This is a genomic window from Nonomuraea sp. NPDC051298, from assembly GCF_055586305.1.
The window spans coordinates 111671-169341 of record NZ_JBVJIM010000005.1; the positions used below are offsets into that span (position 1 = coordinate 111671).

General features: G+C 71.8%; 49 protein-coding genes (2 of these 49 running past the window's edge). 28 read left to right on the forward strand and 21 right to left on the reverse strand.

Going from position 1 to position 57671, the window contains the following annotated elements; translation table 11 throughout:
* Positions 1–297 carry the 5' portion of a TetR family transcriptional regulator gene (locus ACZ6S0_RS17505; RefSeq protein WP_465919287.1) on the reverse strand. The gene continues 300 nt to the left of window position 1, outside the view, so 297 of the gene's 597 nt are visible here — the first part of the coding sequence; its start codon is at positions 295–297; the stop codon falls past the left edge of the window.
* Positions 298–538: 241 nt separating this feature from the next.
* On the opposite strand from ACZ6S0_RS17505, the gene ACZ6S0_RS17510 reads away from it, so the two are divergent.
* The 6 genes from ACZ6S0_RS17510 to ACZ6S0_RS17535 are packed head-to-tail and all read left to right on the forward strand — an operon-like array spanning position 539 to position 6753.
* A complete protein-coding gene (locus ACZ6S0_RS17510) occupies positions 539–2143 on the forward strand; it encodes an AMP-binding protein (protein WP_465918213.1) in 1605 nt (534 codons plus the stop codon).
* Between the two features lie 15 nt (positions 2144–2158).
* Entirely contained in the window at positions 2159–3130 is a 972-nt protein-coding gene (locus ACZ6S0_RS17515) for an acyl-CoA dehydrogenase family protein (RefSeq protein WP_465918217.1), read from the forward strand.
* The gene (locus ACZ6S0_RS17520; RefSeq protein ID WP_465918220.1) at positions 3130–4284 is read left to right on the forward strand and encodes an acyl-CoA dehydrogenase family protein; all 1155 of its coding nucleotides are present in this window, start codon (positions 3130–3132) and stop codon (positions 4282–4284) included. The genes ACZ6S0_RS17515 and ACZ6S0_RS17520 overlap by 1 nt, the downstream gene beginning before the upstream one ends.
* A complete protein-coding gene (locus ACZ6S0_RS17525) occupies positions 4281–5204 on the forward strand; it encodes a bifunctional MaoC family dehydratase N-terminal/OB-fold nucleic acid binding domain-containing protein (RefSeq protein ID WP_465918223.1) in 924 nt (307 codons plus the stop codon). The genes ACZ6S0_RS17520 and ACZ6S0_RS17525 overlap by 4 nt, the downstream gene beginning before the upstream one ends.
* The gene (locus ACZ6S0_RS17530; protein ID WP_465918227.1) at positions 5201–5599 is read left to right on the forward strand and encodes a MaoC/PaaZ C-terminal domain-containing protein; all 399 of its coding nucleotides are present in this window, start codon (positions 5201–5203) and stop codon (positions 5597–5599) included. Before ACZ6S0_RS17525 ends, ACZ6S0_RS17530 begins: the two co-directional genes overlap by 4 nt.
* Positions 5596–6753 carry a lipid-transfer protein gene (locus ACZ6S0_RS17535; RefSeq protein ID WP_465918230.1) on the forward strand — a complete coding sequence of 386 codons (1158 nt, stop codon included), beginning with the start codon at positions 5596–5598 and terminating at the stop codon, positions 6751–6753. The genes ACZ6S0_RS17530 and ACZ6S0_RS17535 overlap by 4 nt, the downstream gene beginning before the upstream one ends.
* Before the next feature lie 3 nt (positions 6754–6756).
* Here ACZ6S0_RS17535 and ACZ6S0_RS17540 read toward each other — a convergent pair whose 3' ends face one another.
* Together ACZ6S0_RS17540 and ACZ6S0_RS17545 are read right to left on the reverse strand one after the other, a co-directional pair.
* Complete coding sequence (locus ACZ6S0_RS17540; protein WP_465918234.1) at positions 6757–7215, reverse strand: carboxymuconolactone decarboxylase family protein; 459 nt, start codon at positions 7213–7215, stop codon at positions 6757–6759.
* 131 nt (positions 7216–7346) lie between these two features.
* Positions 7347–8903, reverse strand: coding sequence for an RNA polymerase sigma factor (locus ACZ6S0_RS17545; protein ID WP_465918236.1), 1557 nt, complete (start codon positions 8901–8903; stop codon positions 7347–7349).
* A 300-nt stretch (positions 8904–9203) separates the two neighbouring features.
* Here ACZ6S0_RS17545 and ACZ6S0_RS17550 point away from each other — a divergent pair, with 300 nt between their 5' ends.
* The 5 genes from ACZ6S0_RS17550 (at position 9204) to ACZ6S0_RS17570 (ending at position 13180) form a co-directional block, all read left to right on the forward strand.
* A complete protein-coding gene (locus ACZ6S0_RS17550) occupies positions 9204–10274 on the forward strand; it encodes an ABC transporter ATP-binding protein (protein ID WP_465918240.1) in 1071 nt (356 codons plus the stop codon).
* A complete protein-coding gene (locus ACZ6S0_RS17555; RefSeq protein WP_465918243.1) occupies positions 10267–10947 on the forward strand; it encodes an ABC transporter permease in 681 nt (226 codons plus the stop codon). The genes ACZ6S0_RS17550 and ACZ6S0_RS17555 overlap by 8 nt, the downstream gene beginning before the upstream one ends.
* Positions 10944–11636 (forward strand): ABC transporter permease, encoded by a 693-nt coding sequence (locus tag ACZ6S0_RS17560; protein WP_465918247.1) that lies wholly within the window; start codon positions 10944–10946, stop codon positions 11634–11636. Before ACZ6S0_RS17555 ends, ACZ6S0_RS17560 begins: the two co-directional genes overlap by 4 nt.
* Positions 11637–11673: 37 nt before the next feature.
* Complete coding sequence (locus ACZ6S0_RS17565) at positions 11674–12600, forward strand: ABC transporter substrate-binding protein (protein WP_465918252.1); 927 nt, start codon at positions 11674–11676, stop codon at positions 12598–12600.
* A gap of 91 nt (positions 12601–12691) precedes the next feature.
* Entirely contained in the window at positions 12692–13180 is a 489-nt protein-coding gene (locus ACZ6S0_RS17570; RefSeq protein WP_465918256.1) for a flavin reductase family protein, read from the forward strand.
* A gap of 21 nt (positions 13181–13201) precedes the next feature.
* Here the strand turns inward: ACZ6S0_RS17570 and sppA are convergent, their stop codons facing one another.
* Together sppA and ACZ6S0_RS17580 are read right to left on the reverse strand one after the other, a co-directional pair.
* Positions 13202–14899 (reverse strand): signal peptide peptidase SppA, encoded by a 1698-nt coding sequence (gene sppA / locus ACZ6S0_RS17575; RefSeq protein ID WP_465918260.1) that lies wholly within the window; start codon positions 14897–14899, stop codon positions 13202–13204.
* A 55-nt stretch (positions 14900–14954) separates the two neighbouring features.
* Positions 14955–15941, reverse strand: coding sequence for an NAD(P)-dependent alcohol dehydrogenase (locus tag ACZ6S0_RS17580; RefSeq protein ID WP_465918263.1), 987 nt, complete (start codon positions 15939–15941; stop codon positions 14955–14957).
* A 169-nt stretch (positions 15942–16110) separates the two neighbouring features.
* Here ACZ6S0_RS17580 and ACZ6S0_RS17585 point away from each other — a divergent pair, with 169 nt between their 5' ends.
* Complete coding sequence (locus ACZ6S0_RS17585; protein WP_465918266.1) at positions 16111–16899, forward strand: DUF2306 domain-containing protein; 789 nt, start codon at positions 16111–16113, stop codon at positions 16897–16899.
* Here the strand turns inward: ACZ6S0_RS17585 and ACZ6S0_RS17590 are convergent.
* The 10 genes from ACZ6S0_RS17590 to ACZ6S0_RS17635 form a co-directional block, all read right to left on the reverse strand.
* Positions 16789–17463, reverse strand: coding sequence for a response regulator (locus tag ACZ6S0_RS17590; RefSeq protein WP_465918268.1), 675 nt, complete (start codon positions 17461–17463; stop codon positions 16789–16791). The two genes, ACZ6S0_RS17585 and ACZ6S0_RS17590, sit on opposite strands and share 111 nt — an antisense overlap.
* Complete coding sequence (locus tag ACZ6S0_RS17595; RefSeq protein WP_465918272.1) at positions 17460–18617, reverse strand: sensor histidine kinase; 1158 nt, start codon at positions 18615–18617, stop codon at positions 17460–17462. The genes ACZ6S0_RS17590 and ACZ6S0_RS17595 overlap by 4 nt, the downstream gene beginning before the upstream one ends.
* 138 nt (positions 18618–18755) lie before the next feature.
* Positions 18756–20114 carry a S8 family peptidase gene (locus ACZ6S0_RS17600; RefSeq protein ID WP_465918275.1) on the reverse strand — a complete coding sequence of 453 codons (1359 nt, stop codon included), beginning with the start codon at positions 20112–20114 and terminating at the stop codon, positions 18756–18758.
* 170 nt (positions 20115–20284) lie between these two features.
* Positions 20285–21676: a S8 family peptidase gene (locus tag ACZ6S0_RS17605; RefSeq protein WP_465918278.1), complete on the reverse strand. Its 1392-nt coding sequence runs from the start codon at positions 21674–21676 to the stop codon at positions 20285–20287.
* 193 nt (positions 21677–21869) lie between these two features.
* Entirely contained in the window at positions 21870–23840 is a 1971-nt protein-coding gene (locus ACZ6S0_RS17610; protein ID WP_465918281.1) for a S8 family peptidase, read from the reverse strand.
* 122 nt (positions 23841–23962) lie between these two features.
* On the reverse strand, positions 23963–26131 hold the full coding sequence (glgB, locus tag ACZ6S0_RS17615) for a 1,4-alpha-glucan branching protein GlgB (protein ID WP_465918285.1): 2169 nt from the start codon (positions 26129–26131) through the stop codon (positions 23963–23965).
* Positions 26088–28082: a PQQ-binding-like beta-propeller repeat protein gene (locus ACZ6S0_RS17620; protein WP_465918288.1), complete on the reverse strand. Its 1995-nt coding sequence runs from the start codon at positions 28080–28082 to the stop codon at positions 26088–26090. Before ACZ6S0_RS17620 ends, glgB begins: the two co-directional genes overlap by 44 nt.
* An 85-nt stretch (positions 28083–28167) precedes the next feature.
* On the reverse strand, positions 28168–29499 hold the full coding sequence (locus ACZ6S0_RS17625; RefSeq protein WP_465918291.1) for a maltokinase N-terminal cap-like domain-containing protein: 1332 nt from the start codon (positions 29497–29499) through the stop codon (positions 28168–28170).
* A gap of 3 nt (positions 29500–29502) precedes the next feature.
* Positions 29503–31203 (reverse strand): maltose alpha-D-glucosyltransferase, encoded by a 1701-nt coding sequence (gene treS, locus ACZ6S0_RS17630; protein WP_465918294.1) that lies wholly within the window; start codon positions 31201–31203, stop codon positions 29503–29505.
* 73 nt (positions 31204–31276) lie between these two features.
* On the reverse strand, positions 31277–33373 hold the full coding sequence (locus ACZ6S0_RS17635; protein ID WP_465918298.1) for an alpha-1,4-glucan--maltose-1-phosphate maltosyltransferase: 2097 nt from the start codon (positions 33371–33373) through the stop codon (positions 31277–31279).
* Positions 33374–33617: 244 nt separating this feature from the next.
* On the opposite strand from ACZ6S0_RS17635, the gene glgP reads away from it, so the two are divergent.
* A complete protein-coding gene (gene glgP / locus ACZ6S0_RS17640; RefSeq protein ID WP_465918301.1) occupies positions 33618–36200 on the forward strand; it encodes an alpha-glucan family phosphorylase in 2583 nt (860 codons plus the stop codon).
* Between the two features lie 20 nt (positions 36201–36220).
* Positions 36221–37117, forward strand: a complete 897-nt coding sequence (locus ACZ6S0_RS17645; RefSeq protein WP_344882210.1) for a MurR/RpiR family transcriptional regulator — start codon at positions 36221–36223, stop codon at positions 37115–37117.
* On the opposite strand, the gene ACZ6S0_RS17650 is transcribed toward ACZ6S0_RS17645, so the two are convergent.
* The 3 genes from ACZ6S0_RS17650 to ACZ6S0_RS17660 form a co-directional block, all read right to left on the reverse strand.
* Positions 37080–38993, reverse strand: coding sequence for an N-acetylmuramoyl-L-alanine amidase (locus ACZ6S0_RS17650; protein ID WP_465918308.1), 1914 nt, complete (start codon positions 38991–38993; stop codon positions 37080–37082). The two genes, ACZ6S0_RS17645 and ACZ6S0_RS17650, sit on opposite strands and share 38 nt — an antisense overlap.
* Before the next feature lie 221 nt (positions 38994–39214).
* Positions 39215–40192 carry a zinc-binding dehydrogenase gene (locus ACZ6S0_RS17655; RefSeq protein ID WP_465918312.1) on the reverse strand — a complete coding sequence of 326 codons (978 nt, stop codon included), beginning with the start codon at positions 40190–40192 and terminating at the stop codon, positions 39215–39217.
* Positions 40193–40323: 131 nt separating this feature from the next.
* Entirely contained in the window at positions 40324–41037 is a 714-nt protein-coding gene (locus tag ACZ6S0_RS17660) for a helix-turn-helix domain-containing protein (RefSeq protein WP_465918316.1), read from the reverse strand.
* Positions 41038–41274: 237 nt separating this feature from the next.
* On the opposite strand from ACZ6S0_RS17660, the gene ACZ6S0_RS17665 reads away from it, so the two are divergent.
* A complete protein-coding gene (locus ACZ6S0_RS17665) occupies positions 41275–42420 on the forward strand; it encodes a serine hydrolase domain-containing protein (RefSeq protein ID WP_465918320.1) in 1146 nt (381 codons plus the stop codon).
* A 35-nt stretch (positions 42421–42455) separates the two neighbouring features.
* Here ACZ6S0_RS17665 and ACZ6S0_RS17670 read toward each other — a convergent pair whose 3' ends face one another.
* Both ACZ6S0_RS17670 and ACZ6S0_RS17675 read right to left on the reverse strand, forming a co-directional pair.
* Complete coding sequence (locus ACZ6S0_RS17670; protein WP_465918324.1) at positions 42456–43628, reverse strand: helix-turn-helix domain-containing protein; 1173 nt, start codon at positions 43626–43628, stop codon at positions 42456–42458.
* Positions 43621–44376 (reverse strand): hypothetical protein, encoded by a 756-nt coding sequence (locus tag ACZ6S0_RS17675; RefSeq protein WP_465918327.1) that lies wholly within the window; start codon positions 44374–44376, stop codon positions 43621–43623. Before ACZ6S0_RS17675 ends, ACZ6S0_RS17670 begins: the two co-directional genes overlap by 8 nt.
* A 124-nt stretch (positions 44377–44500) precedes the next feature.
* Between ACZ6S0_RS17675 and ACZ6S0_RS17680 the strand changes: the two genes are divergently transcribed.
* From ACZ6S0_RS17680 to ACZ6S0_RS17695, 4 genes are all read left to right on the forward strand, one after another.
* The gene (locus tag ACZ6S0_RS17680) at positions 44501–45379 is read left to right on the forward strand and encodes a 2-hydroxy-3-oxopropionate reductase (RefSeq protein WP_465918331.1); all 879 of its coding nucleotides are present in this window, start codon (positions 44501–44503) and stop codon (positions 45377–45379) included.
* A gap of 179 nt (positions 45380–45558) precedes the next feature.
* Positions 45559–46179 (forward strand): HNH endonuclease family protein, encoded by a 621-nt coding sequence (locus ACZ6S0_RS17685; RefSeq protein ID WP_465918334.1) that lies wholly within the window; start codon positions 45559–45561, stop codon positions 46177–46179.
* 106 nt (positions 46180–46285) lie between these two features.
* The gene (locus tag ACZ6S0_RS17690) at positions 46286–46516 is read left to right on the forward strand and encodes a hypothetical protein (protein ID WP_465918338.1); all 231 of its coding nucleotides are present in this window, start codon (positions 46286–46288) and stop codon (positions 46514–46516) included.
* Between the two features lie 82 nt (positions 46517–46598).
* Positions 46599–47291 carry a rhodanese-like domain-containing protein gene (locus ACZ6S0_RS17695; protein ID WP_465918340.1) on the forward strand — a complete coding sequence of 231 codons (693 nt, stop codon included), beginning with the start codon at positions 46599–46601 and terminating at the stop codon, positions 47289–47291.
* A gap of 57 nt (positions 47292–47348) precedes the next feature.
* Here ACZ6S0_RS17695 and ACZ6S0_RS17700 read toward each other — a convergent pair whose 3' ends face one another.
* On the reverse strand, positions 47349–47633 hold the full coding sequence (locus ACZ6S0_RS17700) for a Fe-S cluster assembly protein HesB (protein ID WP_465918343.1): 285 nt from the start codon (positions 47631–47633) through the stop codon (positions 47349–47351).
* Between the two features lie 113 nt (positions 47634–47746).
* On the opposite strand from ACZ6S0_RS17700, the gene ACZ6S0_RS17705 reads away from it, so the two are divergent.
* The 9 genes from ACZ6S0_RS17705 to ACZ6S0_RS17745 all read left to right on the forward strand — a co-directional run.
* On the forward strand, positions 47747–48403 hold the full coding sequence (locus ACZ6S0_RS17705) for an endonuclease (protein WP_465918346.1): 657 nt from the start codon (positions 47747–47749) through the stop codon (positions 48401–48403).
* 50 nt (positions 48404–48453) lie between these two features.
* Positions 48454–49227: an enoyl-CoA hydratase/isomerase family protein gene (locus ACZ6S0_RS17710; RefSeq protein WP_465918349.1), complete on the forward strand. Its 774-nt coding sequence runs from the start codon at positions 48454–48456 to the stop codon at positions 49225–49227.
* Positions 49228–49361: 134 nt separating this feature from the next.
* Positions 49362–49727: a hypothetical protein gene (locus tag ACZ6S0_RS17715; protein WP_465918352.1), complete on the forward strand. Its 366-nt coding sequence runs from the start codon at positions 49362–49364 to the stop codon at positions 49725–49727.
* Positions 49718–50926 (forward strand): DUF6395 domain-containing protein, encoded by a 1209-nt coding sequence (locus ACZ6S0_RS17720; protein WP_465918356.1) that lies wholly within the window; start codon positions 49718–49720, stop codon positions 50924–50926. Before ACZ6S0_RS17715 ends, ACZ6S0_RS17720 begins: the two co-directional genes overlap by 10 nt.
* A gap of 31 nt (positions 50927–50957) precedes the next feature.
* Positions 50958–51800: a M55 family metallopeptidase gene (locus tag ACZ6S0_RS17725; RefSeq protein WP_465918359.1), complete on the forward strand. Its 843-nt coding sequence runs from the start codon at positions 50958–50960 to the stop codon at positions 51798–51800.
* Complete coding sequence (locus tag ACZ6S0_RS17730; protein WP_465918361.1) at positions 51793–53358, forward strand: flavin monoamine oxidase family protein; 1566 nt, start codon at positions 51793–51795, stop codon at positions 53356–53358. Before ACZ6S0_RS17725 ends, ACZ6S0_RS17730 begins: the two co-directional genes overlap by 8 nt.
* A 64-nt stretch (positions 53359–53422) precedes the next feature.
* Positions 53423–53935: a YbaK/EbsC family protein gene (locus ACZ6S0_RS17735; RefSeq protein ID WP_465918365.1), complete on the forward strand. Its 513-nt coding sequence runs from the start codon at positions 53423–53425 to the stop codon at positions 53933–53935.
* Positions 53936–54067: 132 nt separating this feature from the next.
* Entirely contained in the window at positions 54068–56128 is a 2061-nt protein-coding gene (locus ACZ6S0_RS17740; protein ID WP_465918369.1) for a serine/threonine-protein kinase, read from the forward strand.
* A gap of 16 nt (positions 56129–56144) precedes the next feature.
* Positions 56145–57671: the 5' portion of a serine/threonine-protein kinase gene (locus ACZ6S0_RS17745; RefSeq protein WP_465918371.1), read on the forward strand. It continues 303 nt past the right edge of the window; only the first 1527 of its 1830 coding nucleotides appear in the window; its start codon is at positions 56145–56147; its stop codon lies off the right edge, out of view.

Below are 57671 nucleotides of genomic sequence, written 5' to 3' on the forward strand. Positions count from 1 at the left end.
CACGTCGACGGCCCGGCTGGACGGCGTGGCGGCCCCCGGTGGACGGCGCTCGATGCTGCTCTCCAGCAGATCGATCTCCTCGCCCACCACGGCCACGACGAGATCCATCTTGGAGGGGAAGTATCGGTAGAGCGTGCCGAGCGCCACGCCCGCGCGCTCGGCCACCGTGCGCATCTGCATGGCCTCGACCCCGCCGCGCGAGGCCAGCGCCGCGGCGGCCTGGACGATGCGCTTGCGGCGTTGGTGCTGGCTACGCGTACGGACGCTGTGCCCGCCCGGCGCGGGGTGGCTCTCCATGGTCCCCTCGGGGTCGCTGGGGGGCGCGGCGACTGACGCGTGCGTGGAACGCATGAGAACACGTTATCTGATTTCTCGATTACAGGGCTTGTTACTCGCGGGTCACAAACGAGCTGTATTGGCCCATGTCTCCGGCGTTACCCGCATATAACACGCATTATTGGCAGGGAAGACCTCTGGACAGATATTAGAATCTGTTCTAGTTTGCGAGTCGGCTTACCTAGCGCTTGCTGGAGGAGCGATGGCCGCGGACACGCTCGCCTCCCTGCTGATCACACGGGCCGAGGACGATCGACCTGGGCTCATGTTCGAGGACGACGTGTGGACGTGGCGCGAGCACGTCGCCGCCTGCCTGGCCGCCGGGGCGTGGCTGTCCGCACGGGGAGCGGCCAGGCACGTCGGGGTGCTGAGCGAGAACGTCCCCGGCCTGCTCGTCCTCATCGGGGGAGCGGCCGTGGCCGGGCATGTGGTCGTCGCGCTCAACCCGACGCGCCCGGCCGACGAGCTGATCCGCGACGCCCGCGCCACCGACGTGGACCTCGTCCTTGCCGACGCCCCCTTCGCCGCCCTGGCCAGAGAGGTCGCCGAACCTCTCGGTGTGCCGCACCTGCCTCTGGGGCTCGACCTGTTCCGCACCCGGGAGCGGATGTTCGGGGACACGCCCGCCCCCGGCGACCTGGTGATGCTGATCTTCACCTCGGGCACCTCGGGCCGCCCCCGCGCCGTCCGGATCACGCAGCGCAAGCTCGCCGTCCCCGGGCTCAGCCTGGCGGCCCTGCTCACCCCCGGCGACGTCGTCTACTGCTCGATGCCGCTGTTCCACTCCGGCGCCCTCATGGCCGCCTACGCCCCGGCCGTGGCGTCGGGAGCGGCGCTGGCGCTCAGGCGCCGGTTCTCGGCCTCCGGCCTGCTGCCCGACCTCAGACGGTACGGCGCCACGTACCTCCACTACGTCGGCAAGGCGCTGTCCTACGCCCTGGCCACGCCGGAACGACCGGACGACCCCGACAACCCGCTCAGGATCGCGTTCGGGAACGAGGGCAGCGCGGCGGCGACCAGGAGGTTCGGCCAGCGGTACGGGTGCCGGGTCATCGACGCCTTCGGCTCCACGGAGACCGCCATCTCGTTCACGCCCGACCCGTCGGCGCCGCCCGGCTGCCTCGGACGCCTGCCCGACGGCGTACGGATCCTCGACCCCTTCACCGGACGGCCCTGCCCGCCCGCCCGCATCGAGGACGGCCGCCTGCTCAACCCGGACGAGGCCGTCGGCGAGCTGGTCAACACGGCCGGGCTGGGGCTGTTCGACGGCTACTACAACGACCAGGAGGCGGACGCCGAGCGGATCAGGGACGGCGCGTTCTGGTCCGGCGACCTGGCCTACGCGGACCAGGACGGCCACGTGTACTTCGCCGGCCGGGGCACCGAACGGCTGCGCGTGGACGGCGAGAACCTGGCGGTCGCGCCCATCGAGGCCGCGCTGCGGGAGTTCGGCGGGGTGGTGGAGGCGGCGGTGTACCCGGTGCCCGACGCGGCGGCCGGTGACCAGGTGATGGCGGCGCTCGTGCTGGCGGGCGACTTCGACCCGGCGGCGTTCACCGCCTTCCTGGCCGCCCGCCGCGATCTGGGCGCGAAGTCCCTGCCGCGCTACGTCCGCCTTGCCCGTGAGCTTCCGCAGACGCCCTCGCACAAGGTCGTCAAGCGGCACCTCGCCCGCGAGGCGTGGCGTACGGCGGACCCGGTCTGGTGGCGTGCCCCGGGCGGGCTCCGGCCGCTGACCGACGCGGACGCCAAGGGCATCGAGGAGGAGTTCGTACGGCACGGCAGGCATCACCTCTTGGAGACGTAGGGATTGGGAGACGCGGTGGATTTCAACCTGGACGAAACTCAGCAGGATCTGAAGAAACTGGCGGCCGACGTCCTGGACCGGGACGGGGACGAGGAACGGCTCTGGCAGGCCGGGCTGATGGGCGTGTGCGTGCCGGAGGAGGCGGGCGGCGCCGGGCTCGGGCCGGTGGAGATGGCCGTGGTGCTGCGGGAGGTGGGGGCGCGGGCGGTCGCGGTCCCGGCGTTGCCGACGCTGGCGGGCACGCTCGTCCTAGCCCGCCACGGCAGCCCTGACCAGCAGCGGCGCTGCGCGGGCCGGGTCACGCTCGCGCTGCGCGAGCCGGGCCGCGCCCTGGCGCACCCGCCCGCGACCACCGCCCGCCCGGCTGGCGGGTGGGTGCTGGACGGGCGCAAGGTGTCGGTGCCGTACCCCGGGGCGGCGGTGCTGGTGACCGCCGACGAGGGGCTGTTCCTCCTGGACTCCCCGACCGCGACCGCCGAGTTCACCTCCACGGGCGAGCCGGCGGGCACGATCGTGCTCGACGGCACCCGGGCCGAGCACGTCGCGGGGCCCGAGGCGGTGGCCGACGCCCGGCACGTGTTCACGGCCGCTGTCGCCGCCCAGGCCGCCGGCGTGCTGGCCGGGGCCCTGGAGCTGACCACCGCCTACATCAGGCAACGCAAGCAGTTCGGGCGCGCGCTGGCCGAGTTCCAGGCGGTCACGATGCAGATCGCCGACGTCTACATCGTCGGCCGGGCGCTCGACGTGGCCATGTGGTCGGCGGCCTGGCGGCTCGGCGAGGACCTGCCGGTCGAGGAGGACCTGGCGCTGGCCGCGTACCACGTGGGCGGGGTGGTCCGGGCCCTGCACACCTGCCAGCACCTGCACGGCGGCCTCGGGCTCGACGTGACCTACCCGCTGCACCGCTACTTCGCCCAGGCCAAGCACCTGTCCCACCTGCTCGGCGGCGCCGACGCCCAGCTCGACCTGATCGGAGCGCTCGTCTGATGCTCGTCGACCTGACCCCCGAGCAGCGCAGGCTCCGCGACGAGCTGCGCGAGTACTTCCTGGGCTGCCTGACCGCCGAGGACCGCGCGAAGATCGCCGGGGACCCGTTCGGCGAGGCGTACATGGAGCACTGCCGTCGGCTCGGGCGCGACGGCAAGCTCGGCCTGGGCTGGCCCAAGGAGTACGGCGGAGCCGGCTACGGCCCCCTGGAGCAGCAGATCTTCGCCAACGAGATCGCCCGCGCGGGAGTGCCGTACCCGATCATCACGGTGCAGACGGTCGGGCCCACGCTCATGCAGTACGGCACCGAGGAGCAGAAGAACCGCTTCCTGCCGAGCATCCTGGCCGGGGAGTGCCACTTCGCCATCGGCTACAGCGAACCGGAGGCGGGCACCGACCTGGCCTCGCTGCGCACCACGGCGGTGCTCGACGGCGACCACTACGTCGTCAACGGCCAGAAGATCTTCACCAGCGGCGCCCACTACGCCCAGTACATCTGGCTCGCCGCCCGCACCGACCCCACGGCCAAGAAGCACAAGGGCATCACCATGATGATCGTCTCCACGGACGACCCCGGCTTCTCGTGGACCCCGATCATGACCATGGACGGCCGCCACCACACCAACGCCACCTACTACTCCGACGTCCGCGTCCCGGTGGACCTGGTGGTCGGAGAGGTGCACCGGGGCTGGGACCTGATCGTCAACCAGCTCAACCACGAGCGCGTCACCCTCGGCCCGGCCGGCAACCTCGGCCAGACCTACGACCGCTTCCGCGCCTGGGCCCGCCGTACGGGCCTGGACGCCGACCCCGACGTACGGCGGGCGCTGGCCCTGGTGTGGGCCGCCTTCCGTACGAACGAGCTGCTCAACTGGCAGGTCGCGGCCAACATGGACCTCGGCTGGCTGGGCGCCCCCGACGCGTCGGCCACCAAGATCTACGGCTCGGAGCGCATGCAGGAGGCCGGCCGGATCGTCGGCGACGTCCTGGCCAGGTACGGCGACCCGTCGGACCCGGAGACGGCCGAGCTGCTCGAACGCGTGGACCACGGGGTGAAGGGGGCTGTGGTGCTGACGTTCGGCGGCGGGGTGAACGAGGTGCAGCGCGAGCTGATCGCCATGCTGGGCCTGGGCCTCCCGAGGCCGCCGCGATGACCGGCCGTGACGCCGTGCCCAAGCCCGAGAGCGTGCCCGACGAGGAGTTGCGCGAGCTGGCCGCCAAGCAGGTGGCGCTCGGCGAGGTGCGCGGCGCCCCTGCGGCCGACCCGGTGAACGTCCCCATGATCAGGCACTGGCTGTCCGCCATGGGCGACACGAACCCCGCCTACCTCGACCAGGGCCTGGCCCCGCCCGCGATGGCCCAGGTGTGGACCATGCGCGCGCCGGGAGGCAAGGACCGCTCGCCGGTGGACGAGCTGATGGCCGCGCTCGACCGGCACGGCTACCCGGGCGTGGTGGCGACGAACTGCGAGCAGACCTACCACCGCTACGTACGGGTCGGGGAGCTGCTCACCCCTGCCACCCGGTTCACCGACCTGGCCGGCCCGAAGCGTACGGCGCTGGGGGTGGGCTACTTCGCCACCTGGACCATCACCTGGTACGCCGACGACGGGGAGCCCGTTGCCGAGATGCTCTTCCGGGTGCTGAAGTTCCGGCCGCCGGAGCGGGCCGAGGCGCTGCCGCCGTACCCGCTGCGGCCGGCCGTCAACCAGGACACGGCCTTCTTCTGGGACGGCGTCAAGCAGGGCGAACTGCGGGTCCAGGCGTGCGCCGACTGCGGCGAGCTGCGGCATCCGCCCGGCCCGCTGTGCCCACGCTGCCGTTCTGCCGATCGCGGGCACACGGTCGCGAGCGGCCTGGGCACGCTCTTCAGCTACGTCGTGCACCACCATCCGCCGGTGCCGGGGCGCGAGGTCCCGTTCGTGGTGGGGGTGGTGGAGCTGCCGGAGGGCGTACGGATGGTGGGCAACGTGGTCGGGTGTCCCGTGGGGGAAGTGGAGATCGGCATGCGGTTGCGGGTGACGTATCGGGCCATGGACGCGCAGCTCGTCCTCCCCATGTGGGAGCCGGCGTGATCGGGGCCGCGCTGCCGGAGCTGGCGGTCGACCTCACTCCCACGGTGGTCGTCTCCACGGCCCTGGCCACCATGGACTTCACGCCCGTGCACCACGACACGGCGCTCGCCCGCGCCCAGGGCTCGAAGGACATCTTCCTCAACATCCTGACCACCATGGGTCTGGTCGAGCGCTACGTCACCGACTGGGCGGGGCCGCGGGCCGTCATCAAGAGCATCAACGTCAAGCTGGGCGTGCCCGCGTACGCCGGCGACCGCCTCACCTTCAGCGGCACGGTCGTGTCCCACGACCCGGGCGCGCGGGGCGACCGGCTCACGGTCGAGGTACGCGGCCGGGTGAGCCTGGGCGACCACGCCACCGCGACCGTCACCTTCGTCCAGGGGGAGGATCAGTGAATGCGGCCATAGCGGGCATCGGCGCCACGGAGTTCAGCAAGGAATCGGGACGCTCGGAGCTGCGCCTGGCCGCCGAGGCCGTGCTGGCCGCGCTCGACGACGCGGGCCTGTCGCCCGCCGACGTGGACGGCCTGGTCACCTACACCCAGGACACCAACCAGGAGATCGCCGTCGCCAGGGAGACTGGGATCGGCGAGCTGACGTTCTTCTCCCGCGTCGAGTACGGCGGCGGCGCGGCCTGCGGCACCGTCGCCCACGCGGCCATGGCCGTGGCCACCGGCGCAGCCCGCACCGTGGTCTGCTACCGGGCCTTCAACGAACGCTCCGGCCGCCGCTTCGGCCGCCCCAACGCGGACCTCACGGCCCACCCCACCTCGCAGGGCCTGGAGATGAGCTGGCACGTGCCGTACGGGCTGATGACGCCGGCGGCCTGGGTGGCCATGTTCGCCCGCCGCTACATGCACGTGTACGGCGCCTCCTCCGAGGACTTCGGCCGCGTGGCGGTGGCCATGCGCAGGCACGCGGCGACCAACCCGGCCGCCTGGTTCCACGGGCGGCCCATCACGCTGGAGGAGCACCAGGCGTCCCGGTGGATCGTGGAGCCGCTGCACCTGCTCGACTGCTGCCAGGAGAGCGACGGAGCCGTGGCCCTGGTCGTGACCTCCGTGGAACGCGCCCGTGACCTGCGCAGATCCCCGGCGCTGATCACGGCCGCGGCCCAGGGCGCGGGCGCGGACCAGATGATGATGACCAGCTACTACCGCGATGACCTGACCGGGCTGCCGGAGATGTCGGTGGTCGCCCGCCGCCTCTGGGAGACGTCGGGGCTGTCGCCCGCCGACATCCAGACGGCCATCCTGTACGACCACTTCACCCCGTTCGTCCTGGCCCAGCTCGAGGAGCTGGGGTTCTGCGGGCGCGGCGAGGCGCCGGGCTTCCTGCGGGAGGAGGGCATCGAACTGGACGGACGCCTCCCGGTCAACCCGCACGGGGGGCAGCTCGGGGAGGCGTACATCCACGGCATGAACGGCATCGCGGAGGCCGTACGTCAGGTCAGGGGCACGGCGGCGAACCAGGTGCCGAATGTCACGAACGTCCTCGTGACGGCGGGCACCGGCGTGCCGACGAGCGGCCTCATCCTGTCGGCGGGCTGAGGCTCAGCCGGTCCAGGCGCCCGCCACCTGGTGGGTGGTGGCGTTCAGCCGGTTCCACAGGTTGATCAGGCCGATGCTCATGACCAGCGCGGCCAGCTCGGTCTCGCTGAAGTGGCCGGCCGCCGCGCCCCACACCTCGTCGGACACGGCGTCAGGACGGTCGCTCAACCGCGTGGCGGCCTCGGTGAGGGCGAGCGCGGCGCGTTCGGCGTCGGTGTAGTAGGGAGCGTCGCGCCAGCCCGCCAACGACCAGATCCGCTCGTCGCTCTCGCCGCCCTTCTTCATGTCGCGCGCGTGCATGTCCAGGCAGACGCCGCACCCGTTGATCTGGCTCGCGCGCAGGGCAACCAGGTCGCGCACCCGCTTGTCCAGCCCGCTGTCCTCGATGCTCTCGCCCAGCGCGTGCAGGGCCCGCATCGCTCCCGGCAGTACGGCGGCCGGCTGTCCCATACGTGCTTCCATCGTCGCCTCCAAGGCGGTCCCGGGACCGACGGCGTCGCGTCGGCCCGCACTCCTCATGGGGATGACTCGGGCCGACGGAGGAACGTGACAGCTTTCACGGAAAGCCGCGGCGCGCGGGGCAGGGCTGCGGGTCAGGGCTGGCCGAAGATCGGCATGGAGAAGAACACGATCATCGCGATCGCCACGCACAGCAGGAACCCGACCAGCTCCCACACCCAGTCGTAGTGGCGGTCCTTGCGGCGGCGCACCTTCGGGGGACGGCCGCTCTCCGGTCGGCGCCTGGGCTTGGGACGGGCGCGCACCGGGCGCGGGGCCAGCGGCGACGAGTCAGACTCGGCACCGCTCCTGGACCCGGTCCTGGTCTTCGGGTTCGGCACCGTGTCCGGGTTCGGCACCGTGTCCGGGCTCGTGCCCGATGACGGCTCTGGTTTCGTGCCCAGCCGGTACACCGGCTCGGCGCCGGGCTTGGAGCGCGGCTGGAACAGCGGGGCCGTCTGCTCACGCACCGGCTCCTCCGCCGTCCGCGCGGGTGGCAGGCGGCGGAACTCCTCCGGCGTGGGCTGGGGCTGGAGGGACGGCGGCCGGGGCCGCTCGGGGCGGCGCGGCTCGGCGGCCGGGCGGGTGGGACCCCCGTGGACGAGGACGTCGCCCGTCATGTACGGGTCGGGCGCGTCCTTCGGCAGGATCACGTCACCCGTCGCGAACGGCTCGGCCGCCGTCGCCTCGGGCGCCGCCAGGAAGAACGGCCGCTCCTCGGGCGGGGGACCCGGCCTGGCCGCCGGCGAGAGGCGCTCACCGAGGCCGAGCGGGTCGCGTACGTCGAGGGGCTTGCGGAAGGCCCGCGTGGACCCGAGCGGGTCGCGTAACCGTACCCCCGGCCCCAGCGCGTCTCTCGGCGGCGAGAGCGGGTCGCGCAGCTTGGGCATCGGGGCCGTGGTCGCCTCGTGCTCGGACACCCGCGACGGCGACGGGGGCGTCAGCAGCTCGGCGGGGAAGATCACCGTGCTGCTCGCCGGATCGGCCTCGGCCAGCGGCTGCGGCCAGACCGGCGGGCTGGGCCAGCGCGGCTTGACGAACAGCGGCGCGGGCGCGGCCGTACGGGAGCCCGCGAACTGGATGCGCAGCGCCCCCGGCGGCTGCGGCCAGGGCAGGCGGCCGAGCACGTCGCGCAGCGGCGCCACCCCCAGCGCGCCGTAGATGTCGGCCACCGGCTTGGGCACGCGGAGTCCGGTCGAGGCCAGCCCCGCCCCCAGCGACTGCCTGAACCGGTGTCCCGCCCCCACCGCCAGCTCCTGCGCGGTGTCGGGGGCGACGTCGAGCACCCACGCCAGCTCGGCCTTGCTCAGCCCGCACACCGCGCACAGCACCAGCACTTCACGCTGGTGGGGACGCAGCTCGCGGAGGGAACGCTCGATGAGCGACGTGGCCGGGTCGATGAGCGGATCGACGGCCGGCGGCGCGTAGACGACGTCCCGCCGGTGGACCTCGCGGCGGGCCAGGGCGTAGAGAGCGGCACGGGGCGGCGCGGCGGCCGGGACGCCGGTGAGTACGGACACCAGGACGTCGGACGCCGAGCCGAGGTCGCCGAGCTGGTCAGCGCAGTACGCGAACAGCCCGGTGGCATGGAGGTCGTAGAGCTCTGCGATCAGTTCGGCGCGCTGGCGCTGATCGGTGAGCGGCAGGGACACGGGGCCGGATCCTCTTGCTGGGTGCGGACGCTGAGGTGAGGGAGGGCGTCAGGAGTTGTGAGCTGAAGCGTCAGGAATCGTGAGGGCAATCATGCCAACTCCTCCTGGTCTGGCGCACTACCAGATGCGGATTTCATCCGAAACTCCTACATCGCCTAATGCGTCAAGTGAAGCGTTTAAGGGAATCCCGGGACGACATGGGCCTTCAGGTCGCCGTAGTCTGTGGGTTCACCAGATCATGCGGCGGTCGTGGCAGGGGGTCGCGGCGCTGCCTCCGAAGCCCTAAGCGAGAGTTCGCGCGTGATCACATTCGACTCTGTCACCAAACGCTATCCAGACGGAACGGTGGCCGTGGACCACCTCAGCCTCGAGGCGCCCACGGGTGAGATCACCGTGTTCGTCGGCCCGTCCGGATGCGGGAAGACGACGTCCCTGCGGATGATCAACCGCATGATCGACGTCTCCGAGGGGAGGATCCTCCTCGACGGCGAGCCGGTGCAGGACATCGACCCCCCGACGTTGCGGCGCGGCATCGGCTACGTCATCCAGCAGGCCGGGCTCTTCCCCCACCGGAAGATCGTCGACAACATCGCCACCGTGCCCTACCTGCTCGGCTGGGACAGGAAGAAGGCCCGCGCCAGGGCCATGGAGCTGCTGGAGCGCGTCGGTCTCGACCCGGCGCTCGCCCAGCGCTACCCCTTCCAGCTCTCCGGCGGCCAGCAGCAGCGCGTCGGCGTGGCCAGGGCGCTGGCCGCCGACCCGCCCGTGCTGCTCATGGACGAGCCGTTCAGTGCCGTCGACCCCATCGTGCGCACGAGCCTGCAGGACGAGTTGCTCCGGCTCCAGAGCGAGCTGAACAAGACCATCGTCTTCGTCACCCACGACATCGACGAGGCCATCAAGCTCGGCGACCGGGTGGCCGTGCTGCGGGTCGGCGGCAAGCTGGCCCAGCTCGCCGACCCCAAGACGCTGCTGGCCGAGCCGGCCGACGACTTCGTGCGCGAGTTCCTGGGGCACGACCGGGGGATCAGGCGGCTGCAGTTCATCTCGACCGGAGGGCTGCGGCTGCGTACCGATCTGACCGTCGCCGATGACGTCGGCCCTGACGCCGGCGCCGGGACGTCCGAGCCGTGGCTGCTGGTCGTGACCGGAGACGGCAGGCCGGTCGGCTGGCGGTCGGGGCTGCGCTCGGGCGAGCTGGAGCCGTACGGGGCCTACGTGCACGGCCGCGACAGCATGCGCGCCGCCCTGGACGCGGCGCTGCTGTCGCCGTCCGGCTGCGCGGTGGCCGTGGACGGCGACGGCAAGGTCGTCGGCGTGGCCACCAAGGAGGCGCTCGACCAGGCGCTGGCGGAGGCCGCACATGGGTGACGGCCCTCCTTCCATCTGGGAGTGGATCGGGCGCAACTGGGACACCGGCCGGGCCGACAGCATCAGGAACCTGCTCACCGACCACCTCACGATGTCGCTCGTCCCGATCCTGCTGGCGCTGGTCCTGGCCCTGCCGCTGGGGCTGGCCTCCGTCCGCTGGCGCTGGCTCTACCAGCCCACCACCGGCCTGATGAACGTCGTGTACGCCCTGCCGTCGCTGCCGGTCTTCATGCTGCTGATCTCGGTGACCGGGTTGTCGCAGACCACGGTCATCATCCCGCTGACCTTCTACGGCATGGCCGTGCTGATCCCGGCCGTGGTCGACGGGCTGCACTCGGTGCCCGACCACGTACGCCAGTCGGCCGTGGCCATGGGCTTCACCCCGCTGCGCCGGCTGCTCCAGGTCGAGCTGCCGATCGCGGCGCCGGTCGTGCTGGCCGGGCTGCGGGTGGTCGCGGTCTCCAGCATCAGCCTGGTCAGCGTGGGCGCGCTGATCGGGCAGGGCGGGCTCGGGGGGCTGTTCACGCGGGCGTACCAGAACCCGTTCATGCCGCCGGTGATCGTCGGCATCGTGCTCGTCGTGGTGCTCGCGCTGGTCGCCGACGGCCTGTTGGTGCTGGCGCAGCGGCTGCTCACCCCCTGGGTGCGCGCGCGGAAGGGGACGGCGTCATGAGCTGGCTGACCGCGTTCTTCGACTGGCTCGTCCAGTTCTTCGGCACCGGCGACAACTGGTCGGGCACCGACGGCATCCCCGTCCGCCTGCTGGAGCACCTGGAGTTCTCGGCGCTGGCGCTGCTGCTGGCCGTGCTGATCGCGGTGCCGCTGGGCCTGCTGATCGGGCACACCGGGCGGGGCGGCGTGCTCGTCGTCATCTCCGCGAACCTGGCCAGGGCGCTGCCCACGCTGGGGCTGCTGGTGATGTTCGTGCTGCTGCTGGGTACGGCCTCGATCTGGCCGGTGATCATCCCGCTGGTGCTGTTGTCCGTGCCGCCGATCCTGGTCAACACGTTCGAGGGCGTCAGAGGGGTCGATCCCGAGCTGCGTGACGCGGCGTACGGGATGGGGCTGCGCGGCGGGCAGGTGCTCGGGCGGGTGCTGGTGCCGGTCGCGCTGCCGCTGATCCTGCTGGGTTGCCGCCTGTCGGCCATCCAGGTCGTGGCCACGACCACGGTCGCGGCCTACACCGGTCTCGGCGGTCTCGGCCGCTATGTCATCGACGGTTTCGCGACGAAGGATTACGCGAGCGTCGTCGGGGGTTCTGTACTCATTGTGCTGTTCGCACTGGTTGTGCAGCTCTTGTTCGCGCTCGTCCAGAGAGTGGTGGTCTCTCCCGGGGTGAGCCAACGGCTGAAGATTCGGTAGTCTCCTGTATTACCTCCCGGTTAGAAGGGAAAACAAAATGAGACGCAAGTACGGCATCGCGGGGATGCTCCTCTCGGCGATGCTCGCGCTGTCCGCCTGCGGTGGTGGCGGCGGCACCGGGGGCAACCCGCTCGACAACGCGAACCTGGCCCCCTCCGGCTCGGCCTCGGCCGCCGGCGGCAAGGCCGTGATCGGCTCCTTCGACTTCGACGAGAGCGTGCTGCTGGCCTCGATCTACGCCCAGGCGCTGGAGGCCAAGGGCGTCCAGGTGGAGGAGAAGCCGCGCATCGGCAGCCGCGAGGTCGTCTACGACCAGGTCAAGAGCGGCGGCCTGACGATCGTGCCCGAATACAACGGCAACCTGCTCGCCTTCATCGACAAGGAGGCCACCGCCGCGACCACCGACGCGGTCGACGCGGCGCTGAAGGAGAAGCTGCCGCCCGAGCTGGAGGTGCTCGACTCCTCGCCGGCCGAGGACAAGGACACCCTGTCGATCTCCAAGGACACCCAGACCAAGCAGTCGCTGAACTCCATCGAGGACCTCGCCAAGGTGGCCAAGGACATGGTCGTCGGCGGTCCCCCCGAGTTCAAGGACCGGTGGGAGGCGCAGTTCAACGAGGTCTACGGCCTGGTGTTCAAGGAGTGGAAGCCCACCGGGCCGACCACGTCCGACGCCATCAAGGACGGGACGATCCAGGTCGGCAACGTCTTCTCCACGGACCCGAAGATGACCTCGAACAACCTCGTCCCGCTCGAGGACCCCAAGAACATCTTCCCCGCCCAGAACGTGACCCCGCTCCTGCACAAGTCCTCCGCCGACGACACCATCAGGACGACCCTGAACGGCATCTCGGCGAAGCTGACGACGGAGTCCCTGCTGGACATGATGCAGAAGATCTCCGTCAACAAGGACGAGCCCGCCACCGTGGCCAAGGAATGGCTGACCACCAACGGCCTGGCCTGACCGGCGCCGCGCGGACGAGGGTCTCCTTCCCCGGGAGGCCCTCGTCGGCCGTCGTCTCCGTCCTAGGGTTGGCCTCGGAGGTGGTGGCGCGGTGAGTGAGCTGTTCACGGAGGCGATGTCCCAGTTGGCGGCCGGGGTGGCGGTCATCACCGCCCGCGACGGCCGCGACGACCTCGGCACGACGGTGTCGGCCCTGATGTCCGTCTCCCTGGAGCCTCCGCTGGTGCTCGTGAGCCTGGCCGGCAGCGGCTACCTCAACGAGGTGCTGCTCAGGCAGGACCGCTGGGCCGCTTCCCTGCTGTCGTCGGGGCAGGCGGCGATCGCCAGCCGCTTCGCCACCGCCGGCCGCCCGAGCGCCCGCCTCCTGGTCGCCGGCATCCCCCACCACCGGGGGCCGCGGACGGACGCCCTGGTGGTCGAGGGCGGCGTGGCGGCGATCGAGGCCGAGACCGTCCAGGTGGTGCCGGCCGGAGACCACACGCTCTTCGTCGCCGCCGTCCTGGCCGTCGACTACGTGGACCCCGCGCATCAGCCCCTCGTGCGCCTGCGCGGCCGCTACCGCTCGACGGTGATCTCCTGACCCGCCGCACTCATGGCGGGCTCAGCGGATGGCGTACCAGGCGGGCAGGATGAGCGGGCCGGCCGCGGGCAGGCCCAGCTCGGCCGACAGCCGGGCCAGCGGCCCCCACGCGTCCAGCCGGATCCTGGCCAGCGCGGCCGACTTGTCCTCGCTGGACTCCGGCCCACGCAGCCGTTCGAGCGGGTTGAGCCGGGGATAGACGCGTACGGGCGCGTCGTCGGCCAGCCCGGCCCGCTTCCTGGCCAGGGCCAGGGCGTCCTCCAGCCCGCCCAGTTCGTCGACCAGCCCGTGGGCGTGCGCGTCGGCGCCGGTCCAGACGCGGCCGCGGGCGAGTTCGTGGGCGCGTTCGCGGCTGAGGCCGCGGCTCTTGGCGACCTTGCTCACGAAGTCGTCGTAGATGCGGTCGAGCCAGGAGTTGACCCGCTCCCACTGCTCGGGCGAGAAGGCGCGGGAGGTGGAGAACATGCCGGCGTTGGCGCCCTCCGCCACCATCTCCGAGGTGATGCCGAGCTTCTCCAGCAGCTCGGCGAAGACGGGCTTGCCGCCGTAGACGCCGATCGAGCCGGTCAGCGTGCCCGGCTGGGCCATGATCACGTCGGCGGCCATCGCGACGAAATAGCCGCCGGAGGCCGCCACGTCGCCCATGGACACGATCACCGGCTTGACCTTGCGGGTCAGCGTCACCTCGCGCCAGACGGTGTCGCTGGCCACGTAGGAGCCGCCGGGGCTGTCGACCCGGAACACCACGGCCTTGACGTGCTCGTCCCTCCGGGCGGCGCGGAGCGCGGCGCTGATCGTGTCGGAGCCCATCGCGCCGCCCCCGCCGAGCGGGCTGCGGCCGCTGCGGCCACTCTTGATCATGCCGTGGCCGTGGACGAGCGCGACCCCGTGGGCCATCGGCTGCGGCAGCTTGCGGACGGCGGCGCCCCTGGCGTAGCGGGAGACGTACAGCAGGTGGGCCTCGTCGCCCGCCGCCCGCATGACGACGTCGTAGACCTCGTCGCGGTAGGCCAGCTCGTCGACCAGCCCCGCCTCCCGCGCCTCGGCGGCGGTGAACGGGCCGCGGTCGATCAGCTCGCGTACCTTGCCGGGGTCCAGCCTGCGGCCGTCGGCGATGCCGGCGACGAGGCTCTCGGTGACCGACTCGACGATGCGCCCCGTGGACTCGCGGTGCGGGCCGGTCATGTGGTCCTGGGTGAAGGTGTTCACGGCGGTCTTGTACTCGTGGCGCTGACCCGCCTCGTAGCCGACGCCCAGCTTGGTCAGCGCGCCCTTCACGAAGCGCTGCTCCAGCGCCACCCCGGTCAGCCCGACGTCGCCGCTGGGCTGCAGGTAGAGCTTCTCGAAGGCGGTGGCCAGGTAGTAGGGGACGGTGCCGCCGCCGAACTCGCCGAACGTCTCGGCGAACGCGATGGTGAGCTTGCCCGAGGCCCGGAAGCGGATCACGGCCTGGCGCAGCTCCTGCACCATGGCCAGCCCCAGCGGGTGACCGCCGATCTTCACGACGAGCGCCTTGACCCTGGGGTCCTGCCTGGCCCGCTTGAGCCCGGAAAGGACGTCGGCCAGGCGCGTCTTGCGCATGGACAGCACCGCGGCGAGCGGATCGGCGGGCGGGCCCTCGGTGAGGCCCTCCGTGAGATCGAGCTCCAGCACCAGCGGGCCCGTGCGCCGCTGGCGAAGCCTGCCGACGGTTTCGTAGATCGCCTTGCCTGCGTCCATACGTGTCACCCTAAGCGACACATTTTCCAAATGCGTTCGCGGAATCCGGCCGGGCTCACAGCGTGACGACGACCTTCCCCGCCGCGTGGCCCTCCTCCTGGTAGCGGACCGCCGCCCGCAGCTCCTCGAACTTGTAGCCGCGGCCGATCACGGGCCGGACCATGCCGTCCTCGATGAGGTCGGTCAGCTCGATCAGGTTCCGCCGGTTCTCCGTGCACCGGATCACGTCCGCGAGCACCGCCTTCTGGGAGGCGAACGCCGACGCCGCCACCATCCCGAACATCAGCCCCGCCGGTTGCAGCCACCGCCCGGCCGCCCCGCCGATCAGCACGCACACCCCTTTGCGGGTCAGCACCTTGCGGCACTGCGCGAACGAACGGTTGCCCGCGAGGTAGAAGAGCACGTCGTACCGCTCCCCGCCGCGGGTGAAGTCCTCCTTCGTGTAGTCGATGATCTCGTCCGCGCCCAGCGACCGCACCAGGTCGGCGTTCCTGCCGCTGCACACCCCGGTGACGTGCGCCCCGTACGCCTTGGCGAGCTGCACCACGAACGTCCCCACCCCGCCCGAGGCCCCGTTGACCAGCACCCGCTGCCCTGGCTCGACCCGCCCCGCGTCGCGTACGCCGATCAGCGCCGTCCCGGCCGCCAGCGGCACCGCCGCCGCCTCCTCGAACGACAGCGACTCTGGCTTCGGCGCCAGCTCGCTCTCCGGGACGCACACGTACTCGGCGAAGCCACCGCCCTTGGGCATCGCGAACACCTCGTCGCCCGGCTCGAAGTCCGCCACCTCGGACCCGACCGCCTCCACCACCCCGGCCACGTCCGCGCCCAGGATGGGGACCTTCGGCTTGCGCAGCCCGAGACCTCCAGGCATGAGCCGGGAGACGTAGGGCTCGCCGCGCATGAGATGCCAGTCCCAGGGCTGGACGGAGGTGGCGCGCACCCGCACCAGGGCCTCGCGGGGGCCGGGAACCGGCTTGGGGATGTCGGTGAGCTGGAGCGCGTCGGGCGGGCCGTAGTGCCGCAGGACGAACGCCTTCATCGTGATCTCCTCGTTTGCCTGGGTTCGTTGCGTTGACAGGCACGAGTGTGTGGCGGTCCGGGCAAGGGCTCAACGGCCGAAAGTACGACCTTTCGACGGCCGATCGGCTCATCCGGATCGGACCGTCAGGGCGATGAGCCGTGACGCCCGTCGCGGTCACCATCGGGGCATGCGTAATGACGAGACCGAGGCCGCTCAAACGACCGCTCCTCCGGCCGGGAGGCGGCGGGACCGCGCCGGATGGCTCGTGCCCACGGGACTGATCGCGCTCGCGTTCGTCCCCGTGCTGGCCGGCGCCGTCCGCCTCACCGAGCTGGCGGGGCTGGACGGTGCGGCGGCGGCCGAGGCCCGGTTCGCCGCCGCTCCCGTCCCGATCGCGGTCCACATCGTGACCGCCACCGTCTACAGCCTTCTCGGGGCGTTCCAGTTCTCGCCCCGGCTCCGGCGGCGCAGGCCGGGCCGGCACCGCGCGGCCGGTCGGGTCGTCGTCGGGTGCGGGCTCGCGGCGGCGCTGTCGGGGGTGTGGATGACGCTCTTCTCCGACCTCCCGCCCGGGGACCGGGGTCTGGCGGCGGTGTTCCGGCTGGTGTTCGGGTCGGCCATGTTCGCCTTCGTCGTGCTCGGCCTCGCCGCCGGACGCCGCCGCGACCTCCGCGGCCACCGTGCCTGGATGATCCGCGCGTACGCGATCGGGCTCGGCGCCGGTACGCAGGCGCTGACCCAGGGCGTGTGGTTCGCCGCCTACGGCCCGCCCGACGGGTTCACCCGGGCGCTGCTCATGGGCGCGGGCTGGGCGATCAACGTGGCGGTGGCCGAGTGGGTCATCCGCCGGGGGCGGCGCCGCCGGTCAGCGCGGCACCCGTTTCGTCTCGTAGGCCCACATGGCGATCTCGACCCGGTTGCGGACGCCGAGCTTGGTCATCAGGCTCGCGACGTGGCTCTTGACCGTGCTCAGTGAGATGTACAGCTCGTCGGCGATCTCGTTGTTGGTACGCCCCCGCGCCACGGTGAGCAGGATCTCCTCTTCGCGCTCGGTGAGCGGCTCGATCGGCTGCGCGCGGGGCGCGGCCGGGCCGGTGCCCGCGAACGTCGCCAGCAGCCGGGCCGTGACGCTGGGGGCGATGAGCGCGTCGCCGTTCGCGGCGGCGCGGACGGCCTGGGAGAGCAGGTCGGGGCCGGCGTCCTTGAGCAGGAAGCCGCGGGCGCCGGCCCTGAGGGCGGAGTAGACGTACTCGTCCAGGTCGAACGTGGTGATGACGACGACGGCCATGGGGTCGGCCACCTCGGGCCCGGCCAGGCGGGCGGTGGCCTCGATGCCGTCGCAGTGGGGCATGCGGATGTCGAACAGGCACACGTCGGGCCGCAGCCGCCGGGCCAGCTCGACGGCCCGCAGCCCGTCACCGGCCTCGGCGACGACCTCGATGCCGGGCTGCGCGTCGAGGATCATCCGCAGCCCGGTGCGCGCGATCTCCTGGTCGTCGGCGACGATCACCCTGATGGGGCCGCTGTCGTTCGCGGTCACGTGGCTGCTCCCGTCCGAGGCAGTACGGCGGTCACGGTCCAGCCGCGACCGGGGTTGGGACCGGCCTCGCAGGTGCCGCCGAGCAGCCCGGCACGTTCGATCATGCCGAGCAGCCCGTAACCGGCGGCCGCGACCGGACGGCCCGCGGTGCTGTCGCCGTCGTCGGTCACCCGCAGGCGCACGGACGCGTCGTCGGCCGCCACGCTGACCTCGATCCGCGTGGCGTGCCTGGCGTGCCGCCGGGCGTTGGTGACCGACTCCTGGGCGATGCGGTAGAGCGCCGTCCCCACGGACGGCGCGAGATCGTCGACCTCGCCCTCGATCTCGACCTCCACCGACGGCCCCACCCGGGGCCGGCCGGCGAGTCTCCTGAGGTCGTCGAGGCGCGGGTGCGGGGCCATCTCTGGGGCCGACGACTCGTCCCTGCGCAGCACGCGCACCATCGTCCGCATCTCGGCGAGGGTGCGGGACGCCTCGGCCTCGATCACCCGCAGCGCGTCCACGGCGGCGTCGGCGGCGGCGGCGGGGTTCGCCGCCGCGGTGGCGAGGCCCGCCTGCGCCCTGATCGCCATCGCCGACACGTGGTGGGCCACGGTGTCGTGCAGGTCGCGGGCCAGTTGCTCCCGTTCGAGCAGCTTGACCTGGTCGAGCTCCCGCATCCGCGCCCTGGCCCGGTAGCGGAACGTGCCGCCCAGGGCGACGGCCGCGAACACGACGGCGAACGCCCCGACGACGTCGGCCCCTCCGACGTGCCCGGACACGGCGGCGGCCGACACAGAACCGCAGATCAGCGCCAGCCCGGCGACGACCTCCCGCCCGGAGGCCCAGCGCGTCAGGGAGTAGAACAGGATCAGCAGGTAGGTCGTCGAGGCCAGCTCGGACGGGTCGGCCCCGGCCAGGAGCTGGATCGCGCCGCTCGCGACGGTGGGGATCGCGAGGGCGAGCAGCGGGCTCCTCCGGCGCCACAGCAGCGCGGGAAGCATGACCAGGGCGAAGCCCACCGACAGCGGCCGCCACTGGAGGTCGGTCCGCAGGGTCCCTTCCAGCGTGACGGCGAGGACGAGCAGCCCCACCAGCGCCCAGTCCCGCCAGGCCCGCCGCGGGGGCTGCGGCGGGCGGGGCTCGGTCCACAACGAGCGGAGAAGGCCCTGCACGCCATCATCGTACGAGAGCGGCCCCCGCCCCGAACGCCCGCAAGCCACACAATCCGCCCCGCAGGGGAGGGACGAAGCGCGCGGCCCACCCGGAGGTCCTTCCGGGTGGGCCGGTCGCCGGCGGAGCCGCTCCGAGAGCTAGCGGGCGCGCAGGGCCGACCAGACGTCGATGCGGGGCGTGGTGACCTCGGCGCCCGCGCTCGTGTACGTGATCGGCTCGCCCGTCCGCCGCAGCGCCGCCAGGAGCTGGTCCACGGTGGCGTGCTTGCGCTTCTGGCGCAGCAGCGCGAACGCGCCCGTGACGTGCGGGGCGGCCATGGAGGTGCCGTTCAGCGTCGCGTACGTGTCGCCTGCGATCGCCCCCGTGATCGCCACGCCCGGCGCGTAGACGTCCAGCAGCGGCCCCCGGTTCGAGAACGCCGCCACCGCGTCCTGCTTGTCCGTGGCGCCCACCGCGACCGTGTTCGAGACGCACGCGGGCCAGGAGAGCGCCGCGTCGAAGCCGTTGTTGCCCGAGGCCACCACCGTCGCGGTGCCCTTGGCCAGCAGCTTGTCCACCTCGGCCTTGAAGTCGGCCCCGTCGCCCTCGTCGCAGGCCGTGTCGTAGCGGCCCCCGCCCAGGCTCAGGTTCACCGAGGCGATGTCGTACTGGTCGGCCAGCAGGCCGGCGTAGGCCATGCCGGTCAGGATCGAGGAGTCGTAGGCCAGGATGCAGACCGGGCGGCCGGCGCAGTACGGCGAGTTGTCGAAGCGGCTGAACACCTGCACCGGCACGATCTTGGCCTTGGGCGCGACCCCGTTGGCCGCGAACTCAGCCGTCCGCTGCCCGGCCGCGATGCCCGCCACGTGCGTGCCGTGGTAGCACAGGCCGTACTGCGGCTGCGGAGCGCCCGTCATGCAGGCCGCCGTCTCCGCGTTCGCCGCGCCGTCGCCGATCTGGAACTGGCTGCCGTTCGGGCAGAGCGGGCTCGAACCGTCGGCCGGGTCGGCGGCCGAGAAGCACGCCTGCGCCACGATGCGGTCGCCGAAGGCCGGGTGGTCGTTGTCGATGCCGGAGTCCAGGATCGCCACGGCCGTGCCCTTGCCGGTGAACCCGGCGCGGTGGGCCCTGTCGCCGCCGATCAGCGGGACGCTCTCCACGAGCGTGGGCTCGTTGAGCTTGTCCACGCGGATGGAGACCACGTCCGCCTGCGCGGCGATCTGCTCCAGCTCGGCGCGGGTGCCTCGGTAGACGAAGAAGTCCAGCTCGCCGGCGACCTCGGCGGGGGGCTCCGCGCGCAGCACGTTCGTCGTGTCCCGCGCGATGGCCTCGGCGCCGGACAGCACGGACTTCACCTGGGCGGGCTGCCGTACGCGCACGATCGTCCGGTGCTCGCCGCCCACCGTGATCGCGGGGTCGATCTTGGACTCGGGATCGGCGAGGGCGGGTGTGGCCACCAGCGCCGCCGAGGTGGCGGCTAACGCGATGGCGCCGGCCAGCAGAGACGAGAGTCTCAACTGTTCCTCCGGGGGTTCGGGGGGCGTTTGTCGCTAGGAGTGTAGTAATCGGACAAGTGATGTCAGAGAGGGGGGTGGGTTCTGTTATCGGTTCTTGTTCTGGTTCGGCATGGTTTCTGGGGAAAGCGAAAGGAGGGCCGGATCTCCCGGCCCTCCTTTCGGCTCCGAGATCAGGCGCGTGGGTCGGCCGCCGGACGGGCCCCCGTCGTGGCGCGCTCCATGTCGATCCTGGGCGTGATCATGGGCGTCCCCGAGGAGTCGAACTGGATCGGCGTGCCGCTGTCGCGCAGCCGCTGCAGGTTCTGCGCGACCGAGGACGCGGGGAACGCCTGCCGCATCAGCGCGAACGCCCCCGCGATGTGCGGCGCGGCCATCGACGTGCCGCTCTTCTCCCCGTACGCGTCGTCCGGCACCGCGGACCTGATGCCCACCCCCGGCGCGAACAGGTCGAGCAGCGAGCCCCGGTTGCTGAAGGGGGCCACCCCGTCGGAGTCGTTCGAGGCGCCGACCGTGACGGCCGTGGAGACGCACGCCGGTGACACGACCCCGCCGGGGAGGCCGTTGTTGCCGGCCGCGACCACCGGGGCCACCCCCAGGCCCACCAGCGTGTCGAACTCCGGCTTGAGCGCCGCCGCGGCCGGGTCGGTGTCGCACGCCTGCGCGAACGGCCGCCCGCCGCCCAGGCTCATGTTCACCGACGCCACGTTGTGCGTCTTGGCCACCTGCGCCACGTACGCCAGCGCCAGCTTCTGGTCGGAGGTGTAGCTGAGGAAGCACGGCGTCTGGTTGCCGCCGTACGAGCAGGTCAGCGGGTTGTCCACGCGGCTGAACACCTGGATCGGCAACAGACGCGCCTCGGGGGCCACGCCGTTGGCCGGAGCCCCGGCCGCCAGCTTGCCCGCCGCGATGCCCGCCACGTGGGTGCCGTGGGAGCAGGCGTTCTGTCCGTTGACGACGCACTGCGCGGTCTCCGCGTCGGCCGAGCCCGGGCCCGTCTGGCTGGGCTGGCTGTTCGGGCAGAGCGAGACGGTGCCGTCGTCGGCGTCGGAGGAGGAGAAGCACGCCTCGTCCACGATCCGGCCGGCGAAGAACGGGTGGTCGCGGTCGATGCCGGTGTCGAGCACGGCGATCGTGGTGCCGGTCCCGGTCCAGCCCGCCTGGTTCGCCCGGTCGGAGCGGATCAGGGCGGTGCTGACGTCGAGAAAGGGCATGCTCAGCTCGTCCTTGTAGACGGACTGGACACGGACGTCGTTCCTGAGCTTGGCCAGCGTCGGCTTGTCCACCTCGGCGACGAAGAAGTGGGGCGACTGCGCCGCCTCCAGAACGCGGCTGCCCTCGGAGGCCAGTTCGATGTCGCCGGCCACCGCCCGGACGCTCTGGCCCGGTTTGAGCTGGATGATCGAGCGGACCCGGTTCTTGGCCTGGAGTTCGGCGACGAGCGCCGGGCTGATGATCGGGTCGCCGCTGTCGATGGTTTCGGCGTTGAGTGCCGGTGCCATGGAGAGCACGGCTGATGTCACGGCCAGCGTGGTGACGCCGACGAGAAGAGACCGTAGCCTCACTTGTTTCCCTCCCGGAGGCTGGAGCCGTGAAGCGCTCCGGCTCCCGGCTGCGTACAGCCGCTTACCTCCCCGCCTGTGACAACTGTGATGTCAGTGACGTATGTAAGCCAGAGAAACGTTGGAGGCTTTTTTGGATTAGTGCGAGGAAAGGGAGAAGGCCGGTGGTATATGACCGGCCTTCTCCTCTATCTAGCTATTTGACGGTTTTGAGGACGTTGGTGGCCGCCTTCTTCAGCGCCGACGCGGACGGCTTGCTGCTCAGCCGCACCTTCTCGGCGGCCGTCAGCGTCTTGGTGCCGCTGGTGCCGTGCGCCCAGTTCAGCCAGGCCGTCAGCAGCGCGCTGTCCAGCTTGGGCTTGCCGGCCTTGGTGTCCTTCAGCACCCGGTACGCCTTGCCCAGCGACGACGCCTTCGTCAGCTCCGGGAACACCTTGCTCGACTTGCTGATCAGCTTCAGGTAGCAGGTGAGCGTGGCGTCCTGGATCGTCCCGGTGTTGCGGTGGATCTCCACGGCCCACTGCTTGGTCGTCAGCTTCTTGGCCGTGGTGCCCCGCTTGCACACCGTCGCCGCGACCGCCGGTGACTGCGTCACCGTCACGGTCACCGTGACCGTCGGCAGCGGGACCGGGCTGGTGTCCGTCGTGGGCGGGTCGACCGGCTCGGGGGTCGGGCCGCTGCCGTCCGTCGGGTCGGGCAGCGTGGGGTCGTCGGGGAAGCCGGGCCAGTCGGGCGGGTCCTGCGTGATGGGCGGCTGCGGGGCCGAGCCGTTCAGGGCCGCCGCCACGTCCAGGCGCGGCGTGGTGACCTGCGTGCCGCCGAGGTCGTACACGTACGGGCGGCCGGCCGCCTTCAGCGCGTCGATCAGGTCCTGCATCGGGGTCTGCGGCTTGGCCGACTTCATCAGCGCCAGCGCGCCCGCCACGTGCGGCGTCGCCATCGAGGTGCCGCTGTAGACGGCCTCGGCGTTGTCCGGGACCGCCGACGTGATGTCCACGCCCGGCGCGAACAGGTCCAGCGACGACCCGATGTTCGAGAAGTCCGCGATGCGGTCGGAGTTGTCGTTCGCCCCGACGGCCACCGCGGTGGAGACGCAGGCCGGGTGCGAGGCCCCCACGGACGACTCGTTACCCGCCGCCGCGACGGTCGCGATGTTCTTGGCCAGCAGGGCGTCGATCTTCTCCTTGAAGATTCTGCCCTCCTCGTCGCCGTCGCAGCCGGACTCGTAGACCCAGCCGCCCAGGCTCAGGTTCACCGCCGCGACCGGCTGGCTCAGGTTCAGCACCCAGTCCATGGCCTGCAGCAACGACGACTCGTACGCCAGCAGGCACGCCTCCGCGCCGCAGACGTCCTCGTCGTTCATCCGGCTGAACACCTGCACCGCCACGACGCCCGCGCCCGGCGCCACGCCGCCGGTCCCGGCCGCGATGCCCGCGACGTGCGAGCCGTGGTCGCACAGGTTCGTGCTGCCGAGCCGGCACCGCTCCCAGGTGGCGTCCGCGGCGTTGCCGTCGGTCTGCTCCGTCCGGCCGTTCGGGCAGAGCGACTCGACGTCGGCGCCGTCCGCGGCGGAGAAGCACGCCTGGGCCAGGATCCGGTTCTGGAACCAGGGGTGGTCGGTGTCGATGCCGGTGTCCAGCACGGCCACGGCCTGGCCGGTGCCGGTGACGTTCTGGGCGTGCGCCTGGTCGGCGCCGATCAGCGTGAGGTTCGGGGCGACCTCCGTCGGCGTGTACGTGCGGTCGCGGCGGATCGCGGAGACCCGTGGGTCCTCAGCCAGCTTGGCCAGCTCGTCCGCGGTGCCCTCGACGACGATGAACGACTGGCTCTGCGGTTGCAGCACCACGTCCACGCTCTCGGACGCCGCCTCTTGGGCCACCGGGGCGCTCTGCGCGGGGTCGGCCAGCTCGACGATGGCCCGCTCGGTGCCGCCGTCGACGCCCAAGCCGTCCTCGACCTTGTCCTCGGGGTCCTTGGGCTGCTCGGCGGCCGGGGTCTCCGCGGGGTCCTGGCCGGCGGCCGGGCTCTCCTCCGCTGGGGTGTTCTCCGCCGGCGGTTGTGCCGGTGGAGTCTGCGAAACGCCCGGGGTGGGCACCGGCATGGGGTTGTCCGCGTAGGCCGAACCCGATAACGGCAGCAGGGCCAGCGCGATCGTGGTCACGATCATGGGGCGGAATCGCACAAGTCCTCCGAGGGGAGATGATCTCGGAGTTTAGGGTGATTTGCCCGGCTGGCACAGGCCCTCCCGCCGCTTTCTCACCGAACTTTCAGCGGGCGCACCTCAATCGTTCAGCCTGCTGCCGCCGTACGTGAGCCGGGATGCGTGAGCCAGACCGCGCCGAGCGGCGGGACCCGCAGCGTCCCCGAGTACGGCAGCCCGTGCCACGGCTCGTCCCCCGCCTCGACCGCTCCCATGTTGCCCACGCCGCTGCCCCAGTAGTCGTAGGCGTCGGTGTTGACCACCTCCGACCACTGCCCGGCGTACGGGAGCCCGAGCCGGTAGTTCTCGTGCGGCCCGCCGCTGAAGTTCACCACGCACGCCACCGCCGACCCGTCGTTCGCGTAGCGGACGAACGAGAACGTGTTCCCGGAGGCGTCGTCGGCGTCGATCCACCGGAAGCCCTCGGGCCTGGAGTCCTGCTCCCACAGGGCGGGGGTCTCCCGGTAGATCCGGTTCAGGTCGCGGACCAGCCGCTGCACACCCTGGTGGCCGTCGAACTCCAGCACCCACCAGTCGAGCCCCCGGCTCTCCGACCACTCCGAGCCCTGGCCGAACTCGCCGCCCATGAACAGCAACTGCTTGCCCGGATGCGCCCACATGAACGCCAGCAACGCCCGGAGCTGCGCGAACCGCTGCCACTCGTCGCCCGGCATCTTGCCCAGCAGCGAGCCCTTGCCGTGCACGACCTCGTCGTGGGACATCGGCAGCACGTAGTGCTCGGAGTAGGCGTACAGCAGCGAGAACGTCATCCGGTGGTGGTGGTACTGGCGGAAGATCGGCTCGTGTCGCAGGTACTCCAGCGTGTCGTGCATCCAGCCCATGTTCCACTTGAACCCGAAGCCGAGCCCCCCGAGGTGCACCGGGCGCGAGACCCCTGGCCACGCCGTCGACTCCTCCGCCACGGTCGAGATGCCGGGCGCCTCCCGGTAGCAGAGCGCGTTCATCTCCTTGAGGAACTCGACCGCGTCGAGGTTCTCCCTGCCCCCGTACACGTTGGGCGTCCACTCGCCCTCGCGCCGCGAGTAGTCGAGGTAGAGCATCGAGGCCACCGCGTCCACCCGCAGCCCGTCGATGTGGAACTCCCTCAGCCAGTAGAGCGCGTTGGCGACCAGGAAGTTGCGCACCTCCTTGCGGCCGAAGTCGAAGACGTACGTGCCCCAGTCGGGGTGCTCGCCCCTGGCCGGGTCGGCGTGCTCGTAGAGCGGCGTGCCGTCGAAGCGGGCCAGCGCCCAGTCGTCCATCGGGAAGTGGGCCGGCACCCAGTCGAGCAGCACGCCGATGCCGCTCTGGTGCAGGCGGTCCACGAAGTGGCGGAACTCGTCGGGCGTGCCGAACCTGGCCGTCGGCGCGTAGTAGGAGGTCACCTGGTACCCCCACGAGCCGCCGAACGGGTGCTCGGCGATCGGCAGCAGCTCCACGTGGGTGAAGCCCAGGTCGGTGACGTACTCGGAGAGCTGGTCGGCCAGCTCCACGTACGACAGGCCCGGCCGCCACGAGCCCAGGTGCACCTCGTAGATGCTCATCGGCCCGGTCAGCGGCTGCCGCTCACGCCGCTCGACCGTCCAGGCGTCGTCCTGCCAGGAGTAGTCGGACTTGTCGATCACCGAGGCCGTCAGCGGCGGCACCTCGGTACGCCGGGCCATCGGGTCGGCCTTGTCCCGCCACCTCCCGTCGGCGCCCAGCACCTGGAACTTGTACCGCTGGCCCGCACCCAGCCCCGGCACGAACAGCTCCCACACCCCCGACCGGCCCAGCGACCGCATCGGGTAGGCGGTGCCGTCCCAGTGGTTGAAGTCGCCGACGACCCTGGCGCCGCGCGCGTTGGGAGCCCAGACGGAGAACGCGGTGCCGGGCACGTCCTCGTGCACCATCACCCGGGCGCCGAGCGCCTCCCACAGCCGTTCGTGCCGCCCCTCACCGATGAGGTGCAGGTCCACCTCGCCCAGCGTGGGCCAGTGCCGGTACGGGTCGCGCGTCTCGTACGGCTGCGCCCCGGCGTACTCGATGCTCAGCGTGTAAGGGGGCACCTTGTCCAGCCCGGGGACGGTCACCTCGAAGACCCCGTGGGCCTGGTGCTTCATGTCGTGGGCAGAGCCGTCGTCGAGCACGACGCGCACCCGTTCGGCCAGCGGGCGCAGCGTGCGGAAGACCACTCCGCCCGCCACGGGGTGTGCTCCGAGCACGGAGTGCGGATCATGGTGCGCGCCGCCCGCCAGGCGGTCGAGCTCTGTCCTCATCGGCATGCTCCCAACCCTGCCTCATCGATGACGTCCATCCCAGGCACTGCCCGCTTTCACCGGGACAATCACGGGATGTGCGAAAAACTGGGCATCTTCTTGGGTTTATACAAGACCCACGACCATCGTGTCGTAAGTGGTCGTCGCCCACGATCGCGCCGGGTGCGGGGGTCAGCGCCGTTGACGCGGTCTTGGGGCTCTCCGGCGCGGCGAAGCCCAGCGGGACGCGTGCCGCCGGGCCGCCGTCCCAGGGAATGACCTGGACCGCCGCGACCTCCTGGGCCGTCACGAGGGCCCGCTCCAGCGGGAGCCGGGAGACGGCCCAGTCGCGGCTCTGCGCGGGCAGGGCGGGCGGCAGCCCCTCCCGCCCGTCGGGGAACGACCTCCACCCGCCGCTCACCTGCCCGCCGTCCGCCACCAACTCCGCGTCCGGCACCTGCTCTGCGCCGGTCGCTGTGCCGGTCCCTGTGCCGGTCCCTGCGTCGGTCGCTGGGCCGGTCTCGGGAGGGTCGTCGGCGAGGTATCCCCGGCTGGTGAAGAACGTGTCGTCGGCCGCGGCGTGGTCGCCGTCCGCGACGACCCGTCCGTCCTGGGACAGGACCACCCCGGCGGTCTCGCCCTCCTCCGGCCACGTCACCGACAGGGCCCGCCCGTCCCTGGACGGCGTGACTGCCGGCCCGGACGCGCTCACCCCCGGCAGCCCGTGCCGCCACACCTCGGCCCCCGTACGCGGGTCGAGGCCGAGCACCTGGACCCGGGCCCCGCCGCCGCCCGCCTCCGACGCACCGGGACCGCAGCGGGCGACCGTCACCACCACGTCGCCGAGCATGACGGGCCGGACGGCGTCCGCCGGGCCCGTGGCCGCCACGCAGTCCTCCGACGCGGTCCTGCGCCAGCGCGGGCGCAAGGTGTGCAGGTCCCAGCCGGTGAGCCGACCGTCCGCCGCCCACGTGACGGCGCTCTCGTCGCCCAGCACGAAGTCGGCCCGCCACATGTCCGAGGACAGCCGGTAGTCCACGTCCCCCCACGGGTCGGCGATGAGGGAGCGCAGCCGGCCGGTGGCCGCGTCCAGCACCGCCAGGCGGTCGGCCCGGTCCGCCGCCTCCTCGCCGGGCCTGAGGGTGACGGTCACCGTCCGGCCGTCGGGTGACACCCGCAGGTCCGACGAGCGGGCGCCGGGCCTGCGGTAACGCCACCGCTCGCGGCCGGTCGCGGCGTCCAGCGCGACGACCCCGTCGGTGAGCCGGACGACGAGGCCGCCCGTGGTCACGATCACGCCGTCCCAGGGACGGGCGTCGGGGGAGTTCCACCGCCAGCCCACCCTGCTCACCGTCCGGGGCGTCGGCGCGGCCCGAGCGGCTCCGCGTGCCGTGACGGACTCGTCCCAGGTGATGAGGGGCAGGGACGGCACGGCGTACACCGCGGCCATCGCGGTCCCCGACGCCGCCACGCCCGCCGCCGCCCGTGCGATCGCCCCGGCCGGTGGGCGGGAGGTCACGTCGGGGGTCATGGTGGCGTACAGGGCCAGGCCGATCACCATGATCGTCGCGCCCGAGGAGAAGGCGAAGTCGCGGAACTCGGGGTAGCCGGTCCCGATCGCCTCCGACAGCCTGCGCCAGCCCAGGATCACCAGGACGCCCGCCGCCGCCGTGCTCGTCCACGCCAGGCCCCGGACGTCCCCGGCCCGCTGTCGCGCGGCGGACAGCTCGGTCTCCTGCTGCCAGCCGGTGAGCGCGCGGGCCGCCGCGATCCTGCGCGCCACGGCGACGTGCGCGGACGCGAACGCGACGAGCACCAGCGCCATCACCACGGTCATCGTCGTGGCCACGCCCGAGGGCCTGGACTCCACGGCTCCCGATCGCCACAACAGGTAGCCCCACCCGGTCAAAGCCGCGCCGCCCAGCGCGAGCCCGCCTCCGAGCCAGCCCCACGTCCCGCCCCGATGAATCATGTGAGCGGAGCATAACCAGCGATGGTGTGAGTTGTCGTCATATGCCGCAGTCGGCGAGCGGCTGGGCAAATGGGCTAGGTGGTGGCTAGGTGGTGCGGGGGCGGAAGGCGGCCAGGGGGATCGACAGCCAGGCAGGCCGGTTGCGGGCCTCGTAGACGACCTCGTAGACCGCCTTGGACAACTCGAACGCCCGCAGCAGCGCCGCGTCCGCCGGCGTGATCACGCCCCCGTTCCTGGTGTACCCGTCGAGGAACGCGGCCCGGTTGCGGTCGGCCCACTCCTGGGCGCGGGGCTCCAGCTTCTCGGCCTCGGGCCGGTCGGCCAGCAGGTGGCGGGCCGCGTAGTCGAACGAGCGCATCATCCCCGCCACGTCCCGCAGCGGCGAGTAGAGGGCCCGGCGCTCGGCCAGCGGCTGGCCCGGCTCGCCTTCGAAGTCGAGCACCACCCAGTCCGTGGACGTCCGCATGACCTGGCCCAGGTGGTAGTCGCCGTGAACCCGTTGCACGGGCACCTCGTCGGTGAGCAGCTCCACCCGGTAGTAGGCGTTCTCGATGGCGCTCACGTGCTGCCGCAGCTCGGGCACCTCGCCCACGGCCCGGCCCAGCCGCCGACGGAAACCCTCGGCCATGAGCTTGACCTCGTGGATCTCCACGACGTCGGTGGGGAACGCGGCGGCCAGCTCGCGGTGCACGCGGGCGGTGGCGCCGCCCAGCCGCAGCGATTCGGCCGCGAAGTCCCCGCCCGCCTCGGCCGCCGTGATCTCGGGCAGCGAGGCGTACAGGTCGCGCACGCTGGCCAGGGCCAGGCCCCAGCCGTCGTTGGCGGGGGTCAGGAACTCCTGAAGGATCGCGAGCGTGGTGTCGGTGCCGTCGAGGTCGGTCTCGATCCACCCGTACGGCTGCGCGATGTGCGGCGCGTCCCTGGCCGCCAGCGCGGTGACGACCTCCAGCTCGGGGTTGACGCCGGGGATGAGCCGGCGGAAGAGCTTGCAGATGTAGGCGTCCCCGTACACCAGCGAGGTGTTGGACTGCTCGGCCCCCAGCACGAGGCTGCGCGGTGACGTGTCGACGGTGACGCCGGGCACGTGGCGCATGCGCAGACCGTTGCGGGTCTCGTCGCGAGCCATGCCCTCCAGGAGCCAGTCCGTGCGGTCGGAGTCGTGTGCGGCGTCGTAGAGGAAGGTGTCGCCGACGGTGCCGATCAGGGCGTGGGTCAGCCGGTCGGGCAGCTCGGTGCGCTCGCCCAGCAGGACCTGGTAGCGGTCGCGTGAGCCCTCCTGCCAGACGGCCACGACGAGGTGTCGCAGTCCGGGCGTCAGCTCGACGTCCGAGTCGATCGACAGGCTGTCGATCGGGCGCCCCTTGCCGCCGAACCATCGCTGGCGGCTGATCCATGCGGCAAGGAGCTCGTCAAGCACGTCCTACTCCTCCTGGGTGATGGCCGGCGGGAGCGTGAACCAATAGAACCCATGCCCAGGAAGCGTCAAAAGATACGGAAGTTCGCCAATTGCCGGGAATGGTACGCCCCCCATCGTCTCCACCGGGGACACTCCGACGAATCTCCGCAGGTCCAGCTCGACCGGCTGCGGGAAGCGTGACAGGTTGTTCACGCAGAGCATCCGGTCGTCGCCCAGCTCCCGGACGAAGGCCAGCACGCTGGGGTTGGAGGAGTTGAGCTCGGCGTAACCGCCCAGCCCGAAGACCGGGTGGCGCTTGCGGATCTCGATCATGCGCCGGGTCCAGTGCAGCAGCGAGCCGGCGTTCTTCTGCTGGGCCTCGACGTTGGTGCCCTGGTAGCCGTAGATCGGGTCCATGATGACCGGCAGGTAGAGCCGCCCGGGGTCGCAGTCGGAGAACCCGGCGTTGCGGTCGGGGTCCCACTGCATGGGCGTGCGCACGCCGTCGCGGTCGCCGAGCCAGATGTTGTCGCCCATGCCGATCTCGTCGCCGTAGTAGAGCACGGGGGAGCCGGGCAGCGACAGGAGCAGGGCGGTGAACAGCTCGATCTGGTTGCGGTCGTTCTCCAGCAGGGGCGCCAGGCGGCGGCGGATGCCGACGTTCGCCCGCATGCGGGGGTCTTTGGCGTACTCGGTGTACATGTAGTCGCGTTCTTCGTCCGTGACCATTTCGAGCGTCAGCTCGTCGTGGTTGCGGAGGAAGATGCCCCACTGGCAGTGCTCAGGGATCTTCGGCGTCTGCGCCAGGATCTCGGAGATGGGGTAGCGCGACTCCCTGCGGACGGCCATGAAGATCCTGGGCATCAGCGGGAAGTGGAAGGCCATGTGGCACTCGTCCCCGCCGCCGACCGGATCGCCGAAGTACGCCACCACGTCCGACGGCCACTGGTTGGCCTCGGCGAGCAGCACCCGGTCCGGGTACAGCCGGTCCACCTCGGCGCGGACCCGCTTGAGGTACTGGTGGGTCGCCGGCAGGTTCTCGCAGTTGGTGCCCTCCTCCTCGAAGAGGTACGGCACCGCGTCCAGCCGGAACCCGTCGATGCCCAGGTCCAGCCAGAACCGCAGCACCTCCAGCATCGCCTCCTGCACGGCCGGGTTCTCGTAGTTGAGGTCCGGCTGGTGGTGGAAGAAGCGGTGCCAGTAGTACTGGCCGCGTACCGGGTCGTAGGTCCAGTTGGACGTCTCGGTGTCGATGAAGATGATCCGGGCGTCCTGGTACTTCTCATCCGTGGACGACCAGACGTAGAAGTCCCCGTACGGCCCCTCGGGGTCGTGCCTGGACGCCTGGAACCACGGGTGGGCGTCGCTGGTGTGGTTCATGACGAGGTCGGCGACGACCCGCATGCCACGTTTGTGCGCCTCCTCGACCAGCTTCACGAAGTCCCCGAGGTCGCCGAACTCCGGGAGGATCTTCATGAAGTCCGAGATGTCGTAGCCGCCGTCCCGCAGCGGCGAGTTGTACAGCGGCAGCAGCCAGAGGCAGTCGACGCCCAGCCATTGGAGGTAGTCGAGTCTGCTGATGAGACCCCTGATGTCGCCGGTGCCGTCTCCGTTGGAGTCGGCGAAACCTCTGATCAGGACCTCGTAGAAAACCGCCCGCTTGTACCAGTAGGGATCGCGCGGCTTTTCCTCGTCAAAGGTGTTGGGAATGGGTGTGGAGGTCATGAGCCGCTCCGTGGACGGCTCGTGAGGGAGGCGCTTTCACACACGTCGAAGACTCCCCGCTTGAGTTCAGTTTCTACCGTGGCGCGGCTCGTACGGTGAGAATGTGGGCAGGCTGGATGTGGGGGTCGAGGCGTACGTAGTTGCTCTGCCGCCAGCGATACGACTCGCCCGACAGGTCGTCGTCGACCACGAACTCGGCGTTCCGGTCGAGACCGAGGGCGGGCAGGTCCAGATCTACGGTGGCCTCGTGGGTGTGGTGTGGATCCAGGTTGATGACCGCCAGCACGACGTCGCCCAGCCCGTGCCGTCGTGTGGCCGGGTCATAGGCGCCCGGGAGTCGTTTCGAGAAACAGACCAGGTCCGGGTGGTCGACCCTGTGGAACCGTAGATTACGCAATTCTTGCAGTGCCGGATGTGCTCTTCGGAACAAATTCAGATTGGTGATGAAGGGGGCCAGGCTCCATCCTTCGCGTTCAGCCGTGGCCCAATCGCGCGGTTTGTACTGATATTTTTCGCTGTCGAGATATTCCTCGCTTCCTGGGCGTACTGGCACGTTTTCGAGGAGTTCGTACCCCGAATAGACGCCCCAGGTGGGTGAGGCCAGCGCCGCCAGCACCGCCCTGATCTTGAACCCGGGCACCCCGCCGTGCTGGAGGTACTCGTGCAGGATGTCCGGCGTGTTCACGAACAGGTTCGGCCGCAGGTAGGACGAGGTCTCGTGGGCCAGCTCGGAGAGGTAGCTCTCCACGTCCCGCTTGGAGTTCTTCCAGGTGTAGTACGTGTACGACTGGTGGTAGCCCGTCTTGGCGAGCGTGCGCATCATCGCCGGCCGGGTGAACGCCTCCGCCAGGAAGATCACGTCGGGGTCTGTCTTGTGGATGTCGGCCAGCAGCCGCTCCCAGAACGCCACCGGCTTGGTGTGCGGGTTGTCCACCCGGAAGATGCGCACCCCGTGGGCCATCCAGTGCCGCAGCACCCGCCTGACCTCGGCGTAGATGCCCTCGGGGTCCTTGTCGAAGTTGATCGGGTAGATGTCCTGGTATTTCTTGGGCGGGTTCTCGGCGTACGCGATCGACCCGTCGGCCCTGATCGTGAACCATTCGGGGTGTTCCTGCACCCACGGGTGGTCGGGGGAACACTGCAGGGCGAAGTCGAGCGCGATCTCCATGCCCAGTTCCCTGGTGCGGCCGACGAACTCGTCGAAGTCGTCGATCGTGCCCAGGTCGGGGTGGATCGCGTCGTGGCCGCCGTCCTCCGAGCCGATCGCCCACGGCGAGCCGGGCTCGTCGGGCTCGGGGCTGAGCGTGTTGTTGCGCCCCTTGCGGTAGGTGGTGCCGATCGGATGGACGGGCGGCAGGTAGACGACGTCGAAGCCCATCTTGGCGATGGCGGGCAGGCGTTTGCCGGCGGTCTGGAAATTTCCGGACTTGGAGATGCCCAGCTCGTTCACCACCGCGCCTTCCGAGCGCGGGAAGAACTCGTACCAGGAGCCGTAGAGCGCCCTGCGCCGGTCCACCCGGATCCTGAACGACTTCGACCTGGTCACCAGCTCGCGGAACGGGTGCGCGTCCAGCAGCGCGGCGGTCTCGGGGAGCTGGACGATCGACAGCCGGGCCCGCGGGTCGAGGTCCTCGTCACGCAGCGTGGCCGAGATCGACAGCAGTGCGGCGCGGTGGCCGCACGCGCTGTCGCCGTTGCCGTTCTGCTTGCCGTGCCCGTTCCTGGAGGCGTTCGCGGGGCCGTTGCGTACGGGGTGGTCGTCCGGGCAGTCGGCGGGGCGCACGGCCTTGGCCGCCCGCTCGAACAGCCGGGCGCCCTCCTCGCACATGAGGTCGACGTCCATGCCGCGGGGGATCTTGATCTCGGCGTCGTGCAGCCAGGTGCCGATCGGGTCGCTCCACGCCTCCACCCGGAACTGCCAGTCGCCCTCGGCGGGCAGGCTCACGTCCACACCCCAGCGGTCGGTGCCGGGGGCCAGCTCGCGCATCGGTCTCAGGCGCCCGCGCTGCCCGTCGGGCGAGGTGAGCACCACGCCCGACGCCACGGCGTCGTGACCCTCTCTGAACACGGTCGCCGAGACCTGGAAGGTCTCGCCGGCGACCGCTTTGGCGGGCCATTGCCCGCAGTCGACGACGGGGGAGATGTCCGTGATGGGAATTCGTCCGATCATCGCATTCAAGGGTTTGCGGCGGCACTCCCGGTGCCGCCGGAGGCTTTCCCTGGCAGGAACGATCCTTGCATGTAAATTGTGGACAGCAGCGGATAGACCTCCCGAGAGTGTCTGCGGGAAGGTCCAACAACCTGGAAAGTTGCCCCAATAGTCCATCTTCATGCTTGTTCCCGGAAAGGGTTTGAAGCGGCTTGGAGAGGGTGAAGGACTCAGAGGTCCCTCCTAGCCCGTAGGGTGCAGAAACGTGAGAGCTATCCGCCGGTTTACCGTCCGCACCGTCCTGCCCGCGGAGCTGGCCGCCCTCGGCGAGCTCGTGCACAATCTCCGCTGGTCCTGGCACCCGGAGACGATCGACCTGTTCGCGGAGGTCGACGCCGATCTCTGGGAGCAGGTCGGGCACGACCCCGTGGCCCTGCTGGGCGCCGTCACCCCCGCGCGGCTGAGCGAGCTGGCGGCCGACCGCCGGTTCCTGCGCCGCCTCGCCGACGCCGCCGATGACCTGCGCGAATACATGACCTCCCCGCGCTGGTACCAGACGCTGCCCGACGGCGCGCGGGCCATCGCCTACTTCTCGCCCGAATACGGCATCGCCGCCGCGCTGCCGCAGTACTCCGGCGGCCTCGGCATCCTGGCCGGCGACCACCTCAAGGCCGCCAGCGACCTGGGCGTGCCCATCCTCGCGGTGGGGCTGCTCTACCGGCACGGCTACTTCACCCAGTCGCTTTCGCCAGAGGGCTGGCAGCTCGAGCACTATCCCTCGCTCGACGCGGGCGGGCTCCCGCTGAGCCTGCTCAAGGACGCCGAGGGCGTCCCGGTCAAGATCCGGCTGTCCCTCCCCGACGACCGCGTGCTGCACGCGCAGGTCTGGGTGGCCCAGGTCGGGCGGGTGCCGCTGCTGCTGCTCGACTCCGACGTGGCCGACAACGACCTCGCGGCCCGCGACGTCACCGACCGGCTCTACGGCGGCGGCACCGACCACCGGCTCATGCAGGAGCTGCTGCTCGGTGTGGGCGGCGTACGCGCGATCCGGGCCTACTGCAAGATCACCGGGCACGCCGACCCCGAGGTCTTCCACACCAACGAGGGCCACGCGGGCTTCCTCGGCCTCGAACGCATCCGTGAGCTGACCGAGGCGCGGCTGTCGTTCGACGAGGCGCTGGAGGCGGTGCGGGCGGGCACGGTGTTCACCACGCACACCCCCGTCCCCGCGGGCATCGACCGCTTCCCCGTCGACATGATCGAGCGGCACTTCGGCGGGGCGGGCGCGTGGCCGACCGTGCCCGTGGAGCGCATCCTCGCCCTGGGCGCGGAGGCCGACCCCGGCCGCTTCAACATGGCCGTCATGGGCATGCGCCTGGCCCAGCGCGTCAACGGCGTCTCCGAGCTGCACGGCCAGGTCAGCCGCGAGATGTTCAAGGATCTCTGGCCCGGCTTCGACGTCGACGACGTCCCCATCGGGTCGATCACCAACGGCGTGCACGCGCCCACCTGGGTGGGCAGGGAGCTGATGGAGCTGGCCGGGCGCGAGGTGCCCTCGCTGCTGGAGCGGGCGCGCGGCTGGGAGGCCATCCAGAAGATCTCCGACGCCGACATCTGGAAGATCCGCGGCGAGCTGCGCCGGCGGCTGGTCGAGGGGGCCAGGGTGCGGCTGCGCCGGTCGTGGCGCGAGCGCGGGGCCTCCGACGCCGAGCTGGGCTGGATCGACGACGCGCTCGACCCCGACGTGCTGACGATCGGGTTCGCCCGGCGGGTGCCGTCGTACAAGCGGCTCACGCTCATGCTGCGTGACCCCAGGCGGCTGACCGAGCTGCTGCTCGACCCCGACAAGCCCGTCCAGATCGTGATCGCGGGCAAGGCGCACCCCGCCGACGAGGGCGGCAAGAAGCTGATCCAGCAGATCGTCAAGTTCGCCGACCAGGCGAAGGTCCGCCACCGGATCGTGTTCCTGCCCGACTACGACATGGCGCTCGGCCGGCTCATGGTCCAGGGCTGCGACGTCTGGCTGAACAACCCGCTGCGCCCGCTGGAGGCGTCCGGCACGTCGGGGATGAAGTCCGCGCTCAACGGCGGGCTCAACCTGTCCATCCGCGACGGCTGGTGGGACGAGTGGTACGACGGCACCAACGGCTGGTCCATCCCCACCGCCGACGGCGTCGCCGACACCGACCGGCGCGACGTGCTGGAGGCCGCCGCCCTCTACGACCTGATCGAGCACGAGGTGTCCGACCGCTTCTACGACCGCGGCCCCGACGGCCTGCCGCGGCGCTGGATGGAGATGGTCAAGCACACGCTCACCTCGCTCGGCCCGAAGGTGCTGGCCGGGCGCATGCTGCGCGACTACGTGATCGGCCTGTACAACCCGGCCGCCGCCGCAGCCCGCGCGCTGTCGGCCGACTCCCACGCCCCGGCCAAGGCGTTCGCCGCCTGGCGGGTGCGGGTGACCAGGGCCTGGCCCGGGGTGCGGGTCGAGCACGCCGAGGCGTCCGGCGTGGGCGACACCCCCGAGGTCGGCTCGACCGTGGAGCTGCACGCCACGATCGCGCTCGGCGACCTCGAGCCGGGCGACGTGCTGGTGCAGGCCGCCTACGGCAAGGTCGGGCCGCACGACGAGCTGGTGCACCCGGCGTACGCGACGCTGTCGGCGGGGTCGGTGGACGACGACGGGCGGGCCCACTACACGGGCGTGGTGCCGCTCGACCGTACGGGGGCGTTCGGCTACACCGTTCGCGTCGTGCCGTACCACCCGCTGCTGGCCACCCCGGCGGAGCTGGGGCTGATTACCGTGCCCGAGGAGCCCGCGGGTATGACGAACGGAACATTGCGCTAAACAAGCGGCATAATCGGGGGGTGGACGACAGCCTGAACGGCCTGCGGGCCGACACTCTGGTGGCCACGGTTCGCGGTGTGCTGCCCTCGCTGACGCCTGCCGCCCAGACCGTCGCCCGCCTCATCCTGGAAGACCCCGCGACGGTGGCCAGGAGCACGATCACGGAGCTTTCGGCCGCTTCCGGCACCAGCGAGGCCACGATCGTACGCACGGCGCGGCTGCTCGGCTTCGCCGGTTACCCGCAGCTCAGGCTGGCCTTAGCCGCGGCCGCCGCGCAGCCCGACCGGCTGGTGCCCGGCGACCTCGCCCCCGACGACCCCTTGTCGGAGGTCATCCAGAAGGTGGCCAGGGCCGAGTCCGAGGCGATCAACGACACCGTGGCCCAGCTCACCTCCGAGCGGCTCGGGCTGGTGGTCGACGCCATCGTCGGGGCCAGGCGCGTCGACGCCTACGGTGTGAGCGCCTCGGGCCTGGTGGCGGAGGACGTCGCACAGAAGCTGCTGCGCATCGGGCTGTCGAGCCACGCCTTCCAGGACGCCCACCTGGCGCTGACCAGCGCGGTGCTGCTGAGGCGGGGCGACGTCGCCATCGGCATCAGCACCTCGGGCGAGACGCCCGACGTGATCGAGCCGCTGAGCCGGGCCAAAGAGGCCGGCGCCACCACGGTGGCGATCACCAACAACCCCCGTTCCACGATCGCGGAGCTGGCCGAACACGTGCTGATCTCGGCCGGGCGCGAGACGGAGTTCCGTCCCGGCGCCCTGGCCAGCCGCATCAGCCAGCTCCTCGTGGTCGACTGCCTGTTCGTCGGCGTCGCCCAGCGCACGTTCGACTCCTCTCAGGAGGCGCTCGCGAGCACCAGGCGGGCCGTCAAGGAGTTCACCCGGAGAACGTCACCTGCACGTCGTCAGCCTTGACGAACATCACGCGGTGCCCGAACTGGATCTGCAGGTACTTCGTCCTGCCCCGGACGACCTGGTGGTCCTCCAGGTTGAAGGTGACCGCGCGGTAGTACTCGGTGGCCGCGGGCCCCGCGAGCGTGTACTTCTCGCCCGCCGAGAACGTGTACTGCAGCGGCGTCACCGCCTGGTACGGGACCCCGGCCGGGTACGCCTCCTGCTCCGGGTACGCCCTGCCGTACACCGGGACCGTGGCCTTGCCCGCCTTCGGCGTGACCACGAGCCCCATCGACGGCACCGCGGTCGGGGCGTCGGCCGGGTTGTGGAACCACGCCTTCTGTCCCAGGTACCAGATGGCCGTCCAGTCGCCCTGCCGCTCGGCCACGGCGAAGCGCTGGCCGGTGCTCGCGCGGGCGCTGTGGTCGTACACGCTGTAGAGCGACTCGCCCGTCGGGTGCTTGCCGATGTCCTTGACCAGCGGCGCGTCCTGCCGCGGCTCGGTACGCAGCCAGACCGTGCCGGCGGGCAGCGGCGGGCAGGCGGCCTGGGGGTTCTTGCGGTCGCAGCCGTAGAAGTAGGGCTTGTTGGTGGCGAAGTCCGGCTTGATCATGACGGACCCGGAGCGCGGCCCCCCGAACGGGTGCAGCGGCGCCCCCATGAGCTGGAAGTAGTGCGCCCAGTCCCAGAACGGCCCCGGGTCCTCGTGCATGCCGCGCACGGTCGTCGGCAGGGTGCCCGGCACGTTGTCGTGGCCCAGGATGTGGGCGCGGTCGAGCGGCACGCCGTGCTTGAGCGCCAGGTAGCGGACCAGGCGGGCGGAGGAGCGGTACATCGCCTCGGTGTACCAGGCGCCGCCCTCGGCCAGGAACCCTTCGTGCTCGATGCCGACGGACTTGGCGTTGATGTACCAGTTGCCGGCCTGCCAGGCGACGTCCTTGGTCTTGATGTGCTGGGCGATGTGGCCGTCGGCGGAGCGGACGGAGTAGTGCCAGCTCGCGCCGTAGTTGGGGTCCTGGTTGAGCCGGATGGAGGGCAGGAAGTAGCCCTCCATGTCGTGGATGATGATGTAGTCGACCTTCTGGCTCTTCGGCCGGTCGGCCAGGTCGTAGTGACCGTAGTCGTCGTCAGGGAGCTGCTGGTAGCCGGCCGCGATCCACTCGCACGAGATCGAGGCGGGGCACTCCACGCCGTCGGGCCTGGTCTGCCGCAGGCCGAGCCGCTCCAGCCACTTCTCGATCTTCTCCAGGCCGGGCACGGCGGGCAGGGCGACCCGCTGCCCGTCGTCGGTCGTGCGCGCGGCGCCCTCCTCGATGACCGAGAAGACCTCGTCGGCGAAGAACCTGGCCGCTCCGGACTCCTCGGCGCCCGAGTATCTGGCGACCGCGCCGTACCACTGGCCGGGGTCGTCGGAGAGGGGCGCGCCGAGCGCCTTCTGGTAGTCGGCCAGCAGCGCGGCGCCGCCGCGGATGTTGGCGGCGTCGTCCGTACGCAGCCGCTCGTGGCTCTCGCCGGTCAGCGCGGCGGCCCGCTCCATGGTGCGCAGCGAGGCCGGGATCTCGGCGGGGGCCGGTCGTTCGGCGGGCGGGGCCAGGGGGCGGCTGTCGTCGCCGCGGGCGTCCTCCTCGCCCTCCCCGTGGTGGTTGGAGGAGGTGAAGGCGGCGGCGTCGGTCAGGTGCATGGGACCGAAACCGGCGTCGCTGGAGGGCAGGCCCGCGTGGGCCTCCCAGCGCGACTCCAGGTAGGAGACGCCCAGCAGCACGCTCTGGGGAACCTGGAACTCCTCGGCCGCGGCGGCGAACGCCTGCTGCCGGTCCGCGGGCTCCTGGGCCTGGGCGGCGCTCACATTGCTTAAGGGCAGCAGGGCGACGAGCGAGATCGCCAATAGTCTGCGCATGAACCACTCCTCGGGGCTGGGGGGCGCATCGTGCAGTTCAGCGTCTCAACATCTTCCTTCGCGGGCGAGATCTTTACGAAGATAATTTTCGGCCGTTGACACTCCGTCAGGCCGGGCGGTCGCCCGGAGCCGGGATCTGCCCCGCCGTGGACCGCGTACCGGCGGCTCTTGGCCCCGGCTTGACGTCCGGGCTTGACGTCCGGGCGGCAGTCGGGCGGCGGCTACGGCACCAGGACGACCTTGCCCGTCGTCCGCCGTGACTCCAGCGCGGCGTGCGCGGCGGCGGCCTCGGACAGCGGGAACGCCTGTACGGCAGGCACCAGCGTGCCCTCGGCCGCCGCCGCCAGGGCCCTGGCCTCGTACGCGGGGCGCTGCTCGGGCCGGCCGATCAGGAGCAGCAGGGCGTTGGTCACGGTCAGGCCGCGCTCCTCGACCAGGCGGGGATCGGGCGCGAAGTCCTGCTTCGAGGCGTTGCCGATGGTGACGTACCGGCCGCCGTCGGCCAGCAGCCCCACCGCCGCGCGCGCCTTGTCGCCGCCCACCCCGTCGAGCACGGCCGTCACCTTCCGGCCGCCGAGTCGGTCGGCGACCGCCGCCGCCCAGGAGGGCTCGTCGTAGTCCACGGCGAGGTCGGCGCCCAGCTCGCGCACGGCCGCCACCTTGGCGGGCCCGCCCGCCGCGCCGATCACCCTGGCGCCCAGGCGGAGGGCGTACTGGACGGCCAGCCGGCCGATCCCGCCCGCCGCCGAGGTCACCAGGACGACGTCGGCCGCCGACAGCGCGGCCACGTCGAGGAACTCCAGTGCGGTGCGCCCGGTGACGATCATCGCCACGGCCGCCTCGTGGCTCAGCCCGTCGGGCAGCCGGTGCACGGCTGCCACGTCGGCCACGGCCAGCTCCGCGTACCCGCCAGGCCGGCCGCCCGAGGTCACCACGTCACGGCCGATCCAGCCGGGGTCCACGCCGGGGCCGGCGGCGTCCACGCGGCCGGCCACCTCGCCGCCGAAGATCGTCGGCAGCTCGGGCAGCGGCGGCATGTAGCCGCTGGACAGGCCGGCCCGCAGCGCGGTCTCGATCAGGTGCACCCCGGCCGCCTTGACGGCGATCCGCACCTGGCCGGGGCCGGGCTCGGGATCGGGGACGCTCTCGTGGACGAGGTTCTCCGCGGGGCCGAAGGAGTGCAGGACCACAGCACGCATGACAGGTCTCCCTGATCGGACGACATCGGTTTCGTTCCTCAGAGCCTGCATCCTCAAGTTTGCTTGAGGTCAACCGGCGGTCCTGGCGAGGCCGGGGACGGCCAGGGGGCCCGGCGGCGAGATCCCCGCCGTCAGGAGGGTGGCCGGGTGAACAGGTGCCGCCAGCGTTCCGCGGCCTGGAGCATGTCCTCGTTGGTGTGCTGGAGGAAGCGGGCCACGGTCTCCATGCGCAGGCCGACGGGCGTGGCGGGCCCGAAGATCCGGGCGCCTTCGAGGGTGGTCTCGGCCAGCATCGCGTTGCGCTGCGCGCTGGCCAGGAACGCCCGGTACCAGATCCACTCGTCCACGACGTACCGGTCGCGCCGCCGCCGGGGGTCGCGCTCGCGCCTGACCAGCTCCTGCTCCTCCAGGTACGAGATCGCGGTGGAGATCGAGGCGGGGCTGACCTGCAGGCGCTCGGCCAGCTCCTTGGCGGTGAGCGTTCCGGTGTCGGTGGTGGACAGGCACGTGAGGACCCTGGCCATCATGCGCGGCAACCCCGTCTGGACCAGGGTCTGCGTGATCCGCTCCTCGAACGCGCGTACCTCCCCTGGATCGCGCCCGTGGCCCGCCGTGGGCGCCCGGCGGGCCTGCGGCGCGGGCGTCCTGCGGCGGCGGGCCCGTTGCCTGGCCGCCTGCTGGGCGCGGTCGGCCCGGTAGTCCTTCTGGCCGCCGTTGCGCAGGACCTCCCGGCTGACCGTGGAGGTCGGCCGGCCGAGACGCCGGGCGATCTCGGCATAGCCGAGTCCTTCCGACAGGCCCTCCGCTATCTGCCGGCGGTCCTGCTGGGTGAGCCGGTCTCCCATGCGCGTTCGCCTCCCGTCGTCGGACCGTGCTTGCCCAGTATTGCGTTCGCGGCCAGCTCGTTGCAACGGGTGGTCGAGTGGTGGGTTGCGTTCAGCGTCAGCATCGCTGCAATCTTCGCCGAGTCTGACCTGCAGATACCTCGAACTACGCCGCGAAGCGGATTGACGAAATGTTGAACGCAACGTAGCTTTTGGAGCTGTCTGAACACGTACTATCGCGAATCGGGAGTCCAGAGAATGAACAAGACCCTTCAGACCGCGCTGTCCCTGCTCCTCGCGGGGACGCTCGTGCCCGCCGCCGCCACCAGCGCCGCCGCCACCGAGCGTCCCGAGCTGCAGCAGGTGCTCGACCGGGCCGTCTCCGGCGGCGGCGTGCCGGGCATCCTCGCCGAGGTGCGCGACGGGCGCACCCGCTGGTTCGGTACGGCCGGCGTCGCCGACACCGGGACCGGCCGCGAACGCACCCCGCGCGACGAGTTCAGGATCGGCAGCCTCAGCAAGGCGTTCACCTCGACCGTGGTGCTGCAACTCGACGCCGAGGGCAAGCTGGACCTCGACGACACCGTGGAGAGCCGGCTCCCGGGTCTGGTGCGCGGCGGCGACCGGATCACCGTGCGGCAGTTGCTCAACCAGACCAGCGGGATCTTCAACTACAGCCTCGACCCGAAGCTGGTGTCCACGTACGTCGGCCCCGGCTTCCTGGAGCACCGCTTCGACCGCGTTCACCGCGAGGACCTGGTGGAGATCGCCATGGCCCACCCGCCCGTCTTCGAACCGGGGGAGGGCTGGGGCTACTCCAACACCAACTTCGTGCTCGCCGGGCTGATCATCGAGAAGGTCACCGGCCGCACCTACGCCCAGGAGGTGGCCCGGCGCATCACCCGCCCCCTCGGCCTGACCGGGACGTACGTGCCCGGCGACGACGAGACCCGGCTACGCGGCCCGCACAGCCGCCACTACTCCAAGCTCCTGCTCCCCGACCCCGACGCCGAGGTCCACGACGTCACCGAGATGAACGTCTCCGGCGCCTGGGCCGCGGGCGGCGTGGTCTCCACGGCCGGCGACCTGCACCGGTTCATGGGCGCGCTGCTCGGCGGCAGGCTGCTCCCGCCCGCGCAGCAGCGGGAACTGCTCACCGGCGTCTCCACCGAGGGCGGGGGCTGGCTCCCCGACACCACCTACGGCCTGGGCATCTTCTGGCAGAAGCTGGCCTGCGGGGTGACCGTCTGGGGCGGTGGCGGCGCGATCAACGGCTCGTGGACGTACGCGATGGGCAGCCGCGACGGCCGGCACCTGCTGGTCAGCAACGTCAACGGCGACTGGGACAACCCCCTCACCACCTTCAACGCGGCGATGGAGACCGAGTTCTGCCCCGCGCGGTGACCGAGGCGGCTCGGCCGCGGGCGGCGGCCAGGCCGTCAGGGGACGAGCCTCAGCGAGGGGCGCTGGTCGGGCAGGCCGATCAGCTCGCGTACGCGGGCGATCGGCCACGCCAGCTCCCCGGCCAGGGTGGCGGCGCTCAGCCCGCTCTCCCGGGTGGCCAGGTCGAAGGCGTGGGCCAGCAGCACCGGTTGTTCGCCGGGGTAGCCGGAGACGGGCTCGTTGGTGAAGCCCGGCTGGTCGCGCAGGGCGTTGAGGCGCTGGTAGGCGCGGCCGGCGGCCGAGTCGGACAGCAGCCCCGTCTCCCGGCACCGGTAGAGCAGCGAGTCGACCGACACCCCCCACGTCTGCCGCAGCTCCGCCAGCCGGCGCAGGTCGGCGCGGAGGGGGAGCTGGGGCAGGATGCTGTCGCGCGGCGTGAGGAACTCGGCGGCGAAGGCGTCGGCCTCGCGCTCCTGCTGGGTGTCGCCCGCGGCGGTGTCGCCGTGGAGGACGAGGTGGCCCAGCTCGTGGGCGGCGGTGAAGCGGTGGCGGTAGATGTCGTCGAACCGGTTGGGCGTCAGCACCACGATCGGCCTGGGCAGGCTGGAGGTGGAGAACGCGTCGACGGTCACCGCGTCGGGGTCGTGGCGGGGGAAGGCGACGACGATGCCGTGCGACTCCATCCGGCGCACCAGGTGGCTGAGCGGGCCGGCGCCCAGCCCCCAGTGGGCGCGCAGGGCGCGGGCCGCGCCCGCCGGGTCGCGGGGCAGGTCGGAGTGCATCTCGCCGCCCGCGAACCCGGGGAGGTCGACGGGCGGGAGCTGGACGCGTTTCTCCAGGGCGTAGGTCAGCTCCCACACCTGTTCGACGAAGGCCACGGCCTTGGCGCGCTGGTAGGCGCGGGTGGAGCGCAGGCTGCGGAAATGGGCCATGGAGCCGTCGAGCTTGCCGTGCGGGCGGCCCGGCAGGAAGAACGCCATCGGCACCGACAGCACCTCGGCCAGATGGGGGACCAGGTCGGGGCGCGGGCGGGTGACCCCGGACTCGTACTGGCCGACCGCCGCGGGGGAGACGCCGAGGTGCTCGGCGACCTCCTTCTTGGTGAGGGCGGCCAGGTGGCGGGCCTGGGTGAGGCGGGTGGCGTCGAAGGCGTCGGCGACCGCCTGCGGCGTCAGCCCACCGGGTCGGGGGCCACGCGGGGGCCGGTCGCCCGTGCCGGAGTCACGCACCGCGGGCGGTTTCCCGCCGGAGCGGGGTGGGCTCGGCGCTCGGCGGGGTGCGGCGGGCGGCGGCGGTGCGCGGGTTGAGCTCGGGCGCGGGCAGCACGCCCTGGTCGAACGCCGCCGCGCTGTCGCCCCGGGCGGGCGCCCCGGCCTCCTGGGTCAGCGGGATCTGCTCGCAGTGGTGCCAGCGCAGGCTGCCGAGCCGGTCGAGCAGCTCGGCCTCGCCCCACCAGGCGTCGAGCAGCCCGGCGTGGGCGTTGCACGCGTACGCGATCAGCACCAGCCGCGTGTCCTCCGGCAGCTCGCCCAGCGCCTCGGCCACCGGCACGGCGTGCGGCGCGACGTCGTGCAGCGCGAGCTGCCGCATCCGCGGCTCGGGGCCGAACCGGTTGAACAGCGCCTGCACCAGCGCCGACGGCCGCCCGTCGCCGATGCGGGCGCTCATCACGCTCACCGACCGGTCCTTGGCGTAGCGGAACGGGAACAGCAGCTTGCCGTCGAGCACCACCAGCTCGTGCTGGGAGCCGCCGGGCTTGACGACGCGGACGTCGCCCATGTCCTCGAACGCCTCGGCCAGCGTCTCGAACTTGCGGGACATGAGCGTGAACCCGAACGGGTGCAGATGGTCGGTCTGGGCCACCTTCTGCGCGTCGAGGGCGTTTTCCAGCGCCACCGACAGCGCCTCCGCGACGCCCGCCCTGATGAGCGGCACCCGCTGCCCGAACGTGTCGTGAGCCCACTGCGACACCCGCATGCCCGACCTCCCGCCGCTTTACTTTCCAACATCATAGACCCGCCACGGCTTCATGTTGCCGCCACGCCACTCCCGTAACCTGCGACGTGACGCCCATCGCTCCCGACCAGGAAGGACCGCCGACGTGACCGCCATCGCCTTCATCGGCCTCGGCATCATGGGCAGCCCCATGGCCGTGCACCTGGTCGAGGCCGGGCACACCGTGACCGGATACACCCGCACGCAGGAAAAGGCCAGGCCGCTGGCGGCGGCCGGCGGCCGGGTGGCCGAGTCGATCGCCGGCGCCGTGACGGGCGCCGAGGTCGTCGCGCTCATGCTGCCCGACTCGCCCGACGTGCGCGACGTGCTGGCGGGGGAGGACGGCGTGTTCGCCCACGCCGCGCCCGGCACGCTGATCATCGACTTCTCCTCCATCCGCCCCGACGTCACGCGCGAGCTGGCGGCGGAGGCGGCCCGCCGGGGCCTGCGCCACCTCGACGCCCCCGTCTCGGGCGGTGAGCCGGGCGCCAGGAACGCGACCCTGTCCATCATGGTGGGCGGCGAGGCCGACGCCTTCGAGGCGGCCCGGCCGATCCTCGACGCGGTCGGCAGGACCGTCGTGCACGTCGGGCCGAGCGGCGCGGGCCAGACCGTCAAGGCCGCCAACCAGCTCGTCGTCGCGGTCAACATCGGGGCGCTGGCCGAGGCGGTGGTGTTCCTGCGGGCGTACGGGGTGGATCTGGAGGCGGCGCTCCAGGTGCTCGGCGGCGGCCTGGCGGGCTCGGCGGTGCTGGCCCAGAAGGGCGCCAACATGGTCGAGCGTTCCTTCCCGCCCGGCTTCCGCATCGACCTGCACCACAAGGACCTGGGCATCGTCACCTCGGCGGCGCGTGAGGCCGGGGTCGTGCTGCCGCTCGGCGCGCTGGTGGCCCAGCTCGTGGCCTCGGCGAACGCGGTCGGCGACGGCGCGCTCGACCACTCGGCGCTGCTGCGCGTCGTCGAACGCCTCTCGGGCGACGCCTGAACCGTCGGGTGTCCTTCGGGCGACGCCTGAACCGTCGCCTAAACCCAAGGGAGCCCCAATTTCGTCACTCCAAGCGACAGGCGGCCGCGTCCGCAATTACTCGGAGTGATCAACGCTGTTAGTCGTGGGCCATGTTCTCATTGCGATCATGGCCTTCGCGTGCGGCGACCGCCGTAACCGTGGCCGTTCTGGCCCTGGCTCCTGCGGCCGGCGCGAACGCCGCCTCTCCCACCGAACTCCCGCCCGCCCTCCTGCCCCCGGCCGCGTTCGTGCAGCTCGGGCAGCTCGACGTCGCCGCACCCCGGTCGATGGCCGGCTACAGCCGCGCCCGCTTCCCGCACTGGTCGCAGCAGGGCGACGGCTGCGACACCCGCGAGGTCGTGCTCGCCCGCGACGGCGTGGACGTCAAGCAGGACGAGAACTGCCGCGCCATCTCCGGCACCTGGCACAGCGAGTACGACGGCAGGGACTTCACCAGCGCCTCCGCACTCGACATCGACCACATGGTGCCGCTGGCCCAGGCGTGGCGCTCGGGCGCGGACACCTGGACCGACGCCCGCCGCAGGCAGTTCGCCAACGACCTCGACGGGCCGCAGCTCATCGCGGTCTCGGCCGCCTCGAACAGGTCGAAGGGCGACCAGTCACCCGACCAGTGGCGTCCGCCGCTGCGCAGCTTCTGGTGCACCTACAGCCGGGCCTGGATCGACATCAAGGCGCGCTACGACCTGACGATCACCGAGCCCGAGCGGGAAGCGCTCGCGGAGATGCTGACGACCTGCTACACACCTGAGGGTACGTGACCGTGCACGGAACGTACTGAAGACCGGACACCCTCGAGACCGAAAGCCGGCAGCCATGAAAACCGAATGCTATGAAAGCAACGTCGTCGCCGGTCCCGGTGGGGTGATGACGGTGGAGGTCGGCGTCATCACCGGCGAGGTGACCGTGCGGACGGAGGTGGCGGGCGACCGGGTGACGGTCCGCATCCAGTACCTGGACGCCGACGAGTGGTACGAGGTCGAGGGCAGCCCCCTGGAGCGGGTCACCGATCCCGGGCCGCGCCTCCACCAGGAGATCGTGCGGGCCGTACGGCAGGGCCTGCCGGGCGGCCTGATCGGCTTCCAGACCGTCACCTGACCCTTGGGCGGCCCCGGAGACACCGGGGCCGCCCCCGTTTCCGCGCTCCGCTGCGCGCCCCGTCTCGGGGTAGGGGGAGGCCGTGACGCACATCATCGATCGCGAGACCGTCCAGGACCTGCTCGCCACCCGGCAGGCGCAGCTCGTCGAGGTGCTGCCGGAGCGGGAGTACACCTGGGCGCACCTGCCGCAGGCCGTCAACGTGCCGCTGAGCCGCCTCGACCGGGCGGCCACGACCACGCTGGACGCCGGGCGGCCGATCATCGTCTACTGCCACGACTGGCTGTGCGACCTCAGCCCGCGCGCCGCCCACCGCCTGGACCGGCTGGGCTTCGGCGACGTGTACGACTACGCGGTGGGCAAGATGGACTGGCTGTCGGCCGACCTGCCCTACGACGGCCACGCGGCCCTGGTGTCCAAGAGCGTGCGGCGCGACCCGGTGACCGCCGTGCTGGACGACCCGCTGGGCGCGCTCACCGAGCGCATCGTGGCCGACCCCGCCGGGCTCGCCGTCGTGGTGGACGAGGACGACGTCGTCCAGGGCGTCATCGGCTCGCGCGAGCTGAAGGGCGCCGACCTCGACGACACCGCCGAGCACGCCATGCGACTCGGGGCCACCACCGTACGCCCGAGCGAGGAGGTCGAGCCGCTGGTCCAGCGCATGGACCGGGCCAAGGTGGACCACGTCGTGGTCACCCAGCCGGACGGCAGGCTGGTGGGGCTGTTCTGCCTCGGCGACGCGCGTCCCCCGGAGAGCGACTCCGACCAGGGCTGACGGACGTCGGCCGCCCGCGTCCCGGCCTCGCGAGCGCCCACGCGGAGGGCGCCGACGTCAGGAGCGCCGGTCGAGGTGGAACGTCTGCCGCCCCCGCGAGCCCGGCCGGGCGTCCAGCGACTTGTCGTCCAGGATCCGCACCGCGTCCTCGGCCACGAAGACGCGCACGTCCTCCCTCTCGACCACCTGGTCACCGGCCTGCGGCGTGCGGGCCAGCACGACCTCCAGCGTCCCCGCCTCGTCGGCCTTCGGGGAGATGCGCAGGCCCGCCTCGGCGGGTACGTCCTCCCCGACCATGAGGTCACGGATGGCGGCGACCGCGTTGTCGGTCAATGTCAGCACGACCTGCCCCCCTAACCCACCGCCCCGGGAACCGGGTCCTCGGCAAGCTCCGACTCCCCCGCGGCCCGGGGCCCAAACACATGCGCGCACGGGTCGCGGGTAGCACGGGAGGCATGGGAAAGACCGACGGGGCCGTACTGGACGTCCTGCTCGACCGGTACGGCCGCACGTACGCGAGGGAGGCGGGCATCAGGCTCGCCGACCGGCCGAAGCCGCTGTACCAGCTCCTCGTCCTGGCCAAGCTGCTCAGCGCGCGCATCTCGGCGGAGATCGCGGTCGCGGCGGCCAGGGAGCTGTTCGCCGCCGGGTACGGCACGCCCAGGGCCATGCGGGAGGCGAGCTGGCAGGACCGGGTGAACGCGCTGGTCCGCGGCCACTACCGCCGCTACGACGAACGCACCTCCACGATGCTCGGCGAGGGCGCCGAGCTGATCCTCGACCGCTGGCAGGGCGACCTGCGCCGCCTGCGCGACGAGGCCGAGGGCGACGGGCGGCGGATCGCCGCGCTGCTGATGACGTTCCCCGGCATCGGGCCGACCGGGGCCGACATCTTCCTGCGCGAGGTCCAGGCCGTCTGGCCGCAGGTCGCGCCGTACTTCGACCAGCGGGTGCTGGACGGCGCGGGCCGGCTGGGCCTGCCCCGCCAGGCCGGTCGGCTGGCGAGGCTGGCCCACTCCGGGGACGAGCTGGCCCGCCTGTCGGCCGCGCTCATCCGGGTCTCGCACAGCGAGGAGTCCGTGGACGAGGTCAGGTCCGCCGCGACCCGCTGATCGCGACGCGGGGCCGGGGGAGAGCCGGGTGGACTGTTAGGTTCGGGCACATGGGTGAGTTTGTGAGCGTCGAGGTGGCCGACCAGATCGCCACGATCCGTCTTGACCGTCCGAAGATGAACGCCCTCAACGGGCAGGTCCAGCGGGAGCTGGCGGAAGCGGCCGCCATCGTGGACGGCGATCCGCAGGTCCAGGCGGTGATCCTGTACGGAGGGGAGCGCGTGTTCGCCGCCGGGGCGGACATCAAGGAGATGGCCGAGATGTCGTACGCCGACATGGCCGTCCACTCGCGCCTGCTGCAGGGCTGCCTGACCGCGGTGTCCAGGATCGGCAAGCCGGTCATCGCCGCCATCACCGGCTACGCCCTGGGCGGCGGCTGCGAGCTGGCGCTCAGCGCCGACTTCCGGGTCGCGGGCGAGTCGGCCAAGCTCGGCCAGCCGGAGGTGCTGCTCGGCCTCATCCCCGGCGCGGGCGGCACCCAGCGCCTGCCGCGCCTCATCGGCCCGGCCCGCGCCAAGGACCTGATCTTCACCGGCCGCCACGTCCCGGCCGCCGAGGCCCTCGCGATCGGCCTGGTGGACCGGGTGGTGCCCGACGAGCAGGTGTACACCGCCGCCCTCGAATGGGCCGCCACCTTCGTCGGCGGCGCGACGGTCGCGCTGCGCGCCGCCAAGCAGGCCGTGGACCAGGGGCTGGAGACCGACCTCGACAGGGGTCTGGAGATCGAGCGCCTGGCGTTCTCCGGTCTGTTCGCCACCGACGACGCCCGGGTCGGCATGCGGGCGTTCGCCGAGAGGTCCAAGCCCAAGTTCACCGGTCACTAGCCGCGACGCCCACGTCAGGGCGTACGTCGCGGGATCCCCGTCGTGGGCGGGGATCCCGCGATCGCGACGCGAGGTCAAACACATTCGGTAGGGCCGTCCTTACCGAGATGGGTTTGCCACTATGGTGACGTTTCATGATGCGCGTCCTGGTCCCTGCCCGGCTCAGAAAGGCCGTGCGCACGTGGTTCGACTCTCGCTACATCTCGATCAGAGATCACCGCCAGGACATCAGGGACGCGCTCTGGGAGGTCCAGACCCTGAGACGGGAGATGGCGACCCTCCAGACCGAGGTGGAACGCCTGCGCAAGGCCCGTCCCCCGGCGGCCGCCCCCCGGTCTGACGGGGCGGAGAGGGCGAAGCTCGACGACACCCACCGGCTCGCCCAGGAGACGGCCAAGGCCCTGGACGGCGTGCTGCAGAACGAGATCCTGGTCTGGCAGGCCATCGACGAGCTGCGCGCCGACCGCCGGGGCAGCTCCGAGGAGCAGCCGTGCGCGTGACCTGGACCGGCGGCGGCGACCTGAGCTTCCGCTTGGACCCGGAGGACGAGATCACCGGCAGGGCCTCCGACGAGCACCCGATCAGGCTGGCCATCAACTCCTGCTCGATCGGCGGGGTCCCGGACGACGCCCACCCCGACCTGTACGCCGTGGCCGCCTGGACGATCGTGGCGCCGTGGACCAGGAGGCGGATCACGTTCGACCGGGCGGTCTCGGCGGAGCTGGCGCGGGCCCTGCACGACGGCTGGGGCGTCGAGGCGGGCCCGCTGGGCGCCGAGCCCCGCCGCCCGGGGGCCGGGCTCGCGATCTCCTACAGCGGCGGCGCCGACTCGGTCGCGGCGGCCACGATCTACCCTGACGCCCCCTTCGTGCACTTCCGCCGGGTGGCGCACCCGCGCGTACCGAACCGCTGGCCCCACTACCGCTCCGACGTGCTGGCCAAGCTGGCCGCGAGCACCGGCCGCGAGCTGACCACGGTCACCTCCGACCTGGAGTACACGCTCGCCGAGCCCCGCCCCGGCTACCCCGAGCACCACGCGGTGGCCGCGGGCGCGCTGCTCCTGGCCGACCGGCTCGACCTGGGCGGCCTGGGCTTCGGCTACGAGCTGGGCTCCCGCTGGCTGGGCGGCGGCCGGTACCTGTGGCGCTTCACCCCCGACAACCCCATGTGGGCGCCGCACGGCAGGTGGGGCCGCCTGTTCGCGGCGGCGGGGGTGCACATCGTGCTGCCTGTCGGCGGCGTGAGCGAGGCCGTCACCATGCGGCTCGCCCTCGGCTCGGACCTCAGGGAGCAGGTCCGCTGGTGCCTGCGCGGCACCGGCGGTCCGTGCCGTACCTGCGCCAAGTGCCTGTACAAAGAGCTGATCCAGGCCGCCGTGGAGCGCCGCCCCCTCGACACGCCGCTGACCGCCGACCGCCCCGCCGACCGCAAGTACCTCAAGAAGCCGCCGTTCGGCGGCCAGGAGATGATCCAGTACGGGCTGGCCCGCGTCCCTGGGATCGAGAACACGCTGTTCGCCCCGGCGCTCGACCACTTCGACGTCTCGGAGGAGGCGACGGCCTGGCTGGAGCACTGCTACCCGCCCGCCCTCGGCGAGATCCCCGAGCGGTGGCGCGCGCGGGCGGCGGCGTTCGTCGAGGCCGACGTCGGGTTGATGACCGACTCCGAGGTGCGCCGCGTGGAATCGTGGGGCATCTGATGGACGGCCGGGTGAGGAACGGAGCGGCGGCGTGAAGGTCTATCTGTCGGTGGACATGGAGGGCGTGACGGGGCTGACGGACCCCGAGGAGATGCACGCCGGCAAGCGCGGTTACGAACGCGGGTGCGAGCTGATGACCGCCGACGCGAACGCCGCCGTCGAGGGCGCCTTCGCGTCCGGGGCGACGAGCGTGCTGGTCAACGACGCCCACGGGTCCACCAAGAACCTCAGGATCGACCTGCTCGATCCCCGGGCCAGCCTGATCAGGGGCCCCGGCAAGGCGCAGCGCATGGCGCAGGGGCTGGACGCGACCTTCCAGGCGGCCTGCTTCGTCGGCTACCACGCCCGCGCCGGGGTGCCGCACGGCGTGCTCAACCACACCTGGATGGGCAAGGAGATCCAGAACGTCTACCTCAACGGCGAGCTGTGCGGGGAGACCAGGCTCGTCGCGGCGTGCGCAGGGTTCCATGGGGTGCCCGTGGTCCTGGTGACCGGGGACGAGGCCGTCGGCGAGGAGGCTCGCGAGCTGCTCGGGGACGTCGAGACGGTGGCGGTGAAGAAGGGCATCGACAAGTTCTCGGCCGAGCTGCTGCCGCCGGTCGTCGCCCAGGCCCGCATCCGTGAGGCCACGCGGCGGGCGCTGGACCGGTTGACGGACTTCACGCCGTACTCGGTGGAGGCGCCGTACACGTTGGGGGTGGAGTGGAACTCGACCGCCATCGCCGCCGCCGTGTCGCTGATCCCGGGCGTGACGGCGGTGGGCCCGCGTCAGACCGAGTTCACGACCGGAGACTTCACCCAGATCATGGCCCTGTTCGGCATCTTCGCCACCATCGGTGGGCAGATCGCCTGTGGCAGCGGCCCCTATGGGTGAGGGCACGGGCTCGGGCGCGGCGCTGACCCGGCGGGGTCTGCTCGTCGGGATCGGGGCGGCGGGCGGGGCGGGCGCCATGTACGCCGCCATGGGCGCACTCGGCCTGGCGCCCTCCGCCCAGAGCAAGGAGTTCACCGCCCCCCGCTCGGGCGACTTCACCCTGCGCGGCAAGGGCACCGCCAAGGTGGTGATCCTGGGCGCGGGCGTGGCGGGGCTGACCGCCGCGTACGAGCTGGGCAAGGCCGGCTACGACTGCACGCTCCTGGAGGCCGGGCAGCGGGCCGGCGGCCGGAACCTCACCCTGCGCGGCGGCGACCGCCTGACCGAGCTGAACGGCCCCGCCCAGCAGGTGACCCTGGGCGAGGGCGGCTACTTCAACGCCGGCCCCGCCCGCATCGCACCCTGGATGGTCACCCTCGACTACTGCCGCGAGCTGGGCATCCCCATCGAGACCTTCGTCAACAACAACGCCGCCGCGTACGTGCACACCAACGGCCGGACGACGCGGGCCCGCACCGCCCGAGCCGACATGTACGGATACGTCGCCGAACTCCTGGCCAAGGCCACCGACCTCGGCGCGCTCGACAAAACCCTCACCAAGGACGACAGGGAAGGGCTGCTGGAGTTCCTCAGGAGGTTCGGCGACCTCGGCCCGAAGCTCGACTACGAGGGATCCGACCGACGCGGTTTCACGAAATTTCCGGCGTTAGACGTCGGCACCCCCATCCCCGCACCCGGCACCCTCCACCAGGTCCTCGCCGCCGGCACCGGCCGCGCCATCACCAACGACTTCGGCTACGAGCAGGCCACCCCCATGTTCCAGCCGGTCGGCGGCATGGACGCCATCGTCACCAGGCTCCGGGAGGCCGTGGGCCAGGACCGGATCAGGACGGGCGCCAAGGTCACCAAGGTCACGACTCTGGACGACGGCGTCGAGGTCGTCCACACCGGCGGCTCCGTCAAGGCCGACTACTGCGTCGCCGCCCTCCCGCCCCACCTCCTCGCCAAGATCCCGCACAACCTCGGCCCCCAGGTCGGCGCCGCGCTCGCGACCCCCGTCCCGATCGCCGCCGGCAAGATCGGCCTGGAGTACGGCCGCCGCTGGTGGGAGCTGGAGGACCGCATCTACGGCGGCGCCACCGAGACCGACCTGGACATCACCCACATCTGGTACCCGTCGCACGGCTACCACTCGGAGCGCGGCCTGCTCGTCGGCTACTACAACACCGAACGCGAGGCCGAGCTCTACGGGGCGCTCACCCCGGAGGACCGGCGGCGCAGGGCGCTCACCCAGGGCAAGAAGATCCACGGCGAGAAGTACCGCCAGAACGTGCTCTCCAGCGTCTCGATCGCCTGGGAGCGCCAGGAGCACATCCAGGGAGGCTGGGTGCGCTGGCCCTCCTTTGATTCTTCCTTCACTCTTCTGCAACGCCCCGCAGGAAGGGTTTACTTCGCGGGCGACTGGCTCACCCATCTGATCGCCTGGCAGGCGGGGGCCATGGAGTCCGCACGTGGCGCCGTCACGCAGTTGCACCAGCGCGTGCTGCAGTCCCCGTGACGACGCCGTCCCGCTGCTCCCACGGCCGCAATAGGCTCGGGGGAGAAGCGATCGAGGAGTTGGGATGACGTTGCACTGGGTGCCCGCGACCGAGCGGATCGACCTGCTGGCCGGTCCGGTGGCGCGGGCCGTACCGGACATGGAGGGGGTCGAGGTGGCCGAGATCGATCCCGATCTGGCCGACACGGCGGCGTTCTGCGAGCGATACTCCGTCACCCTCGACGAGTCCGCCAACTGCGTCGTCGTGGCGGCCAAGCGGGGCGGCGAGACGCGCTACGCCGCCTGCATGGTGCTCGCGACGATGCGGGTCGACGTCAACGGCGTGGTGCGCAGGCACCTCGACGCCCGCAAGGCGAGCTTCGCGCCGATGGCCGACGCGGTCGAGCTGACGGGCATGGAATACGGCGGCATCACCCCGCTCGGCCTGCCCGAGGAGTGGCCGCTCCTGGTGGACACCCATGTCGCAGGGCATCCGAGGGTGGTGATCGGCAGCGGCGTGCGCAGGTCGAAGCTCGCCGTCTCCGGCGCCGCGCTGGCCGGCCTGAAGAGAGCAGAGGTGCTCTCCCTGGCCGGCTGAGGGAAAACTGAAGCCGTTTCGAGACCGTTGGATGGGAAACCGATGAGCCCGTTCTGGACGTTGTACGAGTGGGAATGTGGCCTCATGGTTCATCTCGTGGGCGGGGATTAAGCCGGTATGGTGCTTCATGCCATGAACGATGACCGACTAGGCCCTTACCGGCTGCTCAAGCGGCTCGGTGAAGGCGGGATGGGCGTTGTCCACCTCGCTGTCGACCCCCAGGGGCGACAGGTGGCAGTCAAGGTCCTGCGCGCTGAGGTCGCCGGTGACGAGGTCGCCAGGCGGCGGCTTTCGCGCGAGGTCGAGACCATGCGCAGGGTGCGCAGCAAATACATCGCCGAGGTGCTCGACGCCGACGTCACCGGTCATCGCCCCTACATCGTCACCCAGTACGTGCCCGGCCGCGCGCTCGACGAGATCGTCAAGGACGACGGGCCGCTCGACCTGCCCGACCTGGTGCGGATCGCGCACGGGGTGGCCGCCGCGCTGGCCGTCGTGCACTCGGTGGGCGTGATCCACCGCGACCTCAAGCCGGGCAACGTGCTGATCCTCGACGGCGAGCCCGTCCTGATCGACTTCGGCATCGCCCAGGCGGTCGACGCGACGCGGCTGACGCAGACCGGCATGTTCATCGGCACGCCCGGCTACCTCGCCCCCGAGATCATCGAGGGCCAGGAGGCGGGGCCCGAGGTCGACATCCACGCGTGGGCGGGCACGCTCCTGTACGCGGGCACCGGCCAGCCGCCCTTCGGCAAGGGCACGCTGGAGATGATCTTCTACAACATCACGGCGGGCAAGGCCGACATCAGCGCGGTCCCCGCCGAGTTGCAGCCGCTGCTCAAGGCGGCCTTCCAGCGCAACCCGAGCAAGCGGCCCAAGGCGGCCGAGCTGGCCGAGCAGGCCGCCCGCATGCTCGCCGCCCCGGCGCCGCGCGGCCGGCCCGACGAGATCTCCACGGCGCCGCGTCCCGGCGGCCCGCAGGTCCCGCTGCCGACCCCGGTGACCGACCGGCCGTCCTACGAGATCTCCACGCCGCCGGTGACGCCCAGGCGGCTGCTCGAAGGGCACGACCAGCCCGGCACGCCGCCGCCCGACCAGCAGTACGTCTCGCTCCTGCCCAACCAGCCCGACCCGTGGCCGACGCGCCGGGTGTCGCCGGAGGAGCTGCGGCAGATCCAGCGCGAGGCGAGCGCCTACCCGCCGCAGACCGGCGGCAGCGGCCCGCCGGCCCCGCCGCCGGGCGAGACCGACGTGCCCACCCGCCGGGTGCGCCCCGACTCGCCCGACTACCGCAGGCCCGGCACGGGGCCCAACACACCACCCGGCACACCACCCGGCACACCACCTGGCACACCACCCGGCACACCGCAGCCGAACGCGCCCCATCCCAACGCGTCCCACCCCAACACGCCGCCGTCCCACCTGGCGCACGGCCACGCGGGGCGTCCCGACCTGCCCGACTACGGCCGGCCCAACCCGATCCCGGTGCAGCCGCCCCCCTACATCCCGGCCCAGCCGCAATACCCGCAGCTCGACCCGGCGACCAAGCGGGAGCCGTACATCCCGGGCGTGGCGCCGGGCAACGTGCTGCAGCGTTCCAGGGCGTACGGCGTGGCCGGCGCCATGCTGCTGGTCCTGATGATCGCGGCGGCCGTGCTGGCGCCGGTGCTCGTGGCGATCGCGGCGGTCCCGGCCGCGATCCTGCTGCGCGCGGCCGACCTGGCCCAGCCGCAGCTCGCGGGCCGCAGGGCGGCGGGGGCGGCGGCGCTCGACGTGGTCAGGGTGTTCGCCCACCCGGCCGCGCTGGCCAAGTCGGCGGGCATCACGCTGGCGCTGGTGCTCTACGCGCTCATCCTCGGGCTGCCGGTGACCCTGCTGCTCACCGTGGTGGCCGGGATGGCCTCCGCCAACGCCCTGGCGTGGGGCGCCGCGATCGCTCTGTGGACCGTCTGCGCGGGCCCTGGAGTGGAGGGTCCTGGCAAACAGATGCGCAGAACGCTCTCATCGCTCGTACCCTCGAGAACAGCGGCGATGGTGATGGCGGGAGTGCTCGCGGCGGCTGCCGGGCTCTCGCTGATCCTCGCCTTCTCCAGCACGTTCGGGGACAAGCCAAGGGGGGCCGTATGGACTCCGCTGAACGTCGGACCAGTGACCGCAGAGCTCGACCAGCTAGGGGGGAATTCCGGGGGATGACGCGGGGAAGGCGGCGATGAGCACGCAAGCACCAGAACGCCTCGGTCCCTACCGCCTGGTCAGGAAGATCGGCGAGGGCGGCATGGGGGTCGTCCACCTGGGTCTCGACGACGAGGGGCGCGAGGTCGCCATCAAGGTGCTGCACCCTCATGTGGCCGCCGACCTCAAGGCGCGCGACCGGCTCACCCGCGAGGTCGAGACCATGCGCCGGGTGCGCAGCTCGTTCGTCGCCGAGGTGATCGACGCCGAGCTGGTCGGCGGGCAGCCGTACGTGGTCACCCGCTTCGCGCCGGGCCGCACGCTGGAGGACACCGTGCTGGCCGACGGCGCGCTGGAGGCGCGTGAGCTGATCAGGCTCGCCCAGGGGCTCTGCCAGGCGCTGGTGGCCATCCACGCCGCCGACGTGATCCACCGCGACTTCAAGCCGTCCAACGTCATGCTGGTCGACGGTGAGCCCCTGGTCATCGACTTCGGCATCGCCCATCTGGTGAACGCCACCAGGCTGACGCAGACGGGCATGTTCGTCGGCACGCCGGGTTATCTGGCACCCGAGATCATCCGCGACTCGGAGATCACCCAGGCGGCCGACGTGCACGCGCTGGCCTCGACGGTGTTCTTCGCCGCGGCCGGGGTGCCGCCGTTCGGCACGGGGACGTTCGAGGCGGTCTGCTTCAACATCATGGAGGGGCGGGCGCAGCTCGACAAGGCGCCCGCGTGGCTGCGCGGCTGGCTCGGCCGGGCGCTCCAGGTCGACCCGGAGGCCCGGCCCGACGCGCACGAGCTGCTGCGGATGGCCAGGGCGCTCGACCCGTCGGTGACGACGTTCCACGAGGCGTCACCCGACGGGCCGACCGGCACCAAGCGGCTGGGCGACCGCACCCGCACCATGGACACGTTCTCCGACCTGCTGCCGCCGGTCGACTACCGCCAGGCCGCGCCGGCGCCTTCCCCGGCGCCGTCCCCGACGCCGACGCGGCGCGAAGACCTGCCGCCCCCGCCGCGCAGGGACGAGCGGCCCCCGCCGTACGTCCCCGCGCCGATGTCGGCCAGGCCGCCCATGCCGCGCCCCGACCAGCGGGTGGCCGGTTACCCCGCGCCCGCGCGGGCGGCGGCTCCGGAGACCGCGCCGTCGCAGGTCAGGCCCTACACCCCGCCGCCCCAGTACACCCCGCCTGCCGAGCGGCGGAAATACCTGTTCGGCAGCCAGGTCGTGGGCCTGCTCCTGCTGGTCACGCTGGTGGCCGGGACGGTCATGATGCCGGTCATGGTGGGCGCCGTGGCCGTGGCGCTCGCGCTGGTGCTGCGCATCGGCGAATACCTCTTCGGCGACCTGGTCCAACGGCGGCAGGCGCGCGGGAGCAGCGCGGCCGATCCGCTGCTCGCCCTGGTCGGCACGCCGTGGGCGCTGGTGAAGTCGGCGCTGGTGACGGTGGTGCACGTGCCGCTGGCGCTGCTGTTCGGGATCTGCGTCTGGGGCGTCCTCTACTGGGCCGGTGGGATGGGCGTCAACGAGGCGGCGGCGTTCGCGTCGGGCGCCTTCGCG

Bases quoted from the DNA above. Each gene is read 5' to 3' on its own strand.
- ACZ6S0_RS17510 (WP_465918213.1), top strand. From the start codon at position 539: ATGGCCGCGGACACGCTCGCCTCCCTGCTGATCACACGGGCCGAGGAC.
- ACZ6S0_RS17520 (WP_465918220.1), top strand. From the start codon at position 3,130: ATGCTCGTCGACCTGACCCCCGAGCAGCGCAGGCTCCGCGACGAGCTG.
- ACZ6S0_RS17525 (WP_465918223.1), top strand. From the start codon at position 4,281: ATGACCGGCCGTGACGCCGTGCCCAAGCCCGAGAGCGTGCCCGACGAG.
- ACZ6S0_RS17540 (WP_465918234.1), bottom strand. From the start codon at position 7,215: ATGGAAGCACGTATGGGACAGCCGGCCGCCGTACTGCCGGGAGCGATG.
- ACZ6S0_RS17555 (WP_465918243.1), top strand. From the start codon at position 10,267: ATGGGTGACGGCCCTCCTTCCATCTGGGAGTGGATCGGGCGCAACTGG.
- ACZ6S0_RS17560 (WP_465918247.1), top strand. From the start codon at position 10,944: ATGAGCTGGCTGACCGCGTTCTTCGACTGGCTCGTCCAGTTCTTCGGC.
- ACZ6S0_RS17565 (WP_465918252.1), top strand. From the start codon at position 11,674: ATGAGACGCAAGTACGGCATCGCGGGGATGCTCCTCTCGGCGATGCTC.
- sppA (WP_465918260.1), bottom strand. From the start codon at position 14,899: ATGGACGCAGGCAAGGCGATCTACGAAACCGTCGGCAGGCTTCGCCAG.
- ACZ6S0_RS17580 (WP_465918263.1), bottom strand. From the start codon at position 15,941: ATGAAGGCGTTCGTCCTGCGGCACTACGGCCCGCCCGACGCGCTCCAG.
- ACZ6S0_RS17585 (WP_465918266.1), top strand. From the start codon at position 16,111: ATGCGTAATGACGAGACCGAGGCCGCTCAAACGACCGCTCCTCCGGCC.
- ACZ6S0_RS17610 (WP_465918281.1), bottom strand. From the start codon at position 23,840: ATGATCGTGACCACGATCGCGCTGGCCCTGCTGCCGTTATCGGGTTCG.
- glgB (WP_465918285.1), bottom strand. From the start codon at position 26,131: ATGAGGACAGAGCTCGACCGCCTGGCGGGCGGCGCGCACCATGATCCG.
- ACZ6S0_RS17620 (WP_465918288.1), bottom strand. From the start codon at position 28,082: ATGATTCATCGGGGCGGGACGTGGGGCTGGCTCGGAGGCGGGCTCGCG.
- treS (WP_465918294.1), bottom strand. From the start codon at position 31,203: ATGACCTCCACACCCATTCCCAACACCTTTGACGAGGAAAAGCCGCGC.
- ACZ6S0_RS17635 (WP_465918298.1), bottom strand. From the start codon at position 33,373: ATGATCGGACGAATTCCCATCACGGACATCTCCCCCGTCGTCGACTGC.
- ACZ6S0_RS17650 (WP_465918308.1), bottom strand. From the start codon at position 38,993: ATGCGCAGACTATTGGCGATCTCGCTCGTCGCCCTGCTGCCCTTAAGC.
- ACZ6S0_RS17655 (WP_465918312.1), bottom strand. From the start codon at position 40,192: ATGCGTGCTGTGGTCCTGCACTCCTTCGGCCCCGCGGAGAACCTCGTC.
- ACZ6S0_RS17660 (WP_465918316.1), bottom strand. From the start codon at position 41,037: ATGGGAGACCGGCTCACCCAGCAGGACCGCCGGCAGATAGCGGAGGGC.
- ACZ6S0_RS17665 (WP_465918320.1), top strand. From the start codon at position 41,275: ATGAACAAGACCCTTCAGACCGCGCTGTCCCTGCTCCTCGCGGGGACG.
- ACZ6S0_RS17675 (WP_465918327.1), bottom strand. From the start codon at position 44,376: ATGCGGGTGTCGCAGTGGGCTCACGACACGTTCGGGCAGCGGGTGCCG.
- ACZ6S0_RS17690 (WP_465918338.1), top strand. From the start codon at position 46,286: ATGACGGTGGAGGTCGGCGTCATCACCGGCGAGGTGACCGTGCGGACG.
- ACZ6S0_RS17705 (WP_465918346.1), top strand. From the start codon at position 47,747: ATGGGAAAGACCGACGGGGCCGTACTGGACGTCCTGCTCGACCGGTAC.
- ACZ6S0_RS17710 (WP_465918349.1), top strand. From the start codon at position 48,454: ATGGGTGAGTTTGTGAGCGTCGAGGTGGCCGACCAGATCGCCACGATC.
- ACZ6S0_RS17715 (WP_465918352.1), top strand. From the start codon at position 49,362: ATGATGCGCGTCCTGGTCCCTGCCCGGCTCAGAAAGGCCGTGCGCACG.
- ACZ6S0_RS17730 (WP_465918361.1), top strand. From the start codon at position 51,793: ATGGGTGAGGGCACGGGCTCGGGCGCGGCGCTGACCCGGCGGGGTCTG.
- ACZ6S0_RS17735 (WP_465918365.1), top strand. From the start codon at position 53,423: ATGACGTTGCACTGGGTGCCCGCGACCGAGCGGATCGACCTGCTGGCC.
- ACZ6S0_RS17740 (WP_465918369.1), top strand. From the start codon at position 54,068: ATGAACGATGACCGACTAGGCCCTTACCGGCTGCTCAAGCGGCTCGGT.